Source organism: Methylophilus sp. TWE2, assembly GCF_001183865.1.
GTDB lineage: Bacteria > Pseudomonadota > Gammaproteobacteria > Burkholderiales > Methylophilaceae > Methylophilus.
Window position 1 is genome coordinate 2,808,516 of the sequence record NZ_CP012020.1, and the last position, 57,671, is coordinate 2,866,186.

General features: G+C 50.7%; 53 protein-coding genes (2 of these 53 cut by a window edge). 26 read left to right on the forward strand and 27 right to left on the reverse strand.

From position 1 onward, the window contains the following. Positions 1–337, reverse strand: the start of a protein-coding gene (gene soxZ, locus ACJ67_RS13270) for a thiosulfate oxidation carrier complex protein SoxZ (protein ID WP_231587187.1). The gene continues 503 nt to the left of window position 1, outside the view; 337 of the gene's 840 nt are visible here — the first part of the coding sequence; it begins with the start codon at positions 335–337; its stop codon lies off the left edge, out of view. Beyond that, the gene (locus tag ACJ67_RS13275) at positions 321–1,835 is read right to left on the reverse strand and encodes a M48 family metalloprotease (RefSeq protein WP_231587188.1); all 1,515 of its coding nucleotides are present in this window, start codon (positions 1,833–1,835) and stop codon (positions 321–323) included. Before ACJ67_RS13275 ends, soxZ begins: the two co-directional genes overlap by 17 nt. Before the next feature lie 160 nt (positions 1,836–1,995). Between ACJ67_RS13275 and moaC the strand changes: the two genes are divergently transcribed. Continuing rightward, positions 1,996–2,487, forward strand: coding sequence for a cyclic pyranopterin monophosphate synthase MoaC (gene moaC, locus ACJ67_RS13280; RefSeq protein ID WP_049639479.1), 492 nt, complete (start codon positions 1,996–1,998; stop codon positions 2,485–2,487). Positions 2,488–3,302: 815 nt separating this feature from the next. On the opposite strand, the gene ACJ67_RS13285 is transcribed toward moaC, so the two are convergent. Then, on the reverse strand, positions 3,303–4,313 hold the full coding sequence (locus tag ACJ67_RS13285; protein WP_049639480.1) for an FAD-binding oxidoreductase: 1,011 nt from the start codon (positions 4,311–4,313) through the stop codon (positions 3,303–3,305). A gap of 66 nt (positions 4,314–4,379) precedes the next feature. Further along, positions 4,380–6,356: a cation:proton antiporter gene (locus tag ACJ67_RS13290; RefSeq protein WP_049639481.1), complete on the reverse strand. Its 1,977-nt coding sequence runs from the start codon at positions 6,354–6,356 to the stop codon at positions 4,380–4,382. 363 nt (positions 6,357–6,719) lie between these two features. Between ACJ67_RS13290 and ACJ67_RS13295 the strand changes: the two genes are divergently transcribed. From ACJ67_RS13295 to ACJ67_RS13315, 5 genes are read left to right on the forward strand one after another with little or no spacing between them, the layout of a single operon-like run. Continuing rightward, positions 6,720–7,580 (forward strand): KpsF/GutQ family sugar-phosphate isomerase, encoded by an 861-nt coding sequence (locus ACJ67_RS13295; protein ID WP_369799113.1) that lies wholly within the window; start codon positions 6,720–6,722, stop codon positions 7,578–7,580. 26 nt (positions 7,581–7,606) lie between these two features. After that, on the forward strand, positions 7,607–8,260 hold the full coding sequence (gene lptC / locus ACJ67_RS13300) for an LPS export ABC transporter periplasmic protein LptC (protein ID WP_049639483.1): 654 nt from the start codon (positions 7,607–7,609) through the stop codon (positions 8,258–8,260). 15 nt (positions 8,261–8,275) lie between these two features. After that, positions 8,276–8,932, forward strand: a complete 657-nt coding sequence (gene lptA, locus ACJ67_RS13305; RefSeq protein WP_049639484.1) for a lipopolysaccharide transport periplasmic protein LptA — start codon at positions 8,276–8,278, stop codon at positions 8,930–8,932. An 11-nt stretch (positions 8,933–8,943) separates the two neighbouring features. Continuing rightward, positions 8,944–9,690, forward strand: a complete 747-nt coding sequence (gene lptB, locus ACJ67_RS13310) for an LPS export ABC transporter ATP-binding protein (RefSeq protein ID WP_049639485.1) — start codon at positions 8,944–8,946, stop codon at positions 9,688–9,690. Between the two features lie 6 nt (positions 9,691–9,696). Further along, the gene (locus ACJ67_RS13315; protein WP_049639486.1) at positions 9,697–11,247 is read left to right on the forward strand and encodes an RNA polymerase factor sigma-54; all 1,551 of its coding nucleotides are present in this window, start codon (positions 9,697–9,699) and stop codon (positions 11,245–11,247) included. Between the two features lie 45 nt (positions 11,248–11,292). On the opposite strand, the gene tyrS is transcribed toward ACJ67_RS13315, so the two are convergent. Then, positions 11,293–12,528 carry a tyrosine--tRNA ligase gene (gene tyrS, locus ACJ67_RS13320; RefSeq protein WP_049639487.1) on the reverse strand — a complete coding sequence of 412 codons (1,236 nt, stop codon included), beginning with the start codon at positions 12,526–12,528 and terminating at the stop codon, positions 11,293–11,295. 115 nt (positions 12,529–12,643) lie between these two features. On the opposite strand from tyrS, the gene ACJ67_RS13325 reads away from it, so the two are divergent. Further along, complete coding sequence (locus ACJ67_RS13325) at positions 12,644–13,771, forward strand: anhydro-N-acetylmuramic acid kinase (RefSeq protein WP_049639957.1); 1,128 nt, start codon at positions 12,644–12,646, stop codon at positions 13,769–13,771. A gap of 163 nt (positions 13,772–13,934) precedes the next feature. Continuing rightward, a complete protein-coding gene (gene gltA, locus ACJ67_RS13330) occupies positions 13,935–15,224 on the forward strand; it encodes a citrate synthase (RefSeq protein WP_049639488.1) in 1,290 nt (429 codons plus the stop codon). A gap of 53 nt (positions 15,225–15,277) precedes the next feature. Here the strand turns inward: gltA and speD are convergent, their stop codons facing one another. Continuing rightward, the gene (speD, locus tag ACJ67_RS13335; protein ID WP_049639489.1) at positions 15,278–15,649 is read right to left on the reverse strand and encodes an adenosylmethionine decarboxylase; all 372 of its coding nucleotides are present in this window, start codon (positions 15,647–15,649) and stop codon (positions 15,278–15,280) included. A gap of 125 nt (positions 15,650–15,774) precedes the next feature. On the opposite strand from speD, the gene ACJ67_RS13340 reads away from it, so the two are divergent. From ACJ67_RS13340 to ACJ67_RS13360, 6 genes are read left to right on the forward strand one after another with little or no spacing between them, the layout of a single operon-like run. Then, positions 15,775–16,773 (forward strand): SPFH domain-containing protein, encoded by a 999-nt coding sequence (locus tag ACJ67_RS13340; RefSeq protein WP_049639490.1) that lies wholly within the window; start codon positions 15,775–15,777, stop codon positions 16,771–16,773. 12 nt (positions 16,774–16,785) lie between these two features. Continuing rightward, entirely contained in the window at positions 16,786–18,741 is a 1,956-nt protein-coding gene (locus tag ACJ67_RS13345) for a DUF4178 domain-containing protein (protein ID WP_156171693.1), read from the forward strand. A 13-nt stretch (positions 18,742–18,754) separates the two neighbouring features. After that, positions 18,755–18,898 carry a hypothetical protein gene (locus ACJ67_RS14885; RefSeq protein ID WP_156171694.1) on the forward strand — a complete coding sequence of 48 codons (144 nt, stop codon included), beginning with the start codon at positions 18,755–18,757 and terminating at the stop codon, positions 18,896–18,898. A gap of 15 nt (positions 18,899–18,913) precedes the next feature. Continuing rightward, the gene (locus tag ACJ67_RS13350) at positions 18,914–19,129 is read left to right on the forward strand and encodes a DUF350 domain-containing protein (protein WP_049639492.1); all 216 of its coding nucleotides are present in this window, start codon (positions 18,914–18,916) and stop codon (positions 19,127–19,129) included. Next, on the forward strand, positions 19,122–20,690 hold the full coding sequence (locus ACJ67_RS13355; RefSeq protein ID WP_082164057.1) for a polyamine aminopropyltransferase: 1,569 nt from the start codon (positions 19,122–19,124) through the stop codon (positions 20,688–20,690). Before ACJ67_RS13350 ends, ACJ67_RS13355 begins: the two co-directional genes overlap by 8 nt. 3 nt (positions 20,691–20,693) lie before the next feature. After that, positions 20,694–22,304: an FAD-dependent oxidoreductase gene (locus tag ACJ67_RS13360; protein ID WP_049639493.1), complete on the forward strand. Its 1,611-nt coding sequence runs from the start codon at positions 20,694–20,696 to the stop codon at positions 22,302–22,304. A 25-nt stretch (positions 22,305–22,329) separates the two neighbouring features. Here ACJ67_RS13360 and erpA read toward each other — a convergent pair whose 3' ends face one another. The 6 genes from erpA to rplM form a co-directional block, all read right to left on the reverse strand. Beyond that, a complete protein-coding gene (gene erpA / locus ACJ67_RS13365; protein ID WP_018987542.1) occupies positions 22,330–22,686 on the reverse strand; it encodes an iron-sulfur cluster insertion protein ErpA in 357 nt (118 codons plus the stop codon). Between the two features lie 52 nt (positions 22,687–22,738). Then, positions 22,739–23,134 (reverse strand): polymer-forming cytoskeletal protein, encoded by a 396-nt coding sequence (locus ACJ67_RS13370; RefSeq protein ID WP_018987543.1) that lies wholly within the window; start codon positions 23,132–23,134, stop codon positions 22,739–22,741. Between the two features lie 68 nt (positions 23,135–23,202). Then, positions 23,203–23,565 carry a hypothetical protein gene (locus ACJ67_RS13375; RefSeq protein ID WP_049639494.1) on the reverse strand — a complete coding sequence of 121 codons (363 nt, stop codon included), beginning with the start codon at positions 23,563–23,565 and terminating at the stop codon, positions 23,203–23,205. After that, positions 23,565–24,611 (reverse strand): N-acetyl-gamma-glutamyl-phosphate reductase, encoded by a 1,047-nt coding sequence (argC, locus tag ACJ67_RS13380; protein ID WP_049639495.1) that lies wholly within the window; start codon positions 24,609–24,611, stop codon positions 23,565–23,567. The genes ACJ67_RS13375 and argC overlap by 1 nt, the downstream gene beginning before the upstream one ends. 119 nt (positions 24,612–24,730) lie before the next feature. Next, positions 24,731–25,123, reverse strand: coding sequence for a 30S ribosomal protein S9 (gene rpsI / locus ACJ67_RS13385; RefSeq protein ID WP_049639496.1), 393 nt, complete (start codon positions 25,121–25,123; stop codon positions 24,731–24,733). A gap of 22 nt (positions 25,124–25,145) precedes the next feature. Further along, on the reverse strand, positions 25,146–25,574 hold the full coding sequence (gene rplM, locus ACJ67_RS13390) for a 50S ribosomal protein L13 (protein ID WP_049639497.1): 429 nt from the start codon (positions 25,572–25,574) through the stop codon (positions 25,146–25,148). Positions 25,575–25,874: 300 nt separating this feature from the next. Between rplM and ACJ67_RS13395 the strand changes: the two genes are divergently transcribed. Continuing rightward, a complete protein-coding gene (locus ACJ67_RS13395; protein ID WP_231587189.1) occupies positions 25,875–27,488 on the forward strand; it encodes a hypothetical protein in 1,614 nt (537 codons plus the stop codon). On the opposite strand, the gene ubiA is transcribed toward ACJ67_RS13395, so the two are convergent. The 8 genes from ubiA to ACJ67_RS13440 form a co-directional block, all read right to left on the reverse strand. Continuing rightward, a complete protein-coding gene (ubiA, locus tag ACJ67_RS13400; protein WP_049639498.1) occupies positions 27,480–28,343 on the reverse strand; it encodes a 4-hydroxybenzoate octaprenyltransferase in 864 nt (287 codons plus the stop codon). The genes ACJ67_RS13395 and ubiA overlap by 9 nt on opposite strands. A 21-nt stretch (positions 28,344–28,364) precedes the next feature. After that, positions 28,365–28,919, reverse strand: coding sequence for a chorismate lyase (locus ACJ67_RS13405; protein ID WP_049639499.1), 555 nt, complete (start codon positions 28,917–28,919; stop codon positions 28,365–28,367). Positions 28,920–28,925: 6 nt separating this feature from the next. Next, positions 28,926–30,155 (reverse strand): murein transglycosylase A, encoded by a 1,230-nt coding sequence (locus tag ACJ67_RS13410; protein WP_231587190.1) that lies wholly within the window; start codon positions 30,153–30,155, stop codon positions 28,926–28,928. A gap of 30 nt (positions 30,156–30,185) precedes the next feature. Then, on the reverse strand, positions 30,186–30,569 hold the full coding sequence (apaG, locus tag ACJ67_RS13415; RefSeq protein ID WP_049639500.1) for a Co2+/Mg2+ efflux protein ApaG: 384 nt from the start codon (positions 30,567–30,569) through the stop codon (positions 30,186–30,188). A 2-nt stretch (positions 30,570–30,571) separates the two neighbouring features. Next, positions 30,572–31,354 carry a thiazole synthase gene (locus ACJ67_RS13420; protein ID WP_049639501.1) on the reverse strand — a complete coding sequence of 261 codons (783 nt, stop codon included), beginning with the start codon at positions 31,352–31,354 and terminating at the stop codon, positions 30,572–30,574. Positions 31,355–31,405: 51 nt separating this feature from the next. Further along, positions 31,406–31,609: a sulfur carrier protein ThiS gene (thiS, locus tag ACJ67_RS13425; protein WP_018987554.1), complete on the reverse strand. Its 204-nt coding sequence runs from the start codon at positions 31,607–31,609 to the stop codon at positions 31,406–31,408. Positions 31,610–32,359: 750 nt separating this feature from the next. Further along, entirely contained in the window at positions 32,360–33,874 is a 1,515-nt protein-coding gene (gndA, locus tag ACJ67_RS13435) for an NADP-dependent phosphogluconate dehydrogenase (protein WP_049639503.1), read from the reverse strand. A gap of 170 nt (positions 33,875–34,044) precedes the next feature. After that, entirely contained in the window at positions 34,045–34,785 is a 741-nt protein-coding gene (locus tag ACJ67_RS13440; RefSeq protein WP_049639504.1) for a dienelactone hydrolase family protein, read from the reverse strand. Between the two features lie 148 nt (positions 34,786–34,933). Between ACJ67_RS13440 and ACJ67_RS13445 the strand changes: the two genes are divergently transcribed. The 6 genes from ACJ67_RS13445 (at position 34,934) to hemE (ending at position 45,568) form a co-directional block, all read left to right on the forward strand. Further along, the gene (locus ACJ67_RS13445; RefSeq protein ID WP_082164059.1) at positions 34,934–35,950 is read left to right on the forward strand and encodes a serine protease; all 1,017 of its coding nucleotides are present in this window, start codon (positions 34,934–34,936) and stop codon (positions 35,948–35,950) included. A gap of 63 nt (positions 35,951–36,013) precedes the next feature. Next, on the forward strand, positions 36,014–37,294 hold the full coding sequence (gene hemL, locus ACJ67_RS13450) for a glutamate-1-semialdehyde 2,1-aminomutase (RefSeq protein ID WP_049639505.1): 1,281 nt from the start codon (positions 36,014–36,016) through the stop codon (positions 37,292–37,294). A gap of 412 nt (positions 37,295–37,706) precedes the next feature. Then, complete coding sequence (gene gltB / locus ACJ67_RS13455) at positions 37,707–42,356, forward strand: glutamate synthase large subunit (RefSeq protein ID WP_369799114.1); 4,650 nt, start codon at positions 37,707–37,709, stop codon at positions 42,354–42,356. 88 nt (positions 42,357–42,444) lie between these two features. Beyond that, on the forward strand, positions 42,445–43,872 hold the full coding sequence (locus ACJ67_RS13460) for a glutamate synthase subunit beta (protein ID WP_049639507.1): 1,428 nt from the start codon (positions 42,445–42,447) through the stop codon (positions 43,870–43,872). Between the two features lie 10 nt (positions 43,873–43,882). Then, complete coding sequence (locus tag ACJ67_RS14730; RefSeq protein WP_082164061.1) at positions 43,883–44,494, forward strand: MalM family protein; 612 nt, start codon at positions 43,883–43,885, stop codon at positions 44,492–44,494. 6 nt (positions 44,495–44,500) lie between these two features. Beyond that, entirely contained in the window at positions 44,501–45,568 is a 1,068-nt protein-coding gene (gene hemE / locus ACJ67_RS13465; RefSeq protein ID WP_049639508.1) for a uroporphyrinogen decarboxylase, read from the forward strand. A gap of 62 nt (positions 45,569–45,630) precedes the next feature. Here the strand turns inward: hemE and ACJ67_RS13470 are convergent, their stop codons facing one another. After that, positions 45,631–46,227 carry a cytochrome b gene (locus ACJ67_RS13470; protein WP_049639962.1) on the reverse strand — a complete coding sequence of 199 codons (597 nt, stop codon included), beginning with the start codon at positions 46,225–46,227 and terminating at the stop codon, positions 45,631–45,633. A gap of 104 nt (positions 46,228–46,331) precedes the next feature. Here ACJ67_RS13470 and ACJ67_RS13475 point away from each other — a divergent pair, with 104 nt between their 5' ends. Then, positions 46,332–47,261: a quinoprotein relay system zinc metallohydrolase 2 gene (locus tag ACJ67_RS13475; protein WP_049639509.1), complete on the forward strand. Its 930-nt coding sequence runs from the start codon at positions 46,332–46,334 to the stop codon at positions 47,259–47,261. Positions 47,262–47,274: 13 nt separating this feature from the next. Here ACJ67_RS13475 and ACJ67_RS13480 read toward each other — a convergent pair whose 3' ends face one another. The 4 genes from ACJ67_RS13480 to ACJ67_RS13495 are packed head-to-tail and all read right to left on the reverse strand — an operon-like array spanning position 47,275 to position 50,909. After that, positions 47,275–48,066 (reverse strand): SDR family oxidoreductase, encoded by a 792-nt coding sequence (locus ACJ67_RS13480; RefSeq protein ID WP_049639510.1) that lies wholly within the window; start codon positions 48,064–48,066, stop codon positions 47,275–47,277. Between the two features lie 24 nt (positions 48,067–48,090). After that, entirely contained in the window at positions 48,091–48,762 is a 672-nt protein-coding gene (locus tag ACJ67_RS13485) for a TenA family transcriptional regulator (protein WP_049639511.1), read from the reverse strand. Next, positions 48,763–50,268: an AMP-binding protein gene (locus tag ACJ67_RS13490; RefSeq protein ID WP_231587191.1), complete on the reverse strand. Its 1,506-nt coding sequence runs from the start codon at positions 50,266–50,268 to the stop codon at positions 48,763–48,765. Next, entirely contained in the window at positions 50,268–50,909 is a 642-nt protein-coding gene (locus tag ACJ67_RS13495; RefSeq protein ID WP_049639512.1) for a thermostable hemolysin, read from the reverse strand. Before ACJ67_RS13495 ends, ACJ67_RS13490 begins: the two co-directional genes overlap by 1 nt. Positions 50,910–51,232: 323 nt before the next feature. On the opposite strand from ACJ67_RS13495, the gene cptA reads away from it, so the two are divergent. From cptA to ACJ67_RS13510, 3 genes are read left to right on the forward strand one after another with little or no spacing between them, the layout of a single operon-like run. Further along, positions 51,233–52,939, forward strand: a complete 1,707-nt coding sequence (gene cptA, locus ACJ67_RS13500; protein ID WP_049639513.1) for a phosphoethanolamine transferase CptA — start codon at positions 51,233–51,235, stop codon at positions 52,937–52,939. After that, positions 52,909–53,655: a phosphatase PAP2 family protein gene (locus ACJ67_RS13505; protein ID WP_049639964.1), complete on the forward strand. Its 747-nt coding sequence runs from the start codon at positions 52,909–52,911 to the stop codon at positions 53,653–53,655. Before cptA ends, ACJ67_RS13505 begins: the two co-directional genes overlap by 31 nt. Beyond that, complete coding sequence (locus ACJ67_RS13510; protein ID WP_049639514.1) at positions 53,652–55,466, forward strand: phosphoethanolamine transferase; 1,815 nt, start codon at positions 53,652–53,654, stop codon at positions 55,464–55,466. The genes ACJ67_RS13505 and ACJ67_RS13510 overlap by 4 nt, the downstream gene beginning before the upstream one ends. On the opposite strand, the gene ACJ67_RS13515 is transcribed toward ACJ67_RS13510, so the two are convergent. Next, the gene (locus tag ACJ67_RS13515; RefSeq protein ID WP_049639515.1) at positions 55,440–55,928 is read right to left on the reverse strand and encodes a hypothetical protein; all 489 of its coding nucleotides are present in this window, start codon (positions 55,926–55,928) and stop codon (positions 55,440–55,442) included. The genes ACJ67_RS13510 and ACJ67_RS13515 overlap by 27 nt on opposite strands. After that, on the reverse strand, positions 55,928–56,950 hold the full coding sequence (locus tag ACJ67_RS13520) for a hypothetical protein (RefSeq protein WP_049639516.1): 1,023 nt from the start codon (positions 56,948–56,950) through the stop codon (positions 55,928–55,930). The genes ACJ67_RS13515 and ACJ67_RS13520 overlap by 1 nt, the downstream gene beginning before the upstream one ends. 93 nt (positions 56,951–57,043) lie before the next feature. On the opposite strand from ACJ67_RS13520, the gene ACJ67_RS13525 reads away from it, so the two are divergent. Beyond that, on the forward strand, positions 57,044–57,671 hold the beginning of the coding sequence (locus ACJ67_RS13525) for a sensor histidine kinase (RefSeq protein ID WP_049639517.1). It continues 1,001 nt past the right edge of the window; only the first 628 of its 1,629 coding nucleotides appear in the window; it begins with the start codon at positions 57,044–57,046; its stop codon lies off the right edge, out of view.

Genomic DNA, 57,671 nt, shown 5'->3' on the forward strand with positions numbered 1-57,671 from the left:
TGGCAATCAACGGGGTTGGATTTGCGTCCGCCAGCAAGCGCAAACTACGCACACTGCCTGCTGGCTGATGACTGGTCAGTTCGACTTGTACGACCGCCCCATTTTCCGCCTTTTGCGGTGCTTCGATCTGCAAATCAGCTGAAACAGGCACTGCTGTCGCTTTGAGCGCCGCCATCACCTGATCGGTTTGCTTGGCCTCAAAGGCTTGCCTAAACCAGGTTGCAGCCTCCAGCTTGCGCGAGACCAGCCACAATGGCATGGCTGCAAACGCCAAGCCAGCCTTTAACCACATCCGTCGTTTCACCCATGGCCTGAGATCATCATCCATTTTTATCATCGCCTTGCTCCAACTTGAGTTGCTGCCTGAGTGTTTTCAGCCGCGCTTCTACCTTGGATTGCAGATAGAAATCACCATCTTTTGCTTTGCTGGCAATCTCAAACTGGTCGATCGCCCGCGGCAAATCATATTTGCGCACATAGCTTTCACCCAGTGCCTGGTGGCGCAGCATTTGTTTGCCTTGCCCCTGGTAGGCTGCTGCCAGCCAATCCCAAAGTTTGGGGTCATCAGGAAAAGCTTCCAGTTGCTTTTGAATAAACGTCACCGCTTGCGGCCACTGGTTGCTGCGAATCAGCAGCTCCGCCTCCCCCTGGGCAAGAATGCGGTGTTTAGGATATTGTTGGAGACCTTGTACAAATTGTGTCTGCGCTTGTGCCACCTGACCCAATTTGGCCAACGTCAATCCTTTAAGCGTCACCAGGTAAGGATTATTCATGCCATGTTGCACTAGCCAGTCCACTTCCACCTGCGCATTTTTAGCCTGATTTGACCGCAGAAAGGCATAAGCCAACCCGTAATGCTCAGCGATTTCATTCTGAAAACGGCCTTCACTAATGTTGTTTTGGAACTCTTCCACCATTTGCGATGGCGCCCCTTGGAAAGCGCGTATTTTTGCCCGCATCAGGAAAAACGTCAGACTCTCATTGATCTGCTTGTAAGGCAGGTTTTGCACACGGTTACCGATATCCGCAATCCGCTCACTGGTGAGTGGGTGGGTGCGCAAATAACTGGGCATATTACCGCCATCTGAAAAGCGGGTTGCGCGTTGCATGGTGGTGAAAAAGGCTGGCATGGCACGCACATCAAAACCAGCGTCCTGCAATATGGTCAAGCCGACCCGGTCTGCCTCACGTTCATGTTCACGCGTGTAATCCAATTGCTTTTGAATCCCCGCCGCCGAGGCGGCAGTCATAGCCCCCATCCCCACCTGCGGATTGGAGCGAGCAATCAACAGCGCCAGCGCCGTGGCCGCAATATTTTTGAACATATCGTATTTTTGCGACGCCAGCATACGTGCCAAATGGTGCTGGGTCACATGGCCGATTTCATGGCCGAGCACACTGGCCAGCTCTGACTCACTGTTGGCCGCCATAAACAAACCCGTATGTACGCCAATCACGCCGCCTGGCATGGCAAACGCGTTAATGCTCTTATCCTGCACCACAAAAAAGTAAAATTTTTGCTGTTTGTCCGGGCTACTTTCGCCCAATCGCGTGCCCAGTGCTCGCAAATAATCGGTCACCTCTGCATCATCCAGCACATCCTCACTGGTGGCGACCTGCTTGAGTATCTGATTGGCAATTTTTTCCTCATCCCGCAGTGACAACACTGTTTGCGAGGCGTCACCCAACTCAGGCAACTGGTTGGAAGAATCAGCTGGCAAGTTCAGGTCCAAATCCGGCTCGTAAGGCTTACCGGAAAACACGCCTGTGGCATTATTGGCCAGCAATCCCTGTGAGGGCGTCAACAACAAGCCGCACACAAGCAACCCGCGCATGACGCAGCGAGCACCTGATGCATAAGCATGTTTAGTCTTATTAAAAACCATGAAGTTAAGCGTTTGCAATTGGTGGCCTGATGACAGGCCTAACACAGTGACCCAAACTTGTTATGATAACGGCTTAATCGCTTGAGTTCATCCTTTTAAAGCTACCCTTATGACAAAACCAACTTCAGGCCTGACCCATTTCAATGCCCAAGGCCATGCGCATATGGTCGATATCGGCGACAAAGCCCATACCAAACGTGTCGCTATCGCCGAAGGCCGCATCACCATGCAATCAGCCACCTTGCAAACGATCCTGCAAGGCAACGCTAAAAAAGGCGACGTGCTGGGCATTGCCCGCATTGCCGCCATCCAGGCCAGCAAAAAAACCAGCGACCTGATTCCACTCTGCCACCCACTCAGCCTAAGCCGTGTAGATGTCAGTTTTATGGCGGATGAGGCTCAACACAGTATCACCTGCCGCGTGCAATGTGAAACCACCGGTCAAACCGGGGTGGAAATGGAGGCGTTAACTGCTGTGCAGGTTGGCCTGCTGACGATTTACGATATGTGTAAAGCGATTGATAGAGGTATGACAATACAAAGTGTTCGCGTACTGGGAAAACATGGTGGGAAGAGTGGGGACTGGGTGGCAAATGACTAAATTAAATATCGAATTTTAACGGCAGATTTATTTCGCCTTTAGGCGAGTTACTTTCTGTTGCTTGCCCCACAGAAAGTAACCAAAGAAGAGGGCACCCAGCCATCACGGCCTTCGGCTCCCTTGCGTTACTCAACAAAGTGGGCGGCCATCGAAACTCGCCCTAGCGGCTTGCAAAGAACGCAAGCCACCGCGGAACTCAAACAGCCGATGGCCGAACCCTCCCACTTCGTTTCCGCTACTCAGCGTGATGGGATGGGATTTATCTCGCCAAACTCACACTCCTGAAGTTGGACCTTTGAAAAAAACTATTCCTTTCTTCAATTCGCAAAAGGCGGCGCTCATGGTTTTTTTGGGCCCCTATTTGACGCGCCGAGTAGCGCAGGCAAAATAAGATGAAGCGAGCGGCTGTCCGAATCCCGCGGTGGCCTGCGTCCTGTGCAGGCCACTAGGATGAGTTTCGCGAGCGCTTATTTTGATGAGCAACGCAGGAAACAAGCGGAAGCTAGGGTGCATTTCTTTTGGTTACTTTATCTTTGTGCAAGCAAAGAAAAGTAACTCGCCGAGGGGCGAAAAAGAACATCACAGAGAACAAGAAACCATCCGCGTGAGCATACATTTCCACCCTACAACTTCCCAAAGAAAGATTTATACTGAGTAGCAAGTGCAACACTCGCTCTGATGTTTTAGCAAGGTTAGCATTAACCTCGCCTAGATTCCCGCCTCTGCCGGAATGACAACATTACAAGTGCGTAACCCCACAAAATCACGGAGACAGGTGGAGTAGTGCCTGAAAATAAAAGAATAACCTTCTCGACTTAAGCCAACAACACTGCAATCCGCCGCGCGCATTCTGGCGCCATGGTCACTCCATAACGGAAATGCCCTGTGTTCAAATACAGGTTTTCGATATTTGGGTGTCGGCCTATTGTAGGAATATTATGTGGCGTCCCCGGCCGCAGCCCGCTCCAGTGCTTGATAATCGGCTGCCCTTTCAGCGCAGGTAAAAGGGTTTCAGCCTTTCTCAGCATTTCTTGCCGCATGCTCTCGGTCACGCCGGTATCAAAACCGACATCTTCCAAACTACTGCCAGCCAGCAAGTGCCCATCGCGTCGCTGCAACATATAAAACCCATCGCGATACAGAATATTTGGGAGCAACCCTGGTGGCATTTGGTATAACAGCATTTGTCCACGCATGGGCTTGATATCGAGGCTTAGGGCCGTTTGCTTGAGCAGCTCAAAACTCCAGGCACCAGAAGTGACCACAAACGCGTCAGCAGCTAGGCTTTCACCATTGGTCGTTTGCCAGTGCTTGATGGCGGATGCGCCTTCTTGCAGCGGCATGAGCTGCGTCTGTTCGCGTAGCGTCACACCATATTTGATCAGCCAGGCCTTGAGCGATTGCAGTAATCTAGGATTACGGATTTGCACCACTTCTGGAATCAATAGGTATTGTCCCTGCTGTATGACTTCCAGACCAAAACGCTGGCACCATTCTATGGCTTGCTGGCGATCAAATGGCGGCTGGATCAGCATGCCATTACGGGTACATTCAGGGTCTATGCCGGTTTCGGCAAAGAGTTCGGCACTAACCGCCGGATAAGCACGTGCCCCGGCAAGGGCGAGTTCGTTGACCACATCCTGATAAAACCAGGGCAAGAGTGGGAAGGCAATGCCTGCCCCCGCCCAAGAGGATTCGCCTGAGGTTTGGGCCGCGACGATGTTACGTTCTACCAGTGTGACCGTGTGGCCTTGCTTGCGTAATTGCATGGCGGTGAGGCATCCGACGATACCCCCACCAACCACAATGACTGATCTGTTAGCCATACCTGTTTTCTGAGAGGATTGAGCGCCTGGCAGAAAAACTCTGCCATAACCTGAGGTCGTATTCTCTTACGGTTTACGGCCAGAAATCAAATAGACTTCCATGGCGATGAGGGCAGCATTGCTGCCAAGTAATACCAGGATATCTCCTTCATTCAGTACGATATCACCGCGTGGAGCGATTGGTTCTGGCATATTGAGGCGGCGCAGTTGTTTGACCTCGACGGCAAAATCTTCAAACGGGATATGGTCGAGGCGTAAGCCATGTGCATAGAAGTTTTTGTACATTTCCACCGAGTGTAATTGTGGCAAGGCCGCAGTGGTGGTATCCGCATCACTGACCCCACGGAAGTAGCCTTTAAACATCTTGTAGCGCTCTTCTCGGAACATGCGAATACGCTTGACCACACGGTTCAGCGGAACCCCAAGCGTGACTAACGCATGCGAGGCGAGCATCAGGCTGCCTTCCAGAATTTCTGGCACAACTTCCGCTGCACCAGCATCCCTCAGCACGTCCATGTCACTATCATCATGCGTACGCACAATCACCGGCAGGCTGGGATTTTTCTCTTGAATCACATGCAATACTTTCATAGTGGCACGCGTTTCGGCATAACTCACGATCACCGCTTTAGCACGACCCAAGCCTGCAGCCTCCAGCACAGAGCGTCGGCCAGCATCTCCATAAATCACGCTTTCCCCAGCAGCAGCCGCTTCCTGTACACGGCTGGCATCCATATCCAGCGCCACATAAGGGATATTTTCCTCACGCAAAAAACGTCCCAGGTATTGTCCACTACGGCCATAACCGCAAATAATGACATGGTCACGCAAATCCTGGCTATGCTCCTGTATTTGATCGACCACTTTGATGCTGTTGCGGGTATAGCTCTTGACCAGTGCGCGCGCGATACGCCCGTTGTATTGGATAATAAATGGGGCCACCAGCATGGACAGAACTGCCACCGACAACACTAGCTGCAATGCCTCACCGTCAATTAGTTTGGTTTGCAAACCGAGCGCCAATACCACAAAACTGAATTCACCCGCCTGACCAAGAATGATGCCGGTACGTACGCCCACACCCATTTCAAAACCGTAAATTCTGGTCAGCAATGCAATCAGACCTATCTTGAAGAGCAGGAAGAAAACCAGTAAGAAAATGATCAGTACAATGTGTTCGATCAGCACTGACACATCAAGCAACATGCCTACACTGATAAAGAACAAGCCTAATAGAATATCTCGGAACGGTGCGATATCTGACTCCACCTGATAGCGGTACTTGGTCTCCGAGATCAGCATGCCTGCCACAAACGCACCCAGCGCATAAGACAGGCCCACAAAATTGGTCGCAGCGGCCATCAGCAATGTCACCATCAGCACATTGAGCACGAACAACTCGCGTGAGCGTTGCTTGGCAACCAGTTCAAACCAGAAATTCAGGGCATTTTTACCGAACCTGAATAACAAAAACAGCAATACAGAGGACTTGATCAGGGTCAGTCCGAGTACATCCAGCCAGTTATCGCTGTGTGATCCCAGTGTCTGGATCAACACCAGAATTGGAATCACCGCCAGGTCCTGGAACAGCAACACACCGATACTCAAACGACCATGGCGGGAGTTGAGATCAACACGTTCCATCAGGATTTTTGACACAATCGCAGTAGAAGACATGGTGATAGCAGCACCAATAATGAAAGCAGAAGTCAGGCTGAGGCCAGCCAGCTTGCCTAGCACCAGACTGGCCAGCAACGTCAGGACAACCTGGCCGCCACCGAGGCCGAACAGGGTTTTGCGCATGGCATACAATTTGGGCAGGCTAAACTCAAGACCAATACTGAACATGAGGAACACAATGCCAAACTCAGCCACTTGACGGCCACTCTCTTCATCTTCCAGCAACCCCAGGACATGAGGCCCGAGCACGATCCCAATCATGAAGTAAGCCAGCATGGCAGGTAAGCCGAGGATACGGAACAGGCCGACGGCAAATACCGAACTGGTGAGTAGCAATAGTAAATGGATCAGGGAATCAAACATGCAATTGTTCTAAGCACTTATGTCAGGCCACAAACACATGCCAGCCTGTAAATCATTGATAGAGGTAGTCAAGGATATATTCTGAAACAGACTTGTTTCAAGTGGATGCATCCTGCCACAAAACACTATTTTATGCAAAAAATGTGCCTGGCAACAAAAAAACCGTAAAAAAATGGCCTTTTGCTTTCTTGCCAAGGGACTCACTTGTTATACTAACCCGCCATGAACAGAGCAAACGATGGTGTCCACCTTGTGAAAAGCGCTGACATCGTGACACGTGCACGAGGCATACTGTTACACGAAGCCGATGAAATACGCCAACTGGCAGACCGCTTGGGCAGCGCGTTTGAAGCAGCAGTGCATATGATCCTTGATTGCCGCGGCCGCGTGGTAGTAACAGGCATGGGAAAGTCCGGTCATATTGGTGGCAAAATTGCTGCCACACTGGCGAGTACCGGCACACCTGCTTTTTTCATGCATCCGGCCGAGGCCAGTCATGGTGACTTGGGCATGATTACCTCTGAGGATGTCGTCATTGCCTTGTCGAACTCCGGCGAAAGCGACGAAATTATCAACATTCTTCCAGCCATCCGTCGTATAGGTGCCCGCATTCTGAGCATTACCGGTAGCGAAAGCTCTACCTTGTCACGCGAATCCGAGGTGCATTTAAGTGCTGCTGTCAGCCATGAAGCCTGCCCACTCGGCCTCGCACCGACAGCGAGCACCACCGCAGCATTGGCGTTAGGTGACGCGCTTGCACTCTGTGTACTTGATTTGCGTGCATTCACTGCAGAGGACTTTGCACGCTCACATCCTGGCGGAAGCCTGGGTCGTAGACTACTGGTCAGGATTAAAGATGTAATGCGCACCGGTAATGCGGTTCCCTGGGTGAACGAACAAGCCACAGTGCAGGATGCCATTACGCAAATCTCCAGCAAAGGCATGGGATTTACTGCTATTGTGGATCACCAGCATCATCCGATCGGCATTTTTACGGATGGGGATTTACGCCGCTTGTTTATGCAAGGCAAGAGCAATACCCAGACTGCCATTACTTCAGTCATGAATACCCACCCCCGCTTGTTAGGGACGCAACAAATGGCAGTGGATGCAGTTAATCTGATGGAGCAATATAAAATTAACGGTTTTTTGGCAGTGGACGAGCAACAACAATTGATAGGTGCGTTTAATATGCACGACTTACTGAAGGCGAAAGTCGTTTAGGCCAGCTGGTCTCCTGGAATTCACGCATGCTTAAACACCCTATTTTATTGCCAATTGCGTTAATGCTGTTTTTAGCGCTACTGACATTCTGGATCAATCAGACTGTCCAGGAGCAGGGCCTCAGCATTAGCCGCTTGAACCGTCATGACCCTGACTATATGTTGCATAACTTTGTCAGCACACGAACCAATGCGACGGGCAATACCAAATATGTGCTGGCCGCGATAGAAATGCGTCACTTTCCGGACAATGATTACACAGAACTGAAACGCCCGCGTTTCACCCAGTTCGGTTTGGACAAGCCATACACACAAATTTATGGCCAGCGTGGAAAGATTTCCGCCAATGGTAAACTGGTAGAGTTTAACAAGCAGGTGAAAGTGATCCGTCAAGGCACCGCCGAAAAGGGTGAAATGCAGCTCCACACTGAACAGTTAACCATGGAACCCGATACCGAAGTCGCTTATACCGACTTACCGGTCAAGATTTATCAAAAACCGGCAACCGTCATTACCGGTACCGGCCTGCGCTTTGATAACAAGGCACAGACCACGCAATTATTTAACCGGGTGCACGTGCATTATGAGCGTGCACCTGACGCAGCCAAAGCTGCAACCCCGACAAAACCTGCCGAAAAAATAGGTAATCGGAAAGAAATAGGAAACCGTAAGGGTCGTTGATTCTGGAGAAATGAGTTGAATACGCACAAGCCATTATTTTATGTCAGCTGTTTGGCCTTATGGACATTACTACATTGGTCAACCAGCGTATTGGCTGAAGAATCGGACCGTGACCAGCCTATTGAGCTGGAGGCTGACACGGTGACTGTGAATGACGCCAAGAAAATCAGTGTTTACACCGGCAATGTCATCCTCAACCAAGGCACCTTGCAGATCAAGGCTGACAAAATGATTGTGCGAGAAGACCAGGATGGATTCCAGCACAGCACCTGCACGGGTAACCCAACCACCTTCAAGCAAAAGCGCACGGGCAAGGATGAGTGGATGCAAGGCAGTGGCCAGCGTATTGAATACAACGCCCGCATGGACAAGGTACAACTTTATACCAATGCCTGGGTCAAACGCGGTGAAGATATCGTGACTGGCGACTACATCAGCTATGACGCCAATGCTGAATATGCTGAAGTGATCGGTGGCACCAAAGCCAACCCGAATGGCACCGCAGGTAGCCGCGTCAAGGCAACCATCCAGCCGAAAAACAAAACCACCCCGCCAGTGATTGATAACAAACCCAATTCGCAGCAAGGCCTGCGCATGAACCGTTCACTGCAACTCAAAGTTGAGCCGGTACCCGGCGATGCTGGCAGCGAACCTAAGAAAGAGCAACCGTAAAGACCTGGCCCATGCAGACAAGCGCTTTATCAGAACATAATCATTTACACGTCAGTCGCCTAAAAAAAGCCTATCAGGGCCGTACAGTAGTGAAAAACACGACGTTGGAGCTTCACAGTGGCGAAGTCATTGGTTTGCTGGGCCCCAATGGTGCTGGTAAAACCACCAGCTTTTACATGATTGTCGGACTTGTGGCCCTGGACGACGGTGAAATCAGCCTGAATGGGGCCGATGTCAGCCACGCGCCCATGCATGAGCGCGCACGCATGGGACTCGCTTATTTACCGCAAGAGGCCTCCATCTTCCGTAAAATGTCGGTCACCGACAATATTATGTCCATTCTGGAAACGCGTCCCTATAACGACGAAGAGCGTGAGGCAAGGCTGGAATCATTACTGGACCAGCTGCATATCCAGCATATCCGCAACAGCCAGGCCGTGAGCTTGTCTGGCGGTGAGCGCCGTCGTGTGGAAATCGCGCGATGCCTGGCCACGGACCCGAAATTCATCCTGCTAGACGAGCCCTTTGCCGGGATTGACCCAATTGCAGTGATTGAGATCCAGAAAATCATCCGCTACCTGAGCAGCCAGAATATTGGCATCTTGATCACTGACCATAATGTACGCGAAACTCTGGACATTTGCGATCGCGCATATATCGTCAATGAAGGCGCCGTGTTTGCGGCTGGCACACCCGACGAAATCATCCAGAATGAAGGTGTTCGTGAAGTTTACCTGGGTAAGAACTTTAGGTTGTAATTTGTTATGAAGCAAAACCTGCAATTACGCATTTCACAAAACCTGGCACTGACTCCGCAGCTACAACAGTCTATCCGTCTGTTACAGTTATCCACATTGGAGCTCAGCCAGGAGCTGGAAACCATTCTTCAGGAAAACCCGTTGCTGGAGATGGCCGATGGAGAAGAAGGCGAGTTTGAGGACAATTCAGCAACCCCTACCGAAGCTATCGAATCAGTCCATGCAGACGATGCCAACTCGTTTGACCTGGCCACCCAGCAAGAAATTACTGCACCTGCCGAGACGCTGCGCGAAGACTTACATGATGAACTTGGCAGCAATGAAGGCGAACTGGCCAATCTCAGCGAAGAATTCAACCCTCCCGAATTTGAAGATAATTACGAAGAGTTTGGCAGCACCAGCAACTGGGATGAGGCAGGCCGCAACAACCTTGATGATGAGGATAGTGATTTTTCGCGGCAGGATGCCAGCAATATCAGCCTGCGCGAGCATTTACTGGACCAGATTCAACTGGCGCATCTGTCACAGCGTGACATGACGCTGGTCAAGTTGCTGCTCGACAGCATAAATGACGACGGCTACCTTGAGCAAGACTTGCAGGAAATTGTTGAACACCTGCCGCTTGAGCTCGAAGTTGAGCTGCTTGAACTTGAGACCGCACTCAAACTGATACAGAACCTGGACCCGGTAGGTGTCGGAGCCCGTGACTTGCGGGAATGCCTGTTATTGCAACTGCAACACTTGCCGTCAGAAACGCCTTATTTACGTACGGCCATGGCACTCGCAAAAGATCATTTGGCCCTGCTGGCCAATAAAGACTTTGTCAAATTGCGCAAACTGCTCAGTTGCGATGAAACCGCACTGAAAGGAGCGCAACAACTCATTCGCCAGCAAAACCCCAAACCTGGCAGCGAATTTGCCACCTTTAGTCACGACCACTTTATCCAGCATGATGTGGTAGTCAAAAAAATCAAAGGTATCTGGGTCGCATCGCTCAACGATGGCGTGATTCCCAAACTGCGTATCAACCAACTGTATGCTGACATCCTCAAACGCAACCGCGAAAGCTCAGGCCAGTATCTGCAAAGCCAGATGCAGGAAGCAAAATGGATGATCAAAAATATCCAGCAGCGCTTCTCCACCATTCTGCGCGTGTCGCAAGCGATTGTAGACCGTCAGCGCAACTTCTTTGAGCATGGCGACATTGCCATGCGGCCATTGGTGCTTCGTGAAATTGCCGAAGAGCTAGATTTGCATGAAAGCACTGTTTCACGAGTCACCACGCATAAATATATGCTCACACCGCGTGGCGTTTACGAGCTCAAATATTTCTTTGGCAGTTCGGTGGCAACTGATGCGGGCGGCTCTTGCTCGGCGACGGCCATCCGCGCCTTGATCAAACAAATGGTGGCAGAAGAAAACCCGAAAAAACCGCTCTCGGATAACCAGATTACAGATACCTTGGCTCAACAAGGCATTGTGGTCGCGCGGCGTACCATTGCCAAATACCGTGAGTCTTTGAATATTCCGCCCGCCAATTTACGCAAATCGCTTTAAACAAAAAGGCCGCAGATGCGGCCTTTTTTTATTGCTCGAGCGTCTTTATTTAATCGTGATTTTTGCAAACTTGCGCTTGCCCACTTGGGCGACCACCGTCACACCTTTAGACAATGGTAGATTCTTGTCTTCAACCTTGACGCTATCCAGCTTGACGCCGCCCTGCTGTATTGCACGCATTGCTTCACTGGTGCTTTCTACCAGCCCCGCCTGCTTCAATAACTGGCTAATGCCTATACTGTCAGTCTCGATAATGACTTCTACCTCTGGCACATCATCTGGGATACCACCTTTGGCACGTGTCTGAAAATCCTGCAAGGCTTTTTCAGCTGCAGCCTGACCATGAAAACGCGCCACGACTTCCTGTGCAAACCCCACCTTGATATTGCGTGGATTTTCACCAGCCGCTACTTGGGCCTTCCATTGTGCAATGTTTTCCAATGAGGCGAAGGACAACAAATCGATATAACGCCACATCAACTCATCCGAAATGGACATGATCTTGGCAAAAATCGTTTCCGGGGCTTCACTAATGCCGATATAGTTACCCAGTGATTTGGACATCTTGTTAACGCCATCCAACCCTTCGAGCAAGGGCATCATGAGGACACATTGCTGTGACTGACCAGCCTGCTTTTGCAACTCGCGTCCCATCAGCAGGTTGAATTTCTGGTCGGTGCCACCTAACTCCAAATCCGCTTGCAAGGCAACCGAGTCATAGCCTTGCAACAAGGGATACAGGAACTCATGAATCGCAATCGGCTGATTACCTTTAAAGCGCTTGGAGAAGTCATCACGCTCCAGCATACGCGCCACGGTATGGCTGGCTGCCAGCTTGATCATGCCAGCTGCGCCCAGTTCGCTTAACCATTTGGAGTTGAAGACGATCTCGGTTTTGGCAGGATCCAGGATTTTAAATACCTGTTCGGCATAGGTATCGGCATTGAGCTTCACCTGCTCAACCGTTAACGGCGGGCGCGTGGCGCTTTTGCCAGTGGGGTCACCAATCATGCCCGTGAAGTCACCAATCAGGAATAAAATCTGGTGTCCCAGATCCTGCAACTGGCGCAATTTGTTAATCAGCACCGTATGCCCCAAATGCAAGTCTGGTGCGGTCGGGTCAAAACCTGCCTTCACGCGAAGTGGCTTGCCTGTTTTCAGTTTTTCCACCAGCTCTTGTTCGATCAGCAGCTCGTCTGCCCCGCGCTTGATAATCGCCAGCGCTTGCACGATTTCCGGACTTAAAACTTCGACGGCTGAGGATTGGGTTACGTCTGTCATAAGGATTTTCTGCAACGTGCTCGAGGCACGCTTTGATATCAAGTTAAAGCGCCTATTTTAACGTAATCCCGCGCTTTTCTGTATGCCAGCCAACGTCAGTGTTAAACTTATGTCTATGAATCCTCCTGCATTACCCACTTCCTCCCGCCTGTTTATTGGCCTGATGTCCGGCACCAGTCTGGATGGGGTAGATGCGGTTGTCGTCTCGCAGCAGGGTGAACTTGTGAAGCAAAAAGGACAATATTTCGCGCCCTATCCGGTGGACCTCAAGCAATCATTGCTTGATTTGCATACGCCAGCACAGCATGAATTACACCAAGCGGCGATCATCGCCAACCGCCTGGCTGATCTTTACGCACAAGCGGTGAATGGCTTATTGTCTGCATCCAACCTGACAGCCGGCGAAATTACTGCAATAGGCTGCCACGGACAAACCGTACGTCACTGCCCTGATTTAACAGCAGGACAAGCCTATACCCTGCAGCTGGGCAACCATGCCCGTCTGGCCGAATTGACCGGGATTACGGTCGTAGGTGATTTCCGTAGCCGCGACATTGCTGCAGGCGGTCAAGGCGCGCCGCTGGTCCCCGCATTTCACCAGGCCATCTTTGCTGCACCTGATAAACACCGCGTGATTGTCAATATAGGCGGCATTGCTAACCTCAGTGATTTACCTGTGAATGGCAAAGTGACCGGCTTTGACTCCGGCCCGGGCAACCTGCTGATGGATGCCTGGACATTACAGCATACCGGCAACAGTTATGATGCCAGTGGCGCGTGGGCAGTGAGAGGGGAACTCAATCCCAGCCTACTGCAGTCCCTATTATCCGACCCTTATTTTGCACAATCCATCCCAAAAAGTACGGGGCGTGACTTATTTAATCAGGCGTGGCTAGCGCAACATCTGGCCATGCACTCTGACACCCCCCAAAATATCGCACGCACCTTGCTGGAGCTCACTGCCGTGACCATTGCGCAGGCCTTGCAGCAATATTGTCCCGGCGCAGAAGAAGTGTACGTTTGTGGTGGGGGCGCACATAATCTGGCCTTGATAGACAGGTTACAAGCGCTGTGTGGGCTTTCGATACAGCGCACCGATGTGTTGGGTGTGGATGCAGACTGGGTGGAAGCCGTTGCCTTTGCATGGCTGGCGCAACGTTGCATAGATCACTTGCCGGGGAATCTGCCAGCGGTCACCGGTGCGGCAGGGCCACGCATATTAGGGGCTATTTACCCCGGATAGGCCTGACACACTAAAGCAGTGCAAGTGCACTCACTGTTTGATTTAAACTGGTGCAGGATTCAAGACGATTTTTTAACTTTTCCCAGCTATTTCCCGCACTAACACCCATATTCAAAAACGATTGCGTATAATTTATACAACCTTGACTGAAACAGAGTACCTTATGGCTACCAAAGCGACCATTACCTTTGACAACAACAGCACCTCGATTGAGTTACCGGTATTAAAAGGCACCCTGGGTACGGATGTCATTGACATCCGCAGCCTGGGAAAACACGGTTATTTCACGTTCGACCCCGGGTTTATGTCTACCGCCTCCTGTAACTCTGGCATTACCTTCATTGATGGTGAGCAAGGCCTGCTTTACTACCGCGGTTACCCGATTGAACAGCTAGCAGAAAATTGTGACTTTCTGGAAGTTTCACATTTGCTTTTACATGGGGAATTGCCCACCCTGCAACAACGTGAAGAGTTTGTTGGCACCGTCCGCAAGCACACCATGTTACATGACCAGATGAGCAATGTATTCCGAGGTTTCCGCCGTGATGCGCACCCGATGGCGGTCATGATTGCTGTGGTGGGCGCCATGGCAGCGTTTTACCCGGACAACAACAATGTCACAGACCCGGAATCACGCAAAATTGCCGCCAAGCGCCTGTTGGCCAAGGTGCCTACCATCGCCGCCTGGAGCTACAAATACAATATCGGCGAACCATTCATGTATCCCAAAAACGACTTGGGTTACGCTGAAAACTTTATGCATATGATGTTCGCCACACCCTGTGAGGATTATGTGCCTAACCCGATTCTGGCCCGCGCGTTTGAACGCATCCTGATTCTGCACGCAGACCATGAGCAAAACGCGTCGACTTCCACTGTGCGACTGGTAGGCTCAAGTGGTGCCAATCCATTCGCCTGTATCGCTGCGGGGATTGCTTCGCTGTGGGGCCCATCACATGGTGGTGCCAACGAAGCCACCCTCAATATGCTGGAAGAAATCGGCGATGTCAGCCGTATTGGTGAATTTATCAATCGCGCCAAAGATAAAACCGACAGCTTCCGCCTGATGGGTTTCGGTCACCGTGTTTATCGCAACATGGACCCGCGCGCCTCTATCATGCGCAAGACCTGTCACGAAGTGCTCAATGAGCTGGGACTACATGATGATCCGATGTTCAAACTGGCGATGGAACTGGAAAAAATTGCGCTCGAAGATGAATATTTCGTCTCACGCAAACTGTACCCGAACGTTGACTTCTACAGCGGCATCGTCATGCGCGCCATGGGGATTCCTAACTCCATGTTCACCGCCATTTTTGCGCTTGCGCGCACCGCAGGCTGGATTTCCCAGTGGTGTGAAATGAATGCCGATCCTGAGCAGAAAATTGGTCGACCACGCCAATTGTATGTGGGGTCTGAACGTCGGGAATTCGTTCCTTTGCATCAGCGTTAACATAGCAACACACAATAAAAACGCCGGATTTCTCCGGCGTTTTTATTTTAGGATTATGCTCGTTGCACCTCGAACCGATCTACATGCCCCGGAGAGAATGCAGCGATCACTGCCTCAAACACGTGGCTCGCCTTATCTGAATTGTCCTCTTGATAGTTGCAGACAAACACATCCAAAGTCACATAACGCGACTCCGGCCACGTGTGTATCGTCAAGTGCGACTCAGCAAGGACCAGCGCACCAGTCACACCCTGCCCCTGACCAAAGCCATAGAAACTCTCGCCGACAATAGTCAATCCTGCATCACTGACCACTTTTCGGCAAAAGTGCTGACAGTCGTCTACACGGGTCATCAAGGTCAACCCTGGATCCACCTCATGTAAATTGGCCATCAAGTGTAATCCACTATGCGCGAATCTTTTCATAAACGAACTGAAGCAATACAACGATCACTATTTTGAAGTATATTTACAATAATTGGTCGATTCGCATTGTATAGTAATTTTGCGTTAACCATGTCCAGTCAAATAAAAACAAACAGGGAGCCAGAGTGGGTATTTTTGACTTTGTAAAAAAACAATTTGTTGATGTCATCCAGTGGACGGAAGAGGGTCATGGTGTACTCGCTTATCGTTACCCCATGATGGATATGGAGATTCAGTACGGCGCCCAGTTAACCGTAAGGGACTCGCAAAGCGTATTGTTTGTGAACGAAGGTCAAATTGCCGACAGCTTTGGTCCTGGTTTGCATACCCTCAACACAAAAAACTTGCCGCTACTGACCAATTTGCAGCATTGGGACAAGCTATTCGAGTCCCCATTCAAGTCAGATGTGATTTTCTTTAGCCATCGTTTGCAACTTGACCGCAAATGGGGCACCCCCAATCCGATTACCCTGCGTGATCCAGAGTTTGGCATGGTCAGATTGCGGGCTTTTGGCATCTACAGCTACCGCCTGAGCGATACGGCTTTGTTTTATAAAGAGGTGTGCGGCACGCAAGGGGTCTACACCGTCGAAGAGTTGGATGGTCAACTACGTAATGTGATGATCGCTGAACTCACACAACTGTTTGCCAGTAGTAAAGTCCCTTTTATTGATATGGCCGCCAACCAGGGCCAGCTGGCGCAAGCCTTGCATGCCCAAATGACGCCTTTATTTGCGCGTTACGGTCTGACTCTGGACAATCTTGCAGTGGAAAACATCTCGCTTCCGGAAGAGCTTCAGGCTGTGCTGGATAAACGTATCAGTATGAATATGGTGGGCGATTTGAATCGGTATACCCAATACCAAGTCGCTGATGCGATTCCGTTAGCCGCGCAAAATGAAGGTGGCATGGCAGGGGTAGGCGCGGGCATGGGCGCAGGGCTGGTGATGGCACAAAATATTACCCAGGCGATGGTACAACCGGCTAACGCGGCCACGCCAACCGCCACACAGGACGAGATTATTACAACACTAGAGAGGCTGCATACCTTGGTCAGCAAGGGGGTGTTGACTCAAGCTGAGTTTGACGCCAAAAAGGCTGAGCTGCTGGGTCAAATTAAATAAAGCGTTGTTGCTGTGATACGGTATAGTCAGTGCCCGGCTTGCGGCGCCAAAGTCCACTTTCGTGCCAGCACGACGCTGTTGATGGTCTGTGAGTATTGCCAGAGCACGTTGCTACGCAACGATATTAATCTTGAAAATCTGGGCAAAATGGCCGAACTGCTGCCAGATCGCAGCTTGTTACAAATTGGCAGTAGTGGTATCTATCTGGGCGATGGCTTTACCGTGATCGGCCGCCTGCAGTTTCAACATGAAAGTGGCCTTTGGAACAGCTGGCATTTGCTATTTGATCATGGCAAGACCGGCTGGCTCTCTGAGGCTTCAGGCAATTACTCCCTGAGTTTTCAGGTCAATGAGGGACTTCCTGACCTTCCCCTTGAGCGCTACGTTCCGGATTTAAGCGTACCGGTCAACGGCCAGCGCATGTCCGTGATCCGTGTTGAAACTGCCAAATGTATTGCCGGACAGGGCGAGCTATCAGCTGCAGTGCCAGTAGGTCATACCTTGCACTTTGTTGAACTGGCTGTTGCACAAACCTATGCCTCTCTTGAGTTTGATGGTGCGAAGCCCACGCTTTATATGGGACAGGCAGTTGAGTTAACCGCGCTTCACCTGCAAAACCTGCGGGACCTTGAACAAAGCGCGATTCAGATTTCCAGCCGTCAGCTGCAATGCCCGGCCTGCGGCGGGAACCTGAACTTCCGGCTACAGCAAGCGCTGACCATCACCTGCCCGCATTGCGCCACGGTCTTGGACTCCCGCAATGACAAACTGGCAATCCTGCTCAAACAATCCAACAAGCTGCAACCATTAAACCGATTACCGATTCCACTCGGGAGCATTGGCCGCTTTGAACGCGCAACGTTTACAGTGATAGGCTACCTGCGCCGCTCTACCAGAGCCTCGGGCTTATTACACTACTGGGAAGAGTATCTACTCCACCATCCCGGCTATGGTTTTCGCTGGCTGGTCTGTAGTCAAGGCCATTGGAACCTGCTTAAACCCATCCTCAAGGCCCCGTCTATCAGTAAAGGCTACACAGGGGACACCATCGCCATGCTGGAAGGCAAGACTTACCGCCACTTTGCCAACTACAAGGCAAAAATTGACCGGGTGGCGGGTGAGTTTTACTGGCGGATAAAGGTAGAAGATAGCGCCTCTCTGGAAGATTACATTGCGCCACCTTATTTACTCAATAAAGAGTTGCAAGGTAAAGAAATCAACTGGAGCCAAGGGGAATACCTGCAGCCAGAACAAGTCAATGACGCCTTTGAGGGCAAACTGCTGCTTACGCCGCCAAAGGGCGTGTTTGCCAATCAACCTTGTCCGTATGAACCATCGGTCGATGCCTGGCTAAAAAACACGCTACTCTTTGTTGTCCTAGTCATCGTACTGCAATGCTGGTTTGTATTTGAATCTCGTCAGGAAGTCGTATTTAGCAAGGTCATGGAAGTCAGCGCTGTAGACAGCAGCGACTGGTCAAACTATCGTACGCTTAATCCAGAGAGCGCAAATCTGGAAAGTGAGCCATTTGAGATCCATTCAAACCATGGCAATGTGGTGATTGATATTGATGGCAATCTGGACAATAGCTGGTTGTTCTCCAGTATCAGCCTGGTCAATCTGCAAAACGGGCTGACTTACAGCAGTAGTCGCGAAATCAGCGATTATTCTGGCTACGATGGGGGCGAATACTGGCGCGAGAACGATAGCCATACAGACGTGGTTTTTAGCGCGGTTCCACCAGGACGTTACCAATTACAGGTTGAAGCAGAAAGTGAGCGTAGCTATGGCAGCGTCAATGCCAGAAAAACCCAATACCTGCGTGTGATTGCCAATGTCCCGCTCTGGCAGAATTTCTGGTTTGTGCTGGTTTTCTTGCTCATTGGCCCAGCGCTCTTTTACTATTTCAGGCACCATTTTGAGCAGCAACGATGGGCTGAAAGCGATCACCCCATGAATAATACCTGACAGGATACATCCCATGTGGCTCAGAATTTATCAATTGACGGCGATGATGGCAATCGCCTACTTTTGCAAACTGCAATATGACGGTGAACCTTTTTGGCAAAGAGATGATGCCATGCATGTCACCCGCGGCGGTTCGCATGAAGCCAACCATAAGTAAACAAAAGGAAGCATTATGGATACACTGTTACTGACTAATCTGCAAAATTCGGTCATTTTTTCATTACTAGGTGTAGTGATTTTCTGGCTGTGTTTTGTCATCATCGACAAAATCACGCCTTACCAACTGTGGCGGGAAGTGGTAGAGAAAAATAATCTGGCACTGGCAATCATTGTAGCGGCCATGTGTATAGGCATCGCCATGATTATTGCCGCCGCCATTCATGGCTGATACGGGCACTTCAACAACCAATCAACTGAGCGTGCATGACAAGGTGCTACGGCAAGCGCTGTTTGCATCTGTGTTTATTATCGCGTCATGCGGACTGGTATATGAATTAGTCGCTGGCACCGTTTCCAGTTATCTGCTTGGCGACTCGGTCACGCAGTTTTCCACGGTCATCGGCGTCTATCTCTTTGCGATGGGCGCAGGTTCATGGGCGTCCAAATATATTCATCAACATCTGGTCAATCGATTTATAGAGCTGGAGTTGCTGGTCGGACTGACAGGTGGGTTTTCCGCAGTCATTTTGTTTCTAGCCTTTGCCCAGATTGGCTACAACGGTGGCCTTGCCTTTCATGCTATTTTATACATACTGGTATTTGTGATTGGCCTGCTGGTAGGGTTGGAGATCCCGCTGGTCATGCGCATTCTGGAAGCGTCACTGACCCTGAAAGAACTGGTTTCCAGAGTGCTGACATTCGATTATCTGGGGGCATTGGCAGTCTCACTGGCTTTTCCATTGTTTCTGGTTCCCCATCTGGGATTAATGCGTACTAGTCTGGTGTTCGGACTCCTCAATGTCGCCGTTGCTGTCTGGGCCATCCAGTTATTTGGCGTGCAATTGCGACAACGTCGTCAATTGTTGATCGTTGCAGCCCTGTCCAGCACAGCACTGGTCGCTGGCCTGATCTTTGCTGAGCACCTGACCCGCTACAGCGAAGAAATGCTGTTTGAAGACCGCATTGTATTTTCAAAATCGACACGCTATCAGCGCATGGTGCTGACGCAATGGCGTGATGACACACGGTTGTTTTTAAACGGTAATTTACAATTTTCCTCCCGGGATGAATACCGTTACCATGAAGCGCTCATACACCCGGCTTTAAGTGCCGTCTTGCATCCTCGCAACGTGCTGGTACTAGGTGGTGGAGATGGGCTCGCCTTGCGCGAGATTTTGAAATACCCCTCCATCGAACAGGTGACGCTGGTCGATCTTGACCGGGAAATGACAGACACCTTTAAACATAACCTGCGATTAAGCCAACTCAACGCGCATGCTTTCGACTCACCCAAGGTTAAAGTCATTACGGCAGATGCATTTGTCTGGTTGGACCAGCAATCCGGTTTTTATGATTTCATCGTCGTCGACTTTCCTGACCCGACCAATTTTGCGCTGGGCAAACTCTACACGACCAGCTTTTACCAGCTGATTGCCGCCCATCTTTCGCAACACGGGCTGGCAGTGATTCAATCAACCTCACCGCTCTATGCCAGACAGTCGTTCTGGTGCATCGTTAACACCATTGCGAGTGCCGGATTGCATACCACGCCTTACCACACGCTAGTCCCGTCATTTGGCGAGTGGGGTTATGTGATTGCTAGTCACCAGTCCTATCAGCCACCCGCCCGGATTGAAATCAGTGGCTTGAAGTTTATTCAAGCCCAGACGCTGCCCAGTCTATTTTACTTTCCACCTGATATGCAAGCCGTTCCTGCCGAGATCAACCGCTTGAACAACCAGCACCTCGTGCATTACTACGAGCGCGAATGGAATCATCAGGGCCCCTAAGCCATGGATAGACGGACATTCTTGCTCAGCCTGGCTGCCAGCCCATTGCTCATGCAATGCCAGTCAAGGAACAATCAAGCGTTTGGCGGGCAGCTATTAGGCCCAGACCATGTGGCCGGACATGCTCTGACCAAAGGCGAGTTCCCGCCCTACTCCCAGACACGTCGTAACCGGGTAGTCATCGTTGGTGGCGGGATCAGCGGGTTGAGCGCCGCTTGGTACCTGCAGAGTCAGGGCATGCATGATTTTGTCTTGCTAGAACTGGAGGACAATACAGGTGGCAATGCGCGTAGTGGGCATAACCGCATCAGCGCCTACCCCTGGGGAGCGCACTATTTGCCCATCCCCAACCATGAAAATCATATGCTCAAGCAGTTCTTGGCTGAAACAGGGGCAATTGTCAGCGGGCATCACACACACAAACCGACTTATCACGAGCGTTATTTGTGTTTTGCACCGCAAGAGCGGCTGTTTATCCATGGCCAATGGCAAGAGGGTCTGCGTCCACACCATGGCTTGAGCAAAAACGAACTGACCGAAATAGAAGCGTTTGAACAACAGATGCACACATTTCGTCTGGCACGGGGAAAGGATGGCAAACCGGCTTTCAGCATTCCTCTAATAGAATCATCACAGGATCCGCAATGGTTGGCGCTGGACCGGTTAAGCATGACAGATTACCTCTACCAGCAAGGCTGGCAAGGGCAAGCGCTTCACTGGTACGTCAATTACGCTTGTAGAGATGACTACGGGATGCCGGCCAGCCAGATTTCGGCTTGGGCCGGTATCCATTATTTTGCTGCACGCCGCGGCGAAGCCGCAAACGCTGAATTGGATCAAGTACTGACCTGGCCACAAGGCAACGCTTGGTTGGCCGAGCAACTGGCAAGCAAATCGTTGGCCCAAATCCAATCACGGCAACTGGTACATGCCATCAGTCAAGAAAAACACGGCATCACAGTGGACGCTCAAGATCTAAACAGCCGACAGACTACCCGCTGGCAAGCAGACCATGTCATTTACGCCGCACCCGCTCATGTTCTGCCTTTTGTGTTACGCCAACACTCGGATCTGACACAATCCGCTGCTAATGTCTTGCATGCACCATGGTTAGTTGCGAATATCAGTCTTTCTGATGCGTCTATCCTGCAGGGTAATCTTCCTGCGGCCTGGGACAATGTCATTTATGACCACCCTGGATTGGGTTATGTGGTTGCCAACCACCAAACGCTACAACAACCAAGCGAATCAGTAATTACCTACTATCACGCACTGGCTCAGGCAGATTCAGTTCGTGCACGCAGAGAACTGTACTCGGAGTCCTGGCAAAGTTTGCAGCAAAGCATTACACGCGACCTACAAACCGCCCACCCCATGCTTGAAGAGGCAATCACACGCATGGACATCTGGCGGTGGGGCCATGCGATGACATTCCCCAAACCTGGTTTTTTAACAGATCATCATCGCCTGCGGCTAAACCAACAGCACGATAGATTGCATATTGCACACACCGATGCAGCTGGTATTTCAATTTTTGAAGAAGCCTTTGCACAAGGGGTGCGGGCAGCCAGCAGTTGTTTATATCAGCGTACTAAAATGAAAAAGCCGAGGTGAGCTCGGCTTTTTGGGTATCGGTGAGTCAAACGGAGAACGAGCTACCGCAGCCGCAAGTGGTTGTTGCATTCGGGTTGCGAATCACAAACTGTGAGCCTTGCAAACTATCGGTGTAGTCGATTTCAGCGCCCATGAGGTATTGCAGGCTCATCGGGTCAATCAATAGCGTCACGCCATCTTTATCTACTTGCGTGTCATCGTCGTTCACTTCTTCTTCAAAGGTAAACCCATACTGAAAGCCGGAGCAACCACCTCCGCTGACAAATACGCGTAATTTCAAATCAGGGCTGCCTTCTTCATCAATCAGTTCTTTGACCTTTTTAGCGGCATTATCAGTAAATACCAAAGGACTAGGCATTTCAAGGGTGGCTTCTGCGGTCATCATAGACTCCTATCAAATTCTCAATAACAATATGGCGACGATCTCTTTAATTTCAAGTCGCTTCTTCTGGAGTAACAACTTCTGGCTGCTCCCCCAAGTAAATCAATTTTCCTTCAATCACTGCACCCGTATGCATTTCCAGTGACTTGTAGTACAAGTCACCCACAATCCTCGCCTTACTCTGTAGCTCAATAAAGACTGAGGATCTGACCGGACCACGTATCATGCCGTTCAAGACAATTTTGGAAGCCTCCACTGCCCCAGTCACAGCACCGTTTTCGCTGATAATCAAGGTACTGGGGTGCTCGCGTTTTTCGATGACATTCCCAGCAATCAAACCATCCACCCTTAAACCACCGGCAAATTGCATATTGCCATTGATCTGTGTTTCATGCCCGATCAAGGTATCAATGTGGCTATCGATTTGAACGCTTTTTTTGAAAAACATGCGACTTCCTGTTCCGAATTAACTTCAATGGCTTTGCGTATTCTCGAGCAGTCATATCATGCCCCCTGCTAACGCTTGGTCATGTTCTTGTAAAAGACCAACTCTTCCTTCAGTTTAATGGTTTCGTCCTGCTGTGCGGTTAATGTTTTAGCCAGATTATTACTGGTCGCCAGCTCGACTTGCAATTCACGCTGTGACGCAATCAGTTTTTTTTGCAATTCAATATTTTCTGCAGTCACTTGTTGTAGGCGATGACGCACGTTTTCAGTGTCATCATCATGTAACGCCCAATAAGCCAACGCGAAGCCCACAAGCACATAAATGACCGCCAGCATGCTCTGAAAATACCATGGCCTATGCGAGCGCACCGCCACCTGTTTGGCAGTCAGGCCAAAGTGATTTCTGAGTCGTCTGCGTATCGGCCTGATCATTACGGCAACAACGGCAACACTTGCAAACCGGCGTCTTGCGCCAGGTTAAACATCAAATTCATATTCTGCACGGCCTGGCCGGATGCGCCTTTAACCAGATTGTCCTGCACAACAATGATTGTGACATAATCGTCTGCCTGTGGGTATAGTGCGATTCGCAAGAAGTTGGAACCACGTACCGAGCGTGTTTCAGGCAGCGCACCAGCAGGCATCACATCCACAAAGCTTGATGCCTGGTAACGCTGCTCATAGACTTGCTGCAAACTCTGCTGCTTGCCTTGTGCATTAAGCTTCACGTGCAGAGTGGTCAGCATGCCGCGAATCATAGGAATCAGGTGCGGCACGAATATCAGGCTGACCTCTTGATTACCTGACAGTTTCTTTAACTGGGCCAGGATTTCCGGATGGTGCCTGTGACCGGCAACGCCATACGCCTTGAGGTTATCACTTGCTTCGGAAAACAAAGTCCCTACTTCGGCCTTCCTGCCCGCGCCGGACACACCAGACTTGGCATCGGCAATGATGGGCACGGAGAAATCAATCCAGCCATTTTCCAGCAATGGTGCCAGGCCCAGCAACACGGTGGTCGGATAGCAGCCAGGGTTACCAATCACCTGGGCCTGCTGTACATTCGTGGCATATAACTCAGGCAAGCCGTATACCGCATTCTTCAAGATATCTGTGCAGCCATGTGGCAGTTTGTACCACTTCTCAAATTCGGCTGCATCCTGCAGGCGGAAATCTGCGGCCAGATCAATGACTTTGACGCCCGCAGCCACCAGCGCAGGGGCCTGTGCCATAGCCACGCCATGCGGGGTCGCAAAAAACACCACATCACATTGCGTCAGGTCTACAGTGGCAGGATCGCTGAAAGCGAGATCCACCACGCCACGCAAACTGGGAAACATATCTGACACCGGCAACCCAGCCTCGCCACGAGAAGTAATCACTTGCAATTGCACATTGGGGTGCCGTGCCAGCAGACGCAGCAACTCAACGCCGGTATAGCCCGTGCCACCTACAATGCCAACCTTGATTTTTTCCATAACCCTAAACCAGATGCAAGATCAATGAAGACCACCGCATAAAAAGTTAAACAATATAAATGAAAAAGGCCGCCAATGCGACCTTTTTGCACAACAGGTTTGTAACAAACGTTGGAAAATTAACGTTTGGAGAACTGTTTGCGACGACGCGCTTTGCGCAGGCCGACCTTTTTACGTTCAACTTCACGTGCATCACGTGTCACGAAACCAGCGTGAGACAATGCGCTCTTCAAAGCTGCATCGTAGTCAATCAAAGCACGGGTAATGCCGTGACGCACAGCACCTGCTTGACCGGATTCACCACCACCGTGCACATTGACCAAGATGTCAAAGCTAGCAGTGTTATTAGTCAATTCCAGTGGCTGACGCAAAATCATGCGAGAAGTTTCGCGTGAGAAGTAAACGTCAGCAGGCTTGTCGTTAACAACGATATTGCCACTACCCGACTTAATGAACACACGTGCCACTGAACTCTTGCGGCGGCCTGTGCCGTAGTTGTATTTACCGATCATGTTTTATCCTAATCGTCTTGAATTAGATGGTTAATGTTTGTGGTTGCTGTGCAACGTGCTCGTGCTTGTCGCCAGCATACACTTTCATTTTCTTGATCATGGCATAGCCCAAAGGACCTTTTGGCAACATGCCTTTGACCGCTTTTTCCAACGCACGGCCAGGAAAACGGTCTTGCATTTTAGAGAATGAAGTGGTTGTGATACCGCCTGGATAACCGGAGTGACGGTGGTACAGTTTATCGCCAGCCTTGTTACCGGTTACTTTAATTTTGTCCGCATTGACTACGATGATGTAGTCGCCTGTATCCACGTGTGGTGTGTAAATAGCTTTGTGCTTACCACGCAGGCGATGAGCGATTGCGCTTGCCAAACGACCTAATACCAAGTCTGTGGCGTCAATCACGAACCAGTCACGTTGTACTTCATGCGATTTTGCTGAAAAAGTTTTCATTTTATAACTACCGAGTTATAGCGTATAAATTAAGAGGGCGGATTATATGCCAGCTTGAGAAAGGTTGTCAACGGATTATTCTAAAATAATCAAATGCTCATTAGAAGATCCGCCCCCTTGGTAGGGCGCTAGAAAAATGACGCAGTTTTGTGGCATTTTTGCCATCAATTTTTTAAATAACTCAAATAAAACATGCTTTTACAGCAAATATTGAATGTTTTTTTGAGGATAGTTGCAAACCAGTGCTATATTAGCTCAGGTTTTTACTTTCTGCACAAGCCATATATTAAAATAATTTTCATGCTTTCAGGCATATACAAGGTTAAAAAACAGCCATTTTTTCTTGCCGCATGGTGGCCGTGGGTACTTGCTTCCCTGTTATTTGGATCCACTACGATTTCGCAAGCGGCCGAACTGAATAGCATCAGCATTGAATCCAGCCCCGGCCAGCCATTACTGGCACAGTTATCTCTTAACCATGTCACTTCAGACACCGATATCAGTTGCTTTAGCCTCAAGCAATCTCCCACTGATGCACAAGTGCATTTGGAATACACCACGCTGGGTAACCAGCAAGCATCATTGGTTCTGTGGTCTGAAAGCGTTGTCGCCAGTGTGCAATCGCTCACCCTCATCGATCACTGCCAGCACACCCAGCAGACATTGACCATACACGCTGACAATACAGTCACAGTCTCGACTGCTGCGCCACCCAAAGAATCCATACCGCCCGCCACTCAGGGGGTAACAGCCGTCACGGAAAAAATACCTTCTGAACCGGTACCAACGATCCCGGTTGAAGCCTATACCGCACTGCAGGCGCAAATTAACGAGTTGCAGGACGGCTTTAAACAACTACAAACGAAGTCGGATATGTTATACGCCAGCAACCTGGCGCAAGCCAACATATTGGCCTCCTTGAAAACTCAACTCACGCAGCTGCAAAACGAAAACCATTTATTGCGCACCCTGGTCATGGCACTGGGATTGGCGCTGATTGCCAGCGGATTTTTCTTCGCAGACTGGTTACGCCGGAATGCAGCCGCGCCCAAAGTCATCAAATCGCGCAAATCTCACAATAGTGAATCACCCGCGAAAACTGACACCTCCGCGGGGCCAGCGACTCGACCAGGCCAACATTTTTCATCCACATTCCCTCCCGGAAATTTTCACGCGACCAATCCGGCGACGCAACCACCAGCTCAGAGCAAGCCTGCCAGTCGCCTCAAATCGGTCCCCATGCACGCGAATGATGATACCGTCGCGCCGTACCTTGTTCCGCAAAAACTCAGCTCTCAGCAAAGTACACAAACAGTGATGCAGGATGCATCCCGTTTATTTACTCACGGGCGCGTAAACCAGGCGATAGAGCACTTACAGCAGCACTTGGCCAAGCACCCGAAATGCTCCCCCTGGATGTGGCTCTATCTGTTGGATTTGCTATCCAAGGAAGGCAAGCAGCAAGAGTTTGATATCGTCGCCGGCGAGTGCCGCAAACATTTCAATTTGAATGTGGAACGCTCGCCAGACCTTAAACAACAAGGGATTGAATCGTTTCCACGGGTCATGAAGGCCCTGCAGCAGGCCTGGGGAACACCACAAGTGATTGCCCTGATTGACGATCTGGTTTACAACACACGCCTGGTGCCCCGCATGGGCTTTGAACGCAGCGTGTTTGAAGACTTGATGCTATTAAAGGAAATTGCCTGCCAGACACAAAACTTGCCGGCTGTCCCACCGGCACCAAAATCTGCTCATCAGGGGGAAGAACCTCTCAGCGGCAATTTGCGTGAGCTGCAACAACTATCAGAAGACATCTATATTCTGGCGCCAGCCGAACATACACCTTTCCAGTATTGGACGGATTTCACATTCGAGCTTGATGAGGCCTCTACCTTACGCAAGTCAGCCTAAGCAGTAGGCAGCGGCAATACCTGCCGTGAGCGCCGCGCCAATCCAGACATTTTCCAGAAATGCTTCAAAACACTCCCTAGGCTGGCGATGCCGGATAAGCGTATACTGCCGCACCACTTGAACGGCAGCAGCGGCCCAGCCCAGCCAGAAAAACCATCCCAGGGCCATCTCACGCGCCACCCCCGCAAGTATCAGCAGCATGGCAACAAAACACGCCATCACAGCCAGCACATCAAAACGGCCAAATGTGATCGCCGAAGAGCGAATACCTATCTTTAGGTCATCTGCCCTGTCTACCATAGCATAAGCGGTATCATAAGCTACCGACCAGAACACATTGGCCAGTAACACCCACCAGGCAATGGCAGGCACCATCCCCTGCAAAGCCACAAAAGACATGGGGATACCAAAACCAAAAGCAATGCCAAGATAAGCTTGTGGAATTGCAAAGAAGCGTTTGGTATAAGGATAGCTCACTGCCAGAAACAAGGCCGGGACAGACCATGCCACCACTTCCCAGCCCAGCGTACATACCAGCAAAAATGCAAGTAGTGTGAGGCCCAGGGCCACCGCATAAGCCTCTTTTACTGAAATCTCGCCGGTTGCCAGCGGCCGCAATTTTGTCCGCACCACAGCACCATCCCAATCCCGGTCAGCAATATCATTGAGCGCACAGCCAGCCGAGCGCATCAATATCGTCCCCAGCACAAATACCGTCACCACCCACGGCTGGGGCGATCCCTGTCCTGCAATCAGCAGGCCCCACAAAGTAGGCCAGAGCAGCAACCATATGCCGATCGGTTTATCAAGGCGCGTCAGCCGGTAATAAGCATGCCACTTAGCCTGCGATTGCATTACCATTTATCCCCAGACAGATTAACGGCCCGGCTGCATGGTACACGATGGCAAGAAAACCTCGGTCACCAGCAATCGAAAATGCCGCAGACAAAAAAGTGACCGCCGAGCCCATATCGGTTGCTGCCTGGCGGGTGGAAAATAGTGACAAAGCGCTTGATACAAAGGATGCCTTTTGGATAGCTTTCGATAATGCAATTGCCCACGGTTAACCCGTACATTGGCAAACAAAGCTGCGCCCAACGGTACCCGGCCTATATGACGCAAACCATGCCACTCGCCACGCAAATCTTTACGCGCAATGACACTATGCGCAAAGACTTGTGGTTGCCCTTGCCCCATCAGCATGACTTCGCGCACCCATGCACTGGTAGTCGCTGAGGCTTGTAACAATGCTTGTTCATCCACATTAGGTTTGCGCCATGCCTGAGACAGTACCTGTACCGAGAAGTCAGGATATTGCCGTTTTAGGCGTGCCGTTAAAGATCCACGTTCCACCAACCACGGGCGCAAAACATGCTGCCCTACAATGCGAGGTTGCCAACTGGAATCATTACGAAAATGCGACGTGTTCATACCAGCCTAGTGCGGCAATGGGAAGGTTTTAGGCAACCACACCCATAACTGGCCTTGCTGACGCATCGCGCCTGCCAGCTTGCCTGCAGATTCACCGTCACCCCAGTAAACATCCGCCCGCACCCCGCCTTTGATCGCGCCACCGGTATCTTGTGCCAGCATCAGTTGCTGCAACGGCTGTTGTGAATTGGGGTAGGTGCTAGCCAGGTAAACCGGCGCACCCAGCGGAACATAAAATGGATCTACAGCAATACTTCGCGCGGCCGTCAAAGGGACGCCTAGCGCACCCAGGGGGCCGGACAGCCCCACGGGCAATAATTTGAAAAACACATAACTCGGATTCGCGTCGAGCAGGGCACGTAACTGGTCTGGATGTTGCGCAGCCCATATCTTGATACCTTGCATGGACGCCTCACTTGCCACCATCTCGCCACGCTCAACCAGCAATTTCCCTATCGATTGATAAGGATGCCCGTTCTGGTCGGCATAGCCGACCGGCAAACGCTCACCATTTTCCAACTCGACAATCCCCGAGCCTTGCACCTGCAGGAAAAAGGCTTCTACAGGGTCATTCACCCATAACAATTCGCTGCCAGCCAGTGGGGACTGCAGTTGCTCAATTTCTGCGCGTGTGTAATAGGGGATCAAAGATTGCCCTTGCAGGCGGCCACGAACACGCTTGTATTTAAGCTCAGGAAACAATGCTGAAAGATTGACTGTAATCAAGTCTGCAGGGACTTTATACAGTGGCACCGGATAACGGTCGCTAGCATTGCGCGCGCCTTTCAACACCGGTTGATAATAGCCCGTGATCAATCCTTGTTGTGCGCCATCAGGTTGTTGCGTCTGATAGATATTGAAATATTGCTGCCAGTAAGCCTGTATCGCAACCGCATCATCCGCATTCACAGCTAAAGCGGCACTACACACCGTCTGCCAGTCAGCTTTGTTCTTAAGGCCCTGGCAACTCTGCATCCACGCACGCCAGCTTGCCACCCAGTCTTCACTGGCCAACCCAGGCAAATCGGCCCAGTTTGCCGCTTTGAGCAAGGCATAAGGTTGGGTAGGAGCAGATGGCGTGGTGCTGGCTGGCTTCTCCGTCGCCGGAGCAGTTTGCTTGGCTGTCGGTGGCTTGTGTGGTTGAGAAGCTGGAGGCACAGTTTGGCAACCCACCACCAAAAATGCAGTAGCCAGCAATAGGCTCTGGCGTATATTAAAAATAGGATTGATTAGCAACACTTGTCTTGACTTCGCTGAAAGCTGTAATTAATGCAAGCCAGCTGCCTGATGCAGCCAAAACGTCGGGATATCGACCTCAAACCAGTGACCGTCCACGGCCACCATTTGGTATGTGCCATACATTTCGCCACTCGGTGTACTGAACATGACGCTGCTGGTATAACTATATTCAGCGCCAGGCGCCAGCAACGGCTGTTCGCCGACAACGCCTAATCCTTTTACCTCGCGCACCTGTTGCAGTGCATCAGTAATCACCCAATGGCGGCTTATGAGTTGTGACGAAATTTTGCCAACATTGCGGATCGTGATGGTATAAGCATACACATATTGCGCTGCTTCGGGCGAAGATTGCGCCTCAAGGTACTCGGTCACTACCGAAACTTCACATGCGTACATGCCTTGGTCTGTCACGATTAACCTATCATATCTGTGGTGGGGGAGCTCGGACTGGCTGAATAGAGTTTTTTCGCCATACGCCCAGCAAGGAACGACTCACGCCCGGCCTCAATCGCTTTTTTCATAGCACTGGCCATCAGCACAGGATCACGTGCGGCGGCAATGGCTGTATTCATCAACACCCCGGCACACCCGAGTTCCATGGCGATGGCCGCATCCGACGCGCAACCCACGCCAGCATCCACTAGCACAGGAATTTTGGCGTTTTCAATAATAATCTGCAGGTTCCACGGATTTAAAATCCCCATGCCGGAACCAATCAATGATGCCAGTGGCATCACGGCCACACAGCCAATGTCTTCCAGTTGTTTGGCGATAATCGGGTCATCCGAGGTATACACCATCACCTCAAAACCTTCCTTGACCAGGGTTTTGGCTGCTGCAATGGTTTCTGTCACATTGGGGTATAAAGTATTCGGATCGCCCAGCACTTCCAGCTTGACCAGCCTATGGTCATCGAGCAACTCACGCGCCAGACGCAAGGTACGCACAGCCTCTTCAGCGCTATAGCAACCTGCCGTATTGGGCAAATAGGTGAACTCATCTGGCGGCAAATAGTCGAGCAACGACGGTTCGTTGGCATTCTGGCCGATATTGGTGCGGCGGATGGCGACCGTGATAATTTCAGCACCACTGGCGTCAATCGCAGCACGCGTCTGCGTAAAATCCTTGTATTTGCCGGTACCCACCAACAGGCGGGATTGATAACTCTTACCGGCGATGACCAAAGCATCACTCATATTCCAAACTCTCTATTCACTCTTTTCAGCCGCAATCACCTTGCACCGCAACTAACCGCCACCAACGGCACCTACAATTTCCAACTTATCGTCCGCCTGCAATTGCACTTGTGCGAACTGGCTGCGCGGCACGATATCGCCGTTACGTTCAATGGCAATGCGTTTGCCAGTCAACTGCATATGCTCAACCAGTGCCATGACACTCATGGCTTCTGTCGGCAGCGGCATGGCTTTACCGTTGACAAAAATTTGCATACTGCGTTTCATTCACGATTAGTCAAACCGGTATTTTACGAAAAATCAGTGGTTTTGGCTTTAATGTTTTTAGTATGCGCCTTTATTTCGCACCTGAGGCAAAGCCTTGTCATCCAAACCTGATTGTCATGCGTTGAAATTAGCAAACATGGCACCATGTTTGCTTGTATGTTGCAGCAATACAAATATGTCGTACGAAATTGACAAGTTTGGTCATTACGGCAGATTACGCATTGCTGGACAAGGAACTTTTTGTTAATTTGGGCGCCACATGCACGACGAACACAATTCGTCGACTTGACCCCGAAATATTGAAATCCCAAAAGGAAGATTGAAATGCAGATTGTAGAGTCATACCAACCAGCTTCGTCCCAGCATTTTTTAGTGGACGAAATTTATGCACCAAGCTTGAAACCCACCGCTGCAAACTTGGCTACCTCCAAGGCAGCTGCTCAAGCGCAACAACACCTGAAAGCGATCACTGAGTTACACCGTTTTCTGGAATCCAGCTGCGACTGCGTTTAATTACGCATTTCAAGTTGGCGCAAGACCCGATATCGGGTCACGTTTTTTAACTTAACGCATTAGCTAATTGCGTTAATCAGAATAATCCGTACACAGATGAATTATCTCTGTGATCAAGGTTTTATTCCCTCATCAGGCCGTATAGCCCAATAAAAAAGATGGCGACCAGCGCCATCTTTTTGTTTTTTCTGCCTCTAGGCACCCGACAGGATGCCCACTAAGATACTATTCAATCGTCAATTGCGGACGACCTGCTTCTGGCCAATCGAGGTGGAAGAACTGGCCACGTGGCTGGTCTTTACGCTCATAAGTATGTGCGCCAAAGTAGTCACGCTGGCCTTGCAGCAAGTTAGCTGGCAAATCAGCGCTTCTGTAACCATCGTAGTAAGCCAGCGCCGCAGCAAAGCCTTGCGCGGGGATACCATTGGTCACTGCCAGCGCAATCACTTTACGCCAGCCAGCCTGGCCTTCGTTCATGGCATTGGTGAAATAAGGGTCCAGCATCAGGTTTTTCAACCGTGAGTTCAATGCATAAGCATCAGTGATTTTTTGCAGGAAGCGCGCACGGATGATACAACCACCACGCCAGATCTGTGCGATCTCACCGAAGTTGAGTTTCCAGTTGTAAGCCACCTGCGCTTTGTCGATGAGCTGGAAGCCTTGTGCGTAAGCGCAGATTTTGGAGCAATACAAGGCATTTCTGATGGCCTCAATAATAACGGCCTTGTCTTTCTCTTGCACGATGGCTGGCCCCTTGAGGATCTTGCTCGCTTCTACACGCTCTTCTTTCAAGCTGGACAAGGCACGCGCATAGACTGCCGCGGCAATCGCGTTGGCTGGTGCACCCAACTCCAGCGCGTTAGCGGCGGTCCACTGACCAGTGCCTTTCTGGCCTGCGGTATCCAGAATGTTGTCGACCAGGAAGCCTTTGCCTGACGGATCTTTTTGTTGCAGGATATCTGCGGTGATTTCGATCAGGAAGCTGGACAACTCGCCCTTGTTCCACTCAGCGAATACTTTACCGATTTCGTCAGCTGGCATGCCGAGCAGGTTTTTCATGAGCCAGTAGGCTTCGCAGATCAATTGCATATCGATGTATTCGATACCGTTGTGCACCATTTTCACATAGTGACCTGCGCCGTCCGGGCCGATATATTCAGCACAGGAAAAGCCGCCTTCTACCGGTTTTCCGGGAGTGCCCCCTTCCAATGGCGTACCAGTGACAGGATCCACCTTGGCGGCAATATCACGCCAGATCGGCTCCAGGCTTGCCCAAGCCTTGCGTGTACCAGAAGGCATCAGCGATGGGCCGAAACGGGCACCGGTCTCGCCACCGGATACGCCGGAGCCAATAAACTCGATGCCTTTGGCAGCCAGCTCTTTTTCACGGCGGATAGTGTCCGTCCACAAGGCATTGCCGCCATCAATAATAATGTCGCCCTGCTCCAAAAAGGGCAACAAAGCGTTAATCGTCACATCGGTGGCGCTACCGGCTTTAACCAGCAGCACAATCTTGCGAGGACGTTTGATACTTAATACAAAAGAGGCCAGGTCAGCATGACCAACCACACGCTCGTGTGAAGGCTCGTTCTTTTTGCACTCTTCGATGAAGTTCAGCATCTTTTTCGGGTCACGGTTATAGACCGCGATGGTATAGCCGTGATCCGCAATGTTAAGCGCCAGGTTTTGGCCCATCACTGCCAATCCTACCAATCCAATATCCGCATTTTTTGTAGTCATAGTTATCTCTAATAAATGGTTAATTTAGTTGAAAAAAAAGCACAGGCTTTTGGCCTGTGCTTAGACTAGGGTATGTATTGAATATTCCATGCAAGCTGTATTGAAAATCGCAACTGGCATAAGACATTCAGCACCATAGTTTTCTGTCACTCAAGTCTGGTTGTGCACGCTTACTTGAGTACGTTACCGAACATTTGCAAGGTCAACTGATACCCCAGGTTGACCAGCTGCGCATCGTAACGTTCACCTTCATCGCGCATAAAGGCATGTTGTCCATTGAATTCATGCCAGGTGTAATGCAGGCCCGGCACCGCTGCAAAGCGGTTGTAGAGCTCCGCGCGCTTGTCGCCAGGGATATGCGGATCCTGCTTACCCCAGATCATGAGCAACTCACCCTTGATCTCGTTGATACGCTCCATGCTGTGCTGGCCTGGCTTGTTTGGAATAATCGTGGTGTGCAAATCGGTGGCGTAGAAGCAAGCAGTCGCTTTTACTTCAGGTTGCAAGGCGGCACGGAAAGCCAGATGACCGCCGATACAGAAACCTGCAGCCCCTAAGTTGCCGTCATACCAGGCCTGCGCATTCAGGTAATCAATAATGGCGCGGTTGTCAGTGTCGTAAGCCTGCACATCCTTGGCCATCTTGTCGGCATTGCCTTTGTCGCGGCCTGCATCATCGTACCCCAGTACTGTTCCAATCGGGTTTAGCTCATGGAATACTTCGGGCACCAGCACCGCATAACCATGCCCAGCCAAAAAGCGTGCAGCACGCTCAATCGGGCCGGTTTGCTGGAAAATTTCAGAATAAAACAAAACCGCTGGCACTTTGCCATCGTGTTTTGGACGATGAACATAAGTACGCATCACCCCTGTTGGAGTGTTCAAATCGACGATTTCGCTTGTAATCAGCATGGTAAATCCTTAAACGATCAAAAATATCGGCTATTCTAGCGCTGTTTGAGCGGCATTTCACGGGTAATATGGGCCTGAATGTGAATTTTTTGCTTTTTTAAGGTCGAAATCGGAGCACACTTACACACAATCTGCTACAGGAGTTGATATGCGCTTGATGCCTTGTATTTGTTTTTTGCCAGCCTGGCTCCTCCTGGCGCAAACGGCGCTGGCTGAACCCGACCACGAACTGGTCTACCGCCTAAAGGCATCTGTGGTAAAAGTGCATGCCATGACTGCCAGCGGCGGGCATGGCGTAGGCAGTGGCGTGGTGATTGATAAAGACACCGTGGCGACCAATTGCCATGTATTGGCGAACAGTAGCGGCATCAGCGTCTCCAAATTTGGCGACAGCATCAGCCCCACGGGCATGATTGCCGACTGGCGACATGATATCTGCCTGCTTAAATTTCAGTACCTTGAGTTACCTGCCGTCAAAATGGCTTCTGCGGCATCATTACATTACGGCGATGAAGTCTTTTCCATCGGCTTTCCTGGGGGCCCACCCAAACCGCAAACCATTAGCGGCAAGGTGCGCGCCTTATACCCTTATGACGACAGCCTGATTGTGCGTACGGACGCCGCGTTTGTCATGGGCTCAAGTGGCAGCCCCACCTTTAACCAGGCGGGCGAACTCGTTTCTTTAAGCACGTTTAAAAGCCCAGGCAAACAGGCTTATTTTTATAGTGTGCCTGTCGAATGGATAGGAGCACTCATTCATAAAGAGGCGGCAACCACTACCGCACCAGCTGAACCGCCTTTCTGGGATTTGCCTCTAGAAGCCCGACCTTACTGGATGCAAGTGGTCCAGCCTTACCAAAGTGGCGACTGGTCATCGTTAGAAAAGATTGCCCGCTTATGGCTCACCCAACAGCCAACCTCATCAGAAGCCTTTTTTTACCTCGCCAGCGCCTTACACGGGCAAGGCAAATTGAATGAAGCACAGCAAGCGTATGAACGCGCGACTACCTTGCAGCCTGCGCATATTGATGCCTGGAGCGGCCTGGCTCTGCTGGCACAACAAACACAACAGCCTGCCCTCCTGGTCAGCGCCGAGCAACATATTCAGCAGTTGGATAGCCAAGCCTGGCCGGATGTACAGCAACGCCTGCAAGAGCTGCGCTAGCATCATCAAGCGCAGCGGCTCTGATAGAATACGGTTTTTTGATGTTTACCAGATTGCATACTTATGACCTCTCGCAACCAGCAACTGTTTGAAAAATCCCAGCAACTGATTCCCGGCGGCGTCAACTCACCGGTCAGGGCTTTCCGTAGCGTAGGGGGCACACCGATTTTTTTCAAAAAAGGGCTGGGCTCCAGGTTGTGGGATGCAGATGGCAAGGAATATATTGATTACATCAACTCCTGGGGACCGATGATTTTAGGCCATGCGCATCCTGAAGTGATTGCCGCCGTACAACAAGCAGCCGCTAACAGTCTGAGTTTCGGCGCGCCGACTGGCCTTGAACTTGAAATGGCCGAGCTGATAAATACACTGGTGCCCAGCATGGAACAAGTGCGCCTGGTCAGCAGCGGCACCGAAGCCACCATGAGCGCCATCCGCGTGGCGCGTGGCTTTACCAAGCGCAACAAAATCATCAAATTTGAAGGCTGTTACCACGGCCACGCCGATGCTCTTCTGGTGAAAGCAGGTTCTGGCCTACTAACGTTTGGCGAGCCAAGTTCCGCTGGCGTGCCGCCAGAAGTGGCCGCTCATACACTGACACTGGATTACAACAATACGCAAATGCTGAAAGACACCTTTTCCAGCATTGGGGATGAAATTGCCTGTGTGATCCTGGAGCCTGTGGTTGGCAATATGAACCTGATTGTCCCGCACCAGGAGTTCCTGCAAACCTTGCGTGAACTCTGTACAAAACACGGCACGGTATTAATTTTTGATGAAGTCATGACTGGTTTCCGCGTGGCACTGGGCGGCGCACAAGCCTTGTATGGCATCACACCAGACATGACCACTTTGGGCAAAGTGATCGGTGGCGGTTTGCCTGTCGGTGCCTTTGGTGGACGCAAAGACATTATGAGCGTGTTGGCACCGCTGGGTCCGGTCTATCAGGCGGGCACATTGTCTGGTAACCCGGTAGCAGTGACTGCAGGCCTGACGACGCTGAAACTGATCCAGACTCCAGGTTTTTACGATCAACTAACCGCGCAAACAGCCAAACTCATGAATGGCATGAAACAAGCGGCGCAAAAAGCAGGTGTGACGTTCAGCGCACAAAGCGTGGGTGGCATGTTTGGTCTGAATTTCAGTGCCAGCAACCCGACCAGTTATGCCGAAATGATGTTGGCTGACAAAACGGCCTTTAACAAATTTTTCCATAGCATGCTGGATAGCGGCATTTATTTGGGCCCATCGGCGTTTGAAGCTGGCTTTGTGTCGGCCGCGCATACGGACGCCGATATTGAACAAACTGTAGAGGCGGCAACCGCCGCATTTGCTGGCTTGTAAGACATCCTTTCAAATCAAGCAATCATGAATGCCTGCCACGCCATTCAAGAGGCTGTGGCAGGCATCTGTGTCAACTCTTTGTACCGGCCAGCCCCCCATCTTTCAGACGAAAGAAAATGCTTGCCTAATAATACGTCGGCCTTTTCTTAACACCCAACCCTTTCGCCTCACTTTCCTCCACCCCAATTACCACCAAACAAACCCGCATAATCTTCACTACAGCACACCCAGTCCCGTTTTAAATTGGTAAATAAAAACCATTCTCAATTGAAATGCAAAAAAAGTTTTATGCGCCATTTAACGCATGCTAAACAATTGAAATTGCTAAACTTTAACGGTATCATTGAAGGTTCCTCCAAATGTTTTGTAAGTGAAGAATCTGGCAATGGACATGCAGTCTGACAACAACGTGATGAGTGCTTCTCAAGATACCGCAACCGCTCTGGACGACCAGTTTGGTTTAGCTCCGCAATCCCAGGGTTTATATGACAGACGCCACGAGAAAGATAGCTGTGGCGTAGGTTTTGTCGCCCATATTAAAGGCCAGAAAAGCCATGATATCGTCGCCAAGGGCCTTCAGCTGCTGGATAACCTGACCCATCGCGGCGCGACCGGTTACGACCCCAAGCTGGGTGACGGTGCTGGTTTGCTGATGCAAATGCCTGACACCTTCATGCGTGAAGAAGCCGCTAAACTGGGCATGACATTGCCAGCTGCCGGTCAATATGCGGTTGGTCAGGCCTTCTTGCCACAAAATGCAGACAATCGCGCCAAATGCGAAGCCATTTTTGCGCAGATCATCGCTGAAGAAAACCAGACATTGCTGGGCTGGCGTGATGTGCCTGTCGACAACAGCAATATTGCGGATGCTGCACGCGCGGTTGAGCCTACGATGCGCCAGGTATTTATTGCCAGCACGGTTGCCGACAACAATTCCTTTGAGCGTAAATGTTTTGTGATCCGCAAGCGGATCGAACATGCGATCCGTGCGCTGAACCTGCAAGACAAAGCCCAGTTCTACATGCCCTCTTTCTCTTCCCGTACCATTGTCTACAAGGGCATGCTGCTGGCTAACGAAGTCGGTGTTTACTATAAAGATCTCAAAGACGAACGCGTGGTCTCCGCATTAGCCCTGGTACACCAACGTTTTTCTACTAACACCTTCCCGGCCTGGGATCTGGCACATCCATTCCGCATGATTGCGCACAACGGTGAAATCAACACCGTGCAGGGCAACGTCAACTGGATGACCGCCCGTCACGAAACGATCAAGTCTGCCGTGTTGGGTGAAGACCTGGAAAAACTGTGGCCCCTGATTGTAGAGGGCCAGTCCGACTCTGCCTGTTTCGACAACTGTTTGGAATTGCTGGTGGCTGGCGGCTATAGCCTGCCTCACGCCATGATGATGCTGATTCCGGAAGCCTGGAACAACAACCCACTCATGGATGAAGACCGCCGCGCGTTTTACGAGTACCACGCTGCGATTATGGAACCATGGGATGGACCAGCTGCCGTTGCGTTTACTGACGGCAAGATGATTGGTGCCACGCTTGACCGTAACGGTTTGCGTCCAGCACGTTACCTGGTGACTGAAGATGACATCGTCATGATGGCGTCTGAAATGGGTGTCATTACCTTCCCACAAGAAAAAATCGTCAAGAAATGGCGTTTGCAGCCAGGCAAAATGTTGTTGATCGACATGGAGCAGGGCCGCATCATCGACGATGAAGAAGTTAAAACCGAATTGGCCCAGGCGAAACCTTACCGCCAATGGATTGAGCAAACACGTTTCCACCTGGCTGAACTACCAAGCGTAGGCGCGGGCGAAATCAGCCTGAAGGCTGATTTGCTGGATACGCAGCAAGCATTTGGCTACTCTCAGGAAGACCTTAAGTTTGTATTGCAGCCGATGATAGACAACGGCGAAGAAGGTTCTGGCTCTATGGGTAACGACGCGGCATTGCCCGTGTTGTCCAACAAAGCCAAAACCTTGTATAACTACTTCAAGCAGTTGTTTGCCCAGGTGACCAACCCGCCAATTGACCCGATTCGTGAAGAGCTGGTCATGTCTTTGGTAACATTTATTGGCCCTAAACCTAACTTGTTGGCAGTGGATGAAACCAACCCGCCATTACGTTTGGAAAGTAGCCAACCAGTATTGAGCCTGGATGGACTGGAAAAACTCAAACAAATCGAAACGCTGACCAAAGGCCAGTTCAAGTCTATCGTACTCGATCTGACTTACGATGCGGCCGACGGCAAAGACGGCATGAAGCAAGCGCTGGACATCTTGCATGACCAGGCAGAAAAAGCCGTTCACGACGGTTACAACGTATTAATCCTGTCTGACCGTGCCGTGTCGGCCAGCCGCATCGCGATTCCAGCCTTGCTGGCTTGTTCCGCGACGCATGAATTCCTGGTCAAAGCTGGACTGCGTACCAGCACCGGCTTGGTCATTGATACCGGTTCTGCACGTGAAGTGCATCACTTTGCCCTGCTGGCCGGTTACGGCGCTGAAGCCGTCTGTCCATGGCTGGTGTATGAAACCATGAAGACATTGACCAGCGACGTTGAAAAAGCTGGCAAGAACTTCGTTAAGGCGATTGGCAAAGGCTTATACAAAGTCATGTCCAAAATGGGCATTTCGACTTACCAGTCTTACTGTGGCGCACAGATTTTTGAAGCCATTGGCTTGAATAGCCAGTTTGTAAACGACTACTTCACCGGCACTGTCAGCCAGATTGAAGGCATAGGCCTGGAGCAAGTTGCCGAAGAAACTGTGCGCATGCATCAACAGGCTTTCGGTAATGATCCTGTGCTGTCCAACGCACTGGAAGCAGGTGGCGAGTACGCCTTCCGCGTGCGTGGTGAAGAACACTTGTGGACACCGATGTCCATCAGCAAATTGCAAAATGCGACCCGCACTGGCAAATACGAAACCTACAAAGAATATGCTGCTCTGATTAACGACCAGACCCGTCGTCATATGACCTTGCGAGGCCTGTTCGAAATTAAATCCGCAGGTAAAGCGATTCCGCTGGATCAGGTGGAATCCGCCAAGGAAATCGTCAAACGCTTTGCGACGGGCGCCATGTCACTGGGTTCTATTTCCACTGAAGCGCACGCCACATTGGCAATCGCCATGAACCGTATTGGTGGTAAATCCAACACTGGCGAAGGCGGTGAAGACGTTAAACGCTTCATTCCCGTACAAGTAGATTCCAGCATTGCCAAAGTGTTGGGTTCTGACCTGATCGAGGCCGATGTGGCCCTAAAAGCAGGCGATTCCCTGCGTTCACGCATCAAGCAAGTGGCTTCCGGCCGCTTTGGCGTCACCGCAGAATACCTGTCTAGCGCTGACCAGATCCAGATCAAAATGGCGCAAGGTGCCAAGCCTGGTGAAGGTGGTCAGTTACCGGGTCACAAGGTGTCCCCATACATTGCGAAATTGCGTTTCTCTGTGCCTGGCGTGGGCTTGATTTCACCACCGCCACACCACGACATTTACTCCATTGAGGATCTGGCACAGTTAATTCACGATTTGAAAAACGCCAATCCTAAAGCGTCTATCTCTGTCAAACTGGTGTCTGAAACCGGGATTGGTACCGTTGCTGCCGGCGTAGCCAAGGCCAAATCTGACCACATTGTGGTCGCAGGCCACGATGGTGGTACGGGTGCTTCTCCGATTTCATCGATCAAACATGCCGGTACACCATGGGAACTCGGCTTGGCCGAAACCCAGCAAACCCTGGTCTTGAACCAGTTGCGCGGTCGCGTCGTAGTGCAAGTTGACGGGCAAATGAAAACTGGCCGTGACGTGCTGATTGGTGCCTTGCTAGGTGCTGACGAGTTTGGTTTTGCGACCGCACCACTGGTGGTTGAAGGCTGTATCATGATGCGTAAGTGTCATCTGAACACCTGCCCGGTAGGGGTGGCGACGCAAGATCCTGAGTTGCGCAAGAAATTTACCGGCCAGCCAGAGCATGTGGTGAACTACTTCTTCTTTGTGGCTGAAGAAGTGCGTGAACTGATGGCCAGCATTGGGATTGCCAAGTTTGATGACCTGATTGGCCGTGCAGACTTGCTGGACATGAAAGCGGGTATTGAGCACTGGAAAATCAATGGCCTGGACTTCAGCAAGGTCTTCCACTTGCCAGACATGCCAGCCAGCGTCTCGCGCAAAAACAATGATGTGCAAGACCATGGCTTGGTAAAAGCGCTGGACAACAAACTGATCGAGCTGGCTAAACCAGCCCTGGAAAAAGGCGAAAAGGTCAGGATTGACCTGCCAATCGTAAATACCAACCGTACCGTAGGTACCATGCTGTCTCATGAAGTGGCGAGCCGGTATGGTCATGATGGTTTGCCAGATGGCACCATCAGCGTTAAGTTTACTGGTACCTCCGGCCAGAGTTTCGCCGCATTCCTGGCCAAAGGTATTACCTTTGAATTAACGGGTGAAGGTAACGACTACGTAGGTAAAGGCCTGTGTGGTGGCCGTATCATCATCAAACCACCAGCAACCTTCCGCGGCTTGTCCTACGAAAACATTATTGTCGGCAACACTGTGATGTATGGTGCAACTACCGGCCAAAGCTTCTTCAGTGGCGTGGCTGGCGAGCGCTTCTGTGTACGTAACTCAGGCGCGACTGCAGTGGTCGAAGGCGTGGGCAACCATGGCTGTGAATACATGACTGGCGGTACAGTGCTGGTGCTGGGTCAAACCGGCCAGAACTTCGCAGCCGGTATGAGTGGTGGCATTGCTTACGTGTATGACATCGACGGCCAGTTTGCCCAGCGCTGCAACATGAGCATGGTGTCACTGGAAAAGGTCGAAGCTGCCGAAGCCGACGTTGGCAAAGTGCAGCATCTGGGTCAGCCGGATGAAGTGATTCTGAAAGGCCTGATTGAACAGCACCTGGCACTCACTGGTAGTCCCCGTGCCAAAGAGTTGTTGGCTGACTGGCCGGTTTCACGTGCGAAATTCGTGAAAGTATTCCCGAACGAATACAAACGCGCACTGACCGAAATGGCTGCAGCTTCTGCCAAACAAGCCGCTTAATCGTTTTTGTTAATTGAATGCCCCGCCTAAAAGCGGGGCCTTGTTAAGGTTGCGCGTGAACGACGCAACAGGGAAGAGATGATTTCACATGGGTAAAGTCACAGGTTTTATGGAATTTGACCGTCTGGCAGAAGAAAATCTGCCAGTGAAAGAGCGTGTCAAGAACTACAAAGAGTTCGTCCTGCATTTGACAGACGACCAGGCCAAACAGCAAGGTGCCCGCTGCATGGATTGCGGCATCCCTTTCTGTACCACTGGCTGTCCGATCAACAACATCATTCCTGACTGGAATGACTTGGTATATCACCAGGACTGGCGCACCGCGATTGACGTGTTGCACTCCACCAACAACTTCCCTGATTTTACCGGCCGTATCTGTCCGGCACCATGTGAAGCGGCCTGTACGCTCAACATTAACAACGATGCCGTCGGAATCAAATCCATCGAGCACGCGATTATCGACAAAGCCTGGGAAAACGGTTGGGTCACACCACAGATCAACCCAAACAAAACCGGCAAGAAAATTGCAGTGGTAGGCTCAGGCCCGGCAGGCCTGGCAGCAGCCCAGCAATTAGCGCGTGCAGGCCACGATGTGACTGTCTTCGAGAAAAATGACCGTATCGGTGGCTTGCTGCGCTATGGTATCCCAGACTTCAAACTGGATAAATCCAATATCGACCGCCGTATCGCTCAAATGGAAGCCGAAGGCGTGACCTTCAAGGTCAACCAGAATGTAGGCGAAAACGTGAGTGCCGCTGATCTGGAACGCGATTTTGATGCGGTTATCCTGGCTGGCGGTGCTGAATTACCGCGCGACCTGCCTGTACCAGGCCGTGAGCTTGATGGCGTGCATTTCGCCATGGACTTCCTCACACCAAACAACAAGATGGTGGCAGGTGACACTGTGCCCAACCAGATCAAGGCCACAGGCAAGCACGTGGTGGTGATTGGTGGCGGTGACACCGGTTCTGACTGCGTGGGCACTTCCAACCGCCACGGCGCTGCCAGCGTCACACAATTTGAGTTGATGCCACAACCGCCAGAAAAAGAAAATAAATCCCTGGTATGGCCAAACTGGCCACTCAAAATGCGTACTTCAAGCTCACACGAAGAAGGTGCAAAGCGTGACTGGTCCATTACTACCAAAGAATTGATCGGCGAGAACGGCAAATTGACCGCACTCAAAGGTGCTCGCGTAGAGTGGAAAGACGGCAAAATGGTTGAAGTGCCTGGTTCTGAATTCACCATCAAAGCTGACTTGGTATTCCTGGCCATGGGTTTTGTTTCTCCAGTACAAAAAGTGCTGGATGCCTTTGGTGTGGAAAAAGATAACCGTGGCAATGCCAAAGCGACCACTGATGGCGAAGGCTGCTACAAAACCAGCAAGGCAAAAGTATTTGCTGCGGGCGATATCCGCCGTGGTCAATCCCTGGTAGTGTGGGCTATCCGTGAAGGTCGTCAGTGCGCACGTGAAGTCGATGCATTCCTGATGGGATCATCAACGCTTCCAAGATAAATACTCAACCATGCGCGCCTGTTTAGCAATTTTATTTTGCATAGCCTTTACTGGGTGTGCTCAAACAATAGAATCTGCAAAGCAGGCGCAGTCAACTGCAAGATCATGTTGTACTACAATCGCCCAGTTACCATATGAAGATTTAGAGCCAAATAATCACCAACTCACCTTTGATATCAATACAAATTCACCATACTTTAATTTTGAATCAGGTGGTAGTTATTTCAAAGCATTCAGTCTAAAACCATCACTGAAAAGCGACAAGAAACTATCGTTAAAAAGCTATATTCAAACTCTTGGATTTGGCAGAAAAAATTATTTTTTTCAGCCAGCACTATTGTTACTAGACAACAATTTTCAAGTCATTGCAAATTCAACCTCTATCTCTGAACTAATCAGAAATGATTTATTTTCATCAGGTGATGTAGTACTGAATAAGTCTGTTGATTTACCCGCTAATGTACAATACCTAATCATTTACACTACCCCTCAACTGATGGATGCAAAAACACTTTATCAGTTTAATCAATCCACATATGCTTCTGGAGTTGTCTTATCAAACGATGGGATAGCTGACTTTCCAAGCGGGCCCGTTGGAAAATTAAGCATTAAATTGCAATAAAAAACAATGCTAACAAACGACACCTTCTTGCGCGCCCTGCTACGCCAACCTACTGAATACACACCAGTCTGGATGATGCGTCAGGCTGGGCGTTACCTGCCGGAATACCGTGAAAGCCGTAAAACCGCTGGCAGCTTTATGCAATTATGCCAAAGCCCGGCATTTGCGACCGAAGTGACTCTGCAACCGCTGGACCGCTATCCACAACTGGATGCTGCCATCTTGTTCAGCGATATCCTAACCGTGCCAGACGCCATGGGCCTGGGCTTGTATTTTGAAGAAGGCGAGGGTCCTAAATTTGAGCGGACCTTACAAGACGAGGCAGATATCCTCAAACTTGAAGTGCCTGACATGGCCAAGCTGCAGTACGTATTTGACGCTGTCAGTAGCATCCGTCAAGCATTAAATGGCCGCGTGCCCTTGATCGGTTTCTCCGGTAGCCCATGGACGCTGGCGACCTATATGGTTGAAGGCAAAGGCGGCACTGACTTCCTGAACACCAAAAAGATGGGCTATGCCCGACCAGAGCTGCTGCATCGCATTCTGGACATCACTGCACAAACAGTGACTCAGTATCTCAACGCGCAAATTGCTGCGGGTGCCCAGGCCGTGATGATTTTTGATTCCTGGGGTGGCGCACTCTCGCACCATGCCTACACCGAGTTTTCGCTTAATTACATGCAAAAAATCGTGGCTGGACTGACCAAAACCGCAGAAGGTAAACCGGTACCGAGTATCGTCTTCACCAAAGGTGGTGGTTTATGGCTGGAAGCACAAGCGGCCATCGGCGCAGATGCCCTTGGGTTGGACTGGACAGTAGACCTTGGACAAGCCCGTCAACGCGTGGGCAGCGAAGTGGCGCTGCAAGGCAATATGGATCCGGCCATTCTACTGAGCTCACCTGCAGCGATTGAAAAAGAAGTGGCCCGCATACTGTCGAGCTATGGGCATGGTCACGGGCATGTCTTTAATCTTGGCCATGGCATCACGCAGTGGACACCGCCAGAACATGCTGCCTGCATGCTGGAAACCCTGCGCAAACTGAGTCCGACATATCATCAATCACTCAGTTAACACAGCAATCACAAAAAAGCCCCGCCAGGTGACGGGGCTTTTTAATATCCAGTAAAGCGTGACTACTTCAGAGACATTCTGGACATGGTCTCATCCTTGTCTATGAATTTGTGCTTGAGTGCACCCAATACATGCACAATCAGCAACACAACCAGCAAGTTGGCACCAAACTCATGTAATTCCTCATAAGTATGACGCATCGCTTTATCATCCACACCATCAAGAACATGCAATCCAAACCAGTTGATTCCAAACTTGCTGCTCAGTGACATCAGCAATCCCGTCAGCGGAATCGCAATTATGAGCAAGTAAAATAAGTGATGCGTACCTGTCGCCAACTTACGTTCCCAAACACGATAGCTGCTCAGCATCACAGGTGGCTTATGGGTAATTCGCCAATACAGTCTGAATAACACCAGCGCAAACAGTGTGAGACCGACAGATTTGTGAAGATTAAAGTAAAACATGCGTGGACTGCCTGGCTCTGAGAGTTGCCAGGTATAAAGCCCCCAATCAAACAGGTCGAATGCGATTTGCTTGGGGCCTTCTTTTGGTAAATCAGTCATATACCAACCCAATCCAATCATGAAGAAAATGGCAAGGGCAATCAGCCAGTGCAAAATAATCGCCACTTTGGTGTAACGCTGGGTTGAACTCATTGAATCTCCTTTGTTGATTTGAGGTGACCAGCCTGTGACAGTGGTCACTTTGATGCCACGCATGAATTGTTTATGATGCATGAATCATTCATGGGTGAGCCGTCATGTTATCAAAAATCAACCGTTTTGGTGTGTCTCTTGCATACCTATTTGTAACACTGTGTAGCCAAGTCTGGGCCGAAGACTTTGAATTTAAACAGGTTGCGAACGGCATCTATGTGCACCACGGCAAACATCTGGATATTGATGAAGGCTATCAGGGGGATATCTGTAACCTTGGCGTCATTATCGGCCACGAAGCGATTGCTGTGATTGACAGTGGCGGCAGCAAACATACCGGCGAACAGTTACTCGCCGCCATTCGCCGCATCAGCCCTTTGCCCATCCGCTATGTCATCAACACCCATGTACACCCTGACCATACCTATGGTAACGCTGCTTTTCAAAATGGTAGCACCCATTTTGTGGGTCACGAAAAATTAGCGACCAACATGCTGCTGCGTAAAGAACAATATGAAAAGCTAAACACACGGCTACTGGGGGCTGACGGCGCGGCCAGCACCACCATCCCCCCGGACACACTGGTGCATGCCGAGCAAACGCTAGACCTCGGCAATCGCGTTTTGCAGTTACAAGCACGCAAGGTGGCGCATACGCATACTGACCTCACCATCCTGGACACGCAAACCAACACTCTGTTTGCCGGTGACCTGCTGTTTGCACAACGAACCCCGGTGGTAGAAGGGGATCTCAAAGGCTTGATTGCCGTACTTGAACAGATCAATCAGCAACAATACTCGCTCATCGTACCCGGTCACGGACTCGAAAGCAGCGACCAGCAAACCATTATTGGCAACGAATTGCGTTACCTGAACTTGTTATTGGCAGATATCCGTAACAACATTAAAAAAGGCATCAGCATGGAGCAAACCATGGACACCGCCGCAGCCTCTGAGCGCGACAAATGGCAATTATTCGATATTGCCAACCGGCGAAATGTCAATGTGATTTACCCGCAACTGGAGTGGGAATAGCGATCCAAGACCGTTATAAAAACCTTTTCGCCAATGCGGTCTGTTGTTTCAAGCCCAGATTCACCAGCCTGGGCGCCAGCCCGTTCAGCCAGGCAAAAAAACTTTGTGGCTGGCCAATAAACAATTCCTGCTGATCTTTTTGCAGTGCTCGCACAATCTTGTCTGCAACCTGCAGGGGATCATCCACTGCCTGGCCTGCAGCCTGCCACATGGCATTGGTACGATCATCATTCATTGGCGTCGCAATGGCACGCGGTGCAATGTAGGTAATGCCGATATTGCTATCGACCAACTCACGTCGCAACGCCTGGCTAAAGCCATGCAACGCGAACTTGCTGGCGCAATAGGTGGCAAAATGCGGAAAACCCAAGGAACCAAAGATGGAGCCGATAAATGCCAGATGACCACGCCCGCGCTCTACAAAATATTCCGCAAATGCCTTGCTCAATAGCAAGGTGGCTGTGACATTGGTGTGTATCATATTATCGATACTCGCTTCAGTTTGCCGGGCAAACTCGGTGAACTCGATCACGCCGGCATTGTTAATCAGTAAATCGACATGGCCCATTTCACGCAACGATTGCTTTAATATCTGAGCCGCCATATTCGGCTGCGCCAGATCGGCCACCACAATATGTGACTGACCGCCTTGCGCAATCACCTTTTGCTGCAAAGCATGCAATTTAACGGCGTCACGTCCCACCAGGCAGACGATGGCCCCTTTTGCACTCAATGCAAGCGATAAAGCCGCGCCCAAACCACCGGTGGCACCCGTGATCACGACATGAAGATTTTTTAGTTCCATTGTTGATTGCCCCTGACCATCCGGTTAATGTTGGCTCAATGACACGTGTTGAAAGATATCAGCATACAAACGGTAAAAGCGTTTGGCCGCATGTATGATCATCTGCTGATCCTCTGGCTTGGTAACCTGGTTCATCAGGCTTTCATAAAATGAGACGTGACTGATATCCAGTGAACCATGTGAAAACAGGTAGCTGAATGCTTTCTTTGGCAAGTTTAGTGCCTGCATGATTTTCTCTCCCGCCTGTGTCGCAACCGCAGTGCTGGTGCCTTCCAGCACCAATACCATACCAAAGAATCCGAGTGGATTCACCCGGCAAATCATATCGTAGGCGTAGGCCACCATCACCTCCGTAGCATGGCAGGCCGCATCTGCCTCGGTTGCACTGTTGCGCACCGCCTCTTTGTCACCGCCACAGGCTTCGATATCATTGAGCACCCATTCCTGGTGCCCCATCTCTTCTTCAATATATTCACCAATCGCCGTACGCAGCCATTCATACTCACCGCTCAACCGGCCGCCGCAAGCCATCAGCAATGGCGTCGTATGTTTGACGTGATGATAGGCTTGTGTCAAAAAAGCCTTGTAGGTATTCAAGCTGATATTGCCTTGTGCGCCCTGCACAATCAGCGGCAAGCTCATTAAGGCATGCCGTTCAGCTTCAGTTTCATTTAATAATGTCTGATAAAAACTCATTCATATTCCTTCATAGATCGCATGAATGTCGGCTGCATAAGCTTGAACAATCATATCGCGTTTTAACCGGCCATTTGCCGTGAGTTGTCCGTTTTGTGGGGTGAAAGGTTGACGGGCAAATACCAGATCACCTATCTGCGCATAATCCGGCAACTCGAGGTTAGCCCGTGCCACCGCCTGAGCCACCCGCTCGACGCTGAATTGCGGTTGCGCCACCACCACCGCCACATTAAACGGCCTCGCTTCTCCAATCACACAAGCCTGTAACAATCCGGCCTGGTGGATTAATGTACTTTCTACCCACTCAGGCGACACATTGCGACCAAAGGAGGTAATAAACATATTTTTCTTTCTACCCGAGAGATACCAGTAACCATCAGCATCTTGGTAAGCCAAATCTCCAGTCGCCAGATACCCTTCCTCATCGAGCACAGGCGCAATATCACCACCAGCCTGGTGGTAGCCTTGATATATTGCGCCCTTCACCCAGAGCTCGCCGCCATGGTCAACCCGCAACTGCACATGCGGCAAAGGCATGCCGATGCTGCCAGGCTTGTGCGCTTGTGGTGTATTCAACGTCACTACCGAAGCGCACTCAGACAAGCCATACCCTTCATACACAGGTAAACCAAGCTGATGCGCCTGCTGAATCAGCAGCGCTGCCACCTTGGCACCACCGACGGCGACGAAGCGCAGATGCGTCAATGGCGGATGTCCAGCGTGTAAATAAGCCACCAGCGCACGTAATAGCTCCGGAATCAGGATAGCCGTTGTTGCCTGGCTGTTTGCCAGGCCTTGATACAAACGGCTAATCTCAAACTGGCTGCCACTAAAACCCACCTCCTGGCAAGGATAAACAATGACCGTCGCACCGGAAATCAGGCTGGCATACACCCCTGCAACATTCTCAAGCAAGGTCGCCAGCGGCAGCACACAAAAATGGCGATCGGCATGATCAGGCTGCGTTAATCGCCGGATCGAATCAGCCACCTGCCACATGTTTTGCGCCGTCAGACACACACCTTTGGGCGCACCAGTGGTCCCTGAGGTATACGTGATCTTTTGCGCACCGGAAGCACGGTCCTGTTGGTTGAGGCGCATCATCGTCACAGTTTTGCCCGCAACGGTCCAACTATCCAGCAACTCACTTGCTGGATAGAGTTGCAGCCAGGCATCCGATGCATCCGTCAATAGCAGGCTGACGCCTGCATCCTGTATGGCATGTTGCTTTTGGCTTGCTGAAAAAAAAGCCGGGATAGGCACATTGGTCCAGCCTGCGGCCAGCACGGCCAGATCCAGCACAATCCAGGCCGGGCTGTTATCCATTGCCAACGCAATGCTCGCCGGCTCGGCCAATGTGGTCAACGCAGTAGCCAGTGCAGACACTTCAGACATCAGTTCACCATAGGTCAACTGACCGGCCATGCCTTGCAAAGCCAACCGATCAGGATCCCGCTCCGCTTGCAGGTTGAGTTCCTGTAGTAGCAGGATTGAAAATTGCTCCATTACAGCGGGTCCGCCACGCCGCGAATGGCGACAATCTGTGGCGTGTGTTTATAGTAGCTACCCCATTTGGCACGCTCTTCTGCACTTAACCGTTCCGGGTTGGCCATGGCCATGGGAAACAAATCCACCCCACCTTTAATCAGGCCATTCTGTAAACTGTGGTGCGCAGTCGCCACGCCCCAGGGTAAATCCATACTCAGGCTATGTTGTATGACGTGCGCAATCAGCACACCGGCATTACGCGGATTCGCCACCGCCAGATTACCAATACAAGTGATTTCTGCGCGGCGTATGTTTCTTTGCAGTTGTCGCGACATCAATTGCTCAATCGGCTCATCGACATACTGTTCCAGAAACAGTTTTTCTTGTGCCGCATTGCGTAAGCCAAATGCCGCCATCAGAATTCCGCTGGCATCGCGCAACGCAACCAATTGAGGCATAAATTGATTTACCTCAGCCCCATAGACCTGCTTGAATACCGCCGCAATAAATGCCTCCACTTCCTGACGGCATGGCGCATCACGCTCCACCAGATGGCTGGTGATTTCATTGACCTGGTAACGTTTTGACTGGGCAAACTGCCTGGACTCATAGGCAGGAGACGCATAATAAAAAGCACTGTCAGCTTGTGTTTGCAACATTGGTTTTTCCTTGCCAGATTGGGACTTGCCTAGCTAGTTGCAAACCCTGTGCCAGTCACACTTTTCATATATAAATCAATCACCTAACACTCAACTCCCATACAGAGTCCTGCATTTTTTGCAGATCGGGACGAGTTAGCTTTCGATGAAATCCTGCATTTTTTGCAGAAAAGTAGCCATCTCTTTCTGGCTTCCCTCTTAGCCATCATTCCAAAAAGTCTATGCGGATCAATATATTAGCGTGCAAATCTGTGTTCTTTTGAGCAGGTGGCACGCGCTTTGCGAAGTGATTTGCGTTTTCAATAAAAATAAGGGAAGTCGTTTTGAAGCATCCATTCCTGCGTGCCTACGGGCTGTTCTTACTATTAGGCGGGGTGACACAAGCTTTACTCTGGTTATTCGGCGCCGCCTCTCTCGAAGGATTCAAGGATGCCATGCTGGTAACGAGCTTATGGTTAATTCCGCTGTGGTGGCAACCGCAACGCTTGCGTACGTTGAGCGCCTTGATTGCCCTGATGCTAGGGGTATCCGCGCTGCCCGGTTTGGCTTACTTCCTGGTCTACCGTCAAGAGCTCACGCAGAGCTTGATGATGATTTTGTTTGAGTCCAACCAAAGTGAATCCAAGGAATACCTGCACAATTATTTTTCCTGGTGGATTTTATTAGCCCTGCTGTCCTTTATCGCCATCACCATGGCTTACTGGCGCACGCTGCAACCTGCCACGCTCTCTAAAACCAAAGCCACGGTTTATACCTTATTGGTGCTCTTTGTCGCGTTTGCCTCGCCGTTGAAACATATGGTTCACGGTCAGTGGTTTTACGCCTACAAAAGTTTTAACAAACACTTTAGCGGTGTTCCTCCGTTTCAACTGGCGTTGGGATACATGAATTACCAGCAGCAACTGGATGAGGTGAACCAGACCCTGCTGACGATGAACCGGATTCCGCCGCTATCGCAATTATCAGAGCAAGCCAAACCTGGGCCAACCACCGTGGTATTGGTGATAGGCGAATCCACCTCGCGCCTGCATATGAGTTTGTATGGATACGGCCGGGATACCAACCCCGAGTTGAGTAAAATCAGGCACGAGCTGACGGTATTCGACAATGTATATTCGTCTCGCCCAAACACTATTGAAAGCCTGCAACAGGTGTTGACCTTTGCCGACCAGCGGCATCCTGACGAGTACAAGACTAAGCCTTCACTGGTGGCCATGATGAAACAGGCTGGTTACCACACCACCTGGATCACCAATCAGCAAACCCTTACCGGGCGTAACACCATGCTGACCACGTTCGCCAAACAGGCTGACAAGCAATACTTCCTGAATAACGAACGCCGACAGAACGCCTACAGCTTTGATGAAAAGGTATTGGACCCGTTTGCTGAAAGTCTGGATGACCCGCATCCAAAGAAGCTGATCATCGTGCATCTGTTAGGCACACATATGAAGTACAGCTACCGTTATCCTGAAAAGTTTGATGTGTTTAAAACCGCTCAAGGATTGCCATCGACTGGCCTGGATAAGGAAAAAATCGCGTTGATTAACAGTTATGACAACGCCATCCGCTACAACGACTGGATCATGGGCCAACTCATCTCGGCGCTGAAGGCCAAACAACAGCACAGCTTGCTGGTGTACTTTTCTGACCATGGTGAAGATGTGTATGACACTGCACCACACGACTTCCAGGGCCGTAATGAAGCTGCACCGACGTTGCCCATGTACAGCATACCGCTCATCGTCTGGCATTCGGACAACTGGTTCAACGCCAAACAAGTACTGGCAAATGTAGATACACATGGGCAATACGACAATGCCGATTTGATTTATACCCTGGCCGACCTGGTAGGCCTGTCATTCGATGGCTTCCGCCCGGATGAGAGCATCGTCAATGCCCAATTCTTGCCGGACAGCATCCTGGTGGGTGACCCTCATCTCGGCAAATTGCAAACCTTGCCAGGCACAAAACATTTTCCTGACAGTGAGGTCGCCACATGGAACGCTGGCTTAACTACAAACAACTAACCTGGTTATGGTTGTGGCTGGTGTTGAGTGCACTGATGATTTTTATCATCGGCAATTACACCACAGTGGATTTATTAGTAGCGGATGGCATGTTCGACTTCAACCGCGGCTACTTTACTGAAAGGCATACATTCTTATTCGCCACCATCATGCACGACTATGCCAAAAATCTGCTCGCCGCTGTCTGGCTAGCACTAGTGGTACTGGCATGGATCCCGTGGCGTTGGCGACCACACTGGTGGTCCGCGGAGCAGCAATACCGCTTACGCTGGGTCACCGCCCTGGCGGTGATGCATAGCGGCCTGGTGTCTTGGCTCAAGCACCAGATGCCACATGCCTGTCCGTGGGATATTGATCGTTACGGTGGCACGTTACCCTGGTTTCCTGCTTTTTCAGCACATGCACCGGCAATGGCCGGGCATTGCTTCCCGGCAGGGCACGCCAGCAGTGGCTTATGGCTTTCAGCGCTGTGCCTGTGCTGGTTACCACAACACCCGCGCAAAGCGCTGCTGGTTGCCATTGCAGGACTCGCTGTCGGCTTCGCACTCGGCTGGTGCCAGCAACTACGTGGCGCCCACTTTCTCTCGCACACACTGACCTCACTGTGGCTGATGTGCGCCTTGCTGTTATGCGTACTGTCATTTTCCAGCAACGGCCTTGCCCATCATCCCTATTTAAAGACCATTTTTCACGATTCAAAGAAGCACACTTCATGAAAAAACTCTCCCTATCCGTGATCTTCAACCACCTTTTCACACCACAGATACTGTTGATCTGGGGCGTGACGCTGTGGTTGATGCTATTCGACAATGCTGCCCTGGTTTCGCATCTGACCCAGCTCTACCCGCCACTCGAAGGGCAAAGCGGATTGCTGATCAGCCTGCTGCTCTTTTTCACGCTGGTGACGGCACTCTGGCTACTGTTGATCAGCCATGGACGTAGTGCGCGCTGGCTACTGGCATTGGTGGTATTCAGCAGCGCGTTTGCTGGCTTTTATATGCAGGAGTTTGGCATCATTATTGATACAGTGATGCTGGACAACCTTTTCCAGACCGACAGCAAGGAAGCATTTGGCCTGCTTTCATGGCAGATGATCGTCTTTGTCACAGCGTTTGGTGTGTTGCCTGCGTTATGGCTGTTGTTTAAAGCGCCAGACAGCTGGTTTAAGCGCGACAGCCTGCGCATCCGCGCTGCGCATTTGGGCCTATTACTTGTGCTGATGGTCACTTGCGTATGGCCCTACTCTGCCGGCTATGCCAGTTTTATCCGTGAACATAAACTGGCACGCATGTATGCCAACCCAAGCTTTATGCATTACTCACTGATTAAGTGGACTAACCAGCATCTCAGTATTCCGGAAAGCCAGGCGCTGGAGCAGGTCGCCACTGACACGCAAAGGGTTGGGGGTAACAACAAACACGAACTGGTGATCATGGTGGTCGGTGAAACGGCACGCTACGACCGCTTTTCGCTGAACGGTTACCATAAACTGACTAACCCGCGTCTACAGCAGGAGGATGTAGTGAGTTTCAAACAAGTCACCTCTTGTGGCACTTCGACCGGTGTGTCGGTACCGTGCATGTTTTCAGTGCTAGGCAGAGCGCAATATTCAGCAAAAAAAGCCAAGCATATGGAAAATGCGCTGGATGTGTTGAAAGAGCACAATATCAGCGTGCTGTGGCGGGACAACAATTCGGATTCAAAAGGCGTAGCAACGCGTATGGCTTACCAGGACTTTCAATCACCGGCACAGAATACCGTCTGCGATACCGAATGCAGGGATGTAGGTATGCTGAAGGGGCTGGATGAGTATATTCAGGCGCACCCCGGGCAAGACATCATGATCGTATTACACCAGATGGGCAATCATGGGCCGGAATATTACCGTCGTTACCCGAAAGCGTTTGAAAAATTCACGCCAGTGTGTCGCAACAGCGATTTATCCAAATGCAGCCAGCAAGAAATCGATAACGCGTATGACAACGCCATTTTATATACCGATTACTTCCTGAGTGAAGTCATCCAACTACTGAAACGATATGATCACAGTCATGAGACCGCCATGTTGTATGTGGCTGATCACGGCGAATCGCTAGGGGAACACGGCATTTACCTGCATGCGGCGCCCTACATGATTGCGCCTAAAGAGCAGACGCATGTACCCGCTATTTTGTGGCTGGGCAAACAATTTGACTATTCGATTGACCAGATCCGGCCTTACCAGAACTATCCGCTGAGCCATGATGATGTGTTCTGTACCCTGCTGACGGCGTATGAGCTCAAATCCAGCACTTGCAACTCGCATTACAACTGGCTAGTGGCAAATCCGGATGTACGTGCTGAACTCAAGCTGCCACCGCTAGCCTCCAAAGTGGAGCGACCACTTGCACCGGCTGATATCCTTAGTCATGCGCGGCCCGTCCAGAATCTACACCCGGAACGGGATCAACCACCAGCGACGGATGCGGCAAGCAGAATAGAAGCGATAAAAAATGCCGCATTAAGGCGTAGCAGCGCTGCAACGTAAACTGGGCGGCTCACCCAAAATTTTATTGGCGGTGATCCATATCACCGGTTTCACCCGCTCATCGAGCTTGCACGCATCAATGTAACCAATTGCGCTCTCGGTGTAAGCAACATAGCGAATCATCGCCTCTTGTGATTCCACGGTATACGGCGGCTGGATGCCGTGGAAATACTGCTCATTCCAGTAACCGACTTGCGACCTGGGACTACTATGCAATATCTGTTGTGAGAAGCGCAGGCGCAGGGGGTGATCGCTGGACAAATTGGCTGGATGTAACGGTTTGCCCTGATTGTCATATAGCTTCTTGCGCCAGTAAACGGAGGCCAGATCACTGGTGGCCACCGACACAGTGTAGGCAGGCTGTGCCGATACAATTACGGCAATCACCGGCTCCTCTGCGCTAACCATGCTTGACCAGAGCAGCAGCACCCAGGATAAAGATGAGATCAACAGCTTACGCATTAAAACATCACCGCAAAAGAGGTGGCAAAACCACGCGGCACATCTTCATACTCGCCGCTACCGCCAACAAACTCAAACTTGAGCAACTGGTTAGGCTTGAGTCGCTTGGTCAAGCCGACCATCCAGCGCTCGGCATTGGGACGGTCCGGCATATGCAGGTTTTCCAGGCGATTAATCAGGTACCACTCGTCCTTGAGCAAATAAGCACTCTGCAAATACCCACCGCTACCAGCATCCTTGCCCTGGGCGGTATTCCGGCTGTACACCTCACCCGTAATTTCCCAGCGGTCAAACTCAAGCAAAAAGTCGAGGCCAATCAAGCGATAACTGGGAGAGCCAGTGAAGCGCTCCTGAAAAGAAGAAACATTGAGGCCTATCGTATTCAGGCCTGCATTTTCACTGGTGAAATTGAACAGATTATTGATGGCCAGCCGCCCGCCATTCACATCCCGATAGGTGGTCTCATCGCGCTCCTTGCGGTCACTTTTCACGCCTTCGGCATACAGCTGGTATTCCAGAGAACGAGACTCAAACGGGATATTGCCGAACACCATCAAGCCGTTCAACGCATAGGGAAACAGTTCTGTCGTCGCCAGTGGCCGACTGGTGGTCCATACCAAAGGCGGGGCATGCAGTTGGTTCCAGCGTCCGATCGGTGTCAGGAAGCGGCCAGCACGTACATTGGTTTTATCGTTCAGGTTGTAATCAAAATAGAAACGCTCAAAGTGAATATAGCTTTCTTTGCTGTGCAAGCCCTGGTGACGGTTATAACTCAGTGGGTTTTCCAGTTCAAGCTCACTGAAAAATTTGAGTCGCGTGCCCTGATCCCAGGTCACTATCATGCTCAACTCATTCCATTTCAGCTGCGTTGTTTCAGTCCTGGGAATACGCAGATCAATACTGGAATATCCACCGACTCGAAATCCTTGCCAGAAAGATGCGTCCTCTTCTGCCATCAGCGACTTGCACAGCAGACACAGGCTGATTACACTGAGTACACAACGCAGTAAAATGTTAGCCATACATACTTTCCGGTTAAATAAGAAACTTACATAAGTAAAGCCTGCATTTTCTCATATTCCATGCCCCAACACGCACCTTTATCCATAAGGAAAATGCTACTGATTGCATTTTTACTGTCAGGACTGTTACCCGCATTGCTGGTCAGTGTGTTGAGTTTCTACCAGGCACGGATTGCCTTGCGAACAGAAATCAAGCATGACCTGCAAACCACCGGAAAAGCGGTGGCAGAGCACATAGACCGCATATTGTACGAACGTGTGCAAAACGTGAGAAGCTGGAGTCAACTGGCCATCATGCAGGACATGTTGATTGGCGATATCGACAAGCGCCTGTCTGTTTTCCTCCATGAAACCCGCAATAGTTATGCCGCTCAATATATTGCTATCGATGTCATCGATCTGCAGTCGGTGATTGTGGCCTCCAGCAACCCTCCGCGTATCAGTCAGCGCCTGACCAGTCCTACGGTCTGGTTTTCGTTTACGGATAACGGGCAGCCGATCACGGTGTACCACCTGCAAAATGATCAACTCATGATCTCCGCTCCCATCATCTCCAGCATTACCTTGCAACCCATAGGCCACCTGGTAGCGACCTTTAACTGGTCCGTGATTCGAGACTTGCTCAACCATGCTTCGCAACATGCCACCGAACTGGCACTGGTAGATGAAAATAAACGTTTGCTGGCACAATCAAATAATTGGTCTGAATCCCGACCCAGCC

Bases quoted from the DNA above. Each gene is read 5' to 3' on its own strand.
- ubiA (WP_049639498.1), bottom strand. From the start codon at position 28,343: ATGCAATCGCAGGCTAAGTGGCATGCTTATTACCGGCTGACGCGCCTT.
- ACJ67_RS13370 (WP_018987543.1), bottom strand. From the start codon at position 23,134: ATGTTTTTCAAAAAAAGCGTTCAAATCGATAGCCACATTGATACCTTG.
- ACJ67_RS13485 (WP_049639511.1), bottom strand. From the start codon at position 48,762: ATGAGTTTTTATCAGACATTATTAAATGAAACTGAAGCTGAACGGCAT.
- hemL (WP_049639505.1), top strand. From the start codon at position 36,014: ATGACCTCTCGCAACCAGCAACTGTTTGAAAAATCCCAGCAACTGATT.
- tyrS (WP_049639487.1), bottom strand. From the start codon at position 12,528: ATGACAGACGTAACCCAATCCTCAGCCGTCGAAGTTTTAAGTCCGGAA.
- ACJ67_RS14730 (WP_082164061.1), top strand. From the start codon at position 43,883: ATGCGCGCCTGTTTAGCAATTTTATTTTGCATAGCCTTTACTGGGTGT.
- erpA (WP_018987542.1), bottom strand. From the start codon at position 22,686: ATGACCGCAGAAGCCACCCTTGAAATGCCTAGTCCTTTGGTATTTACT.
- ACJ67_RS13395 (WP_231587189.1), top strand. From the start codon at position 25,875: ATGCTTTCAGGCATATACAAGGTTAAAAAACAGCCATTTTTTCTTGCC.
- hemE (WP_049639508.1), top strand. From the start codon at position 44,501: ATGCTAACAAACGACACCTTCTTGCGCGCCCTGCTACGCCAACCTACT.
- thiS (WP_018987554.1), bottom strand. From the start codon at position 31,609: ATGCAAATTTTTGTCAACGGTAAAGCCATGCCGCTGCCGACAGAAGCC.
- ACJ67_RS13505 (WP_049639964.1), top strand. From the start codon at position 52,909: ATGGAACGCTGGCTTAACTACAAACAACTAACCTGGTTATGGTTGTGG.
- ACJ67_RS13510 (WP_049639514.1), top strand. From the start codon at position 53,652: ATGAAAAAACTCTCCCTATCCGTGATCTTCAACCACCTTTTCACACCA.
- lptB (WP_049639485.1), top strand. From the start codon at position 8,944: ATGCAGACAAGCGCTTTATCAGAACATAATCATTTACACGTCAGTCGC.
- rpsI (WP_049639496.1), bottom strand. From the start codon at position 25,123: ATGATCGGTAAATACAACTACGGCACAGGCCGCCGCAAGAGTTCAGTG.
- ACJ67_RS13515 (WP_049639515.1), bottom strand. From the start codon at position 55,928: ATGCGTAAGCTGTTGATCTCATCTTTATCCTGGGTGCTGCTGCTCTGG.
- ACJ67_RS13495 (WP_049639512.1), bottom strand. From the start codon at position 50,909: ATGTTGCAAACACAAGCTGACAGTGCTTTTTATTATGCGTCTCCTGCC.
- ACJ67_RS13315 (WP_049639486.1), top strand. From the start codon at position 9,697: ATGAAGCAAAACCTGCAATTACGCATTTCACAAAACCTGGCACTGACT.
- ACJ67_RS13460 (WP_049639507.1), top strand. From the start codon at position 42,445: ATGGGTAAAGTCACAGGTTTTATGGAATTTGACCGTCTGGCAGAAGAA.
- ACJ67_RS13275 (WP_231587188.1), bottom strand. From the start codon at position 1,835: ATGCGCGGGTTGCTTGTGTGCGGCTTGTTGTTGACGCCCTCACAGGGA.
- moaC (WP_049639479.1), top strand. From the start codon at position 1,996: ATGACAAAACCAACTTCAGGCCTGACCCATTTCAATGCCCAAGGCCAT.
- speD (WP_049639489.1), bottom strand. From the start codon at position 15,649: ATGAAAAGATTCGCGCATAGTGGATTACACTTGATGGCCAATTTACAT.
- gltB (WP_369799114.1), top strand. From the start codon at position 37,707: ATGAGTGCTTCTCAAGATACCGCAACCGCTCTGGACGACCAGTTTGGT.
- ACJ67_RS13520 (WP_049639516.1), bottom strand. From the start codon at position 56,950: ATGGCTAACATTTTACTGCGTTGTGTACTCAGTGTAATCAGCCTGTGT.
- ACJ67_RS13355 (WP_082164057.1), top strand. From the start codon at position 19,122: ATGGCTGATACGGGCACTTCAACAACCAATCAACTGAGCGTGCATGAC.
- ACJ67_RS13375 (WP_049639494.1), bottom strand. From the start codon at position 23,565: ATGATCAGGCCGATACGCAGACGACTCAGAAATCACTTTGGCCTGACT.
- ACJ67_RS13420 (WP_049639501.1), bottom strand. From the start codon at position 31,354: ATGAGTGATGCTTTGGTCATCGCCGGTAAGAGTTATCAATCCCGCCTG.
- ACJ67_RS13290 (WP_049639481.1), bottom strand. From the start codon at position 6,356: ATGTTTGATTCCCTGATCCATTTACTATTGCTACTCACCAGTTCGGTA.
- gltA (WP_049639488.1), top strand. From the start codon at position 13,935: ATGGCTACCAAAGCGACCATTACCTTTGACAACAACAGCACCTCGATT.
- ACJ67_RS13325 (WP_049639957.1), top strand. From the start codon at position 12,644: ATGAATCCTCCTGCATTACCCACTTCCTCCCGCCTGTTTATTGGCCTG.
- ACJ67_RS13445 (WP_082164059.1), top strand. From the start codon at position 34,934: ATGCGCTTGATGCCTTGTATTTGTTTTTTGCCAGCCTGGCTCCTCCTG.
- ACJ67_RS14885 (WP_156171694.1), top strand. From the start codon at position 18,755: ATGTGGCTCAGAATTTATCAATTGACGGCGATGATGGCAATCGCCTAC.
- ACJ67_RS13475 (WP_049639509.1), top strand. From the start codon at position 46,332: ATGTTATCAAAAATCAACCGTTTTGGTGTGTCTCTTGCATACCTATTT.
- argC (WP_049639495.1), bottom strand. From the start codon at position 24,611: ATGGAAAAAATCAAGGTTGGCATTGTAGGTGGCACGGGCTATACCGGC.
- ACJ67_RS13405 (WP_049639499.1), bottom strand. From the start codon at position 28,919: ATGAACACGTCGCATTTTCGTAATGATTCCAGTTGGCAACCTCGCATT.
- ACJ67_RS13440 (WP_049639504.1), bottom strand. From the start codon at position 34,785: ATGCTGATTACAAGCGAAATCGTCGATTTGAACACTCCAACAGGGGTG.
- ACJ67_RS13470 (WP_049639962.1), bottom strand. From the start codon at position 46,227: ATGAGTTCAACCCAGCGTTACACCAAAGTGGCGATTATTTTGCACTGG.
- ACJ67_RS13295 (WP_369799113.1), top strand. From the start codon at position 6,720: ATGATCCTTGATTGCCGCGGCCGCGTGGTAGTAACAGGCATGGGAAAG.
- ACJ67_RS13350 (WP_049639492.1), top strand. From the start codon at position 18,914: ATGGATACACTGTTACTGACTAATCTGCAAAATTCGGTCATTTTTTCA.
- ACJ67_RS13360 (WP_049639493.1), top strand. From the start codon at position 20,694: ATGGATAGACGGACATTCTTGCTCAGCCTGGCTGCCAGCCCATTGCTC.
- gndA (WP_049639503.1), bottom strand. From the start codon at position 33,874: ATGACTACAAAAAATGCGGATATTGGATTGGTAGGATTGGCAGTGATG.
- ACJ67_RS13285 (WP_049639480.1), bottom strand. From the start codon at position 4,313: ATGGCTAACAGATCAGTCATTGTGGTTGGTGGGGGTATCGTCGGATGC.
- ACJ67_RS13480 (WP_049639510.1), bottom strand. From the start codon at position 48,066: ATGGAACTAAAAAATCTTCATGTCGTGATCACGGGTGCCACCGGTGGT.
- ACJ67_RS13490 (WP_231587191.1), bottom strand. From the start codon at position 50,268: ATGGAGCAATTTTCAATCCTGCTACTACAGGAACTCAACCTGCAAGCG.
- lptC (WP_049639483.1), top strand. From the start codon at position 7,607: ATGCTTAAACACCCTATTTTATTGCCAATTGCGTTAATGCTGTTTTTA.
- rplM (WP_049639497.1), bottom strand. From the start codon at position 25,574: ATGAAAACTTTTTCAGCAAAATCGCATGAAGTACAACGTGACTGGTTC.